At 58.4% G+C, this 57671-nt stretch carries 54 protein-coding genes, 1 pseudogene and 1 other annotated feature (2 of these 56 cut by a window edge); of the genes and pseudogenes, 48 read left to right on the top strand and 7 right to left on the bottom strand.

Annotation, left to right across the window (positions count from 1 at the left end):
• From EXY20_RS26165 to EXY20_RS26150, 4 genes are all read left to right on the top strand, one after another.
• Positions 1-342 carry the 3' portion of a tetratricopeptide repeat protein gene (locus tag EXY20_RS26165; protein ID WP_135555078.1) on the top strand. The gene continues 324 nt to the left of window position 1, outside the view, so only the last 342 of its 666 coding nucleotides appear in the window; the start codon falls outside the window, past its left edge; it ends in the stop codon at positions 340-342.
• Positions 343-501: 159 nt separating this feature from the next.
• A complete protein-coding gene (gene thiD / locus EXY20_RS26160; RefSeq protein WP_135555077.1) occupies positions 502-1305 on the top strand; it encodes a bifunctional hydroxymethylpyrimidine kinase/phosphomethylpyrimidine kinase in 804 nt (267 codons plus the stop codon).
• A gap of 147 nt (positions 1306-1452) precedes the next feature.
• The gene (locus EXY20_RS26155) at positions 1453-1893 is read left to right on the top strand and encodes a DUF86 domain-containing protein (RefSeq protein ID WP_135555076.1); all 441 of its coding nucleotides are present in this window, start codon (positions 1453-1455) and stop codon (positions 1891-1893) included.
• Positions 1894-1985: 92 nt separating this feature from the next.
• A complete protein-coding gene (locus EXY20_RS26150) occupies positions 1986-2648 on the top strand; it encodes a helix-turn-helix transcriptional regulator (protein WP_135555075.1) in 663 nt (220 codons plus the stop codon).
• A gap of 257 nt (positions 2649-2905) precedes the next feature.
• Here EXY20_RS26150 and EXY20_RS26145 read toward each other — a convergent pair whose 3' ends face one another.
• On the bottom strand, positions 2906-3559 hold the full coding sequence (locus tag EXY20_RS26145) for a bifunctional 4-hydroxy-2-oxoglutarate aldolase/2-dehydro-3-deoxy-phosphogluconate aldolase (protein ID WP_135555115.1): 654 nt from the start codon (positions 3557-3559) through the stop codon (positions 2906-2908).
• A 238-nt stretch (positions 3560-3797) separates the two neighbouring features.
• Here EXY20_RS26145 and EXY20_RS26140 point away from each other — a divergent pair, with 238 nt between their 5' ends.
• Both EXY20_RS26140 and EXY20_RS26135 read left to right on the top strand, forming a co-directional pair.
• Positions 3798-4223 (top strand): DUF948 domain-containing protein, encoded by a 426-nt coding sequence (locus EXY20_RS26140; RefSeq protein WP_135555074.1) that lies wholly within the window; start codon positions 3798-3800, stop codon positions 4221-4223.
• A gap of 56 nt (positions 4224-4279) precedes the next feature.
• Positions 4280-4678 (top strand): YtxH domain-containing protein, encoded by a 399-nt coding sequence (locus tag EXY20_RS26135; protein ID WP_135555073.1) that lies wholly within the window; start codon positions 4280-4282, stop codon positions 4676-4678.
• Positions 4679-4734: 56 nt separating this feature from the next.
• Here the strand turns inward: EXY20_RS26135 and EXY20_RS26130 are convergent, their stop codons facing one another.
• Both EXY20_RS26130 and EXY20_RS26125 read right to left on the bottom strand, forming a co-directional pair.
• Positions 4735-5916 carry a phosphodiester glycosidase family protein gene (locus EXY20_RS26130; protein WP_135555072.1) on the bottom strand — a complete coding sequence of 394 codons (1182 nt, stop codon included), beginning with the start codon at positions 5914-5916 and terminating at the stop codon, positions 4735-4737.
• 151 nt (positions 5917-6067) lie between these two features.
• On the bottom strand, positions 6068-6928 hold the full coding sequence (locus tag EXY20_RS26125) for an AraC family transcriptional regulator (protein WP_135555071.1): 861 nt from the start codon (positions 6926-6928) through the stop codon (positions 6068-6070).
• A 264-nt stretch (positions 6929-7192) separates the two neighbouring features.
• On the opposite strand from EXY20_RS26125, the gene melA reads away from it, so the two are divergent.
• Positions 7193-8491 carry an alpha-glucosidase/alpha-galactosidase gene (gene melA / locus EXY20_RS26120; RefSeq protein WP_135555070.1) on the top strand — a complete coding sequence of 433 codons (1299 nt, stop codon included), beginning with the start codon at positions 7193-7195 and terminating at the stop codon, positions 8489-8491.
• A gap of 73 nt (positions 8492-8564) precedes the next feature.
• Here the strand turns inward: melA and EXY20_RS26115 are convergent, their stop codons facing one another.
• Together EXY20_RS26115 and EXY20_RS26110 are read right to left on the bottom strand one after the other, a co-directional pair.
• Positions 8565-8936: a hypothetical protein gene (locus EXY20_RS26115; RefSeq protein ID WP_135555069.1), complete on the bottom strand. Its 372-nt coding sequence runs from the start codon at positions 8934-8936 to the stop codon at positions 8565-8567.
• Complete coding sequence (locus EXY20_RS26110) at positions 8933-9919, bottom strand: radical SAM/SPASM domain-containing protein (RefSeq protein ID WP_167859533.1); 987 nt, start codon at positions 9917-9919, stop codon at positions 8933-8935. Before EXY20_RS26110 ends, EXY20_RS26115 begins: the two co-directional genes overlap by 4 nt.
• 346 nt (positions 9920-10265) lie before the next feature.
• On the opposite strand from EXY20_RS26110, the gene EXY20_RS26105 reads away from it, so the two are divergent.
• From EXY20_RS26105 to EXY20_RS26095, 3 genes are all read left to right on the top strand, one after another.
• The gene (locus EXY20_RS26105) at positions 10266-12011 is read left to right on the top strand and encodes an extracellular solute-binding protein (RefSeq protein WP_135555067.1); all 1746 of its coding nucleotides are present in this window, start codon (positions 10266-10268) and stop codon (positions 12009-12011) included.
• 104 nt (positions 12012-12115) lie between these two features.
• On the top strand, positions 12116-13015 hold the full coding sequence (locus tag EXY20_RS26100) for an ABC transporter permease (protein WP_135555114.1): 900 nt from the start codon (positions 12116-12118) through the stop codon (positions 13013-13015).
• Between the two features lie 53 nt (positions 13016-13068).
• Positions 13069-13965 carry a carbohydrate ABC transporter permease gene (locus tag EXY20_RS26095; protein ID WP_135555066.1) on the top strand — a complete coding sequence of 299 codons (897 nt, stop codon included), beginning with the start codon at positions 13069-13071 and terminating at the stop codon, positions 13963-13965.
• 407 nt (positions 13966-14372) lie between these two features.
• Here EXY20_RS26095 and EXY20_RS40715 read toward each other — a convergent pair.
• Positions 14373-15009: pseudogene (locus tag EXY20_RS40715) on the bottom strand (transcriptional regulator).
• Positions 15010-15361: 352 nt separating this feature from the next.
• On the opposite strand from EXY20_RS40715, the gene EXY20_RS26085 reads away from it, so the two are divergent.
• From EXY20_RS26085 to ilvE, 26 genes are all read left to right on the top strand, one after another.
• Positions 15362-17122, top strand: a complete 1761-nt coding sequence (locus EXY20_RS26085; protein WP_135555065.1) for a sensor histidine kinase — start codon at positions 15362-15364, stop codon at positions 17120-17122.
• Between the two features lie 40 nt (positions 17123-17162).
• Positions 17163-18797: a response regulator transcription factor gene (locus tag EXY20_RS26080; protein ID WP_167859532.1), complete on the top strand. Its 1635-nt coding sequence runs from the start codon at positions 17163-17165 to the stop codon at positions 18795-18797.
• Between the two features lie 97 nt (positions 18798-18894).
• On the top strand, positions 18895-19584 hold the full coding sequence (gene radC, locus EXY20_RS26075) for a RadC family protein (RefSeq protein WP_135555063.1): 690 nt from the start codon (positions 18895-18897) through the stop codon (positions 19582-19584).
• A 538-nt stretch (positions 19585-20122) separates the two neighbouring features.
• On the top strand, positions 20123-21160 hold the full coding sequence (locus EXY20_RS26070) for a rod shape-determining protein (protein ID WP_135555062.1): 1038 nt from the start codon (positions 20123-20125) through the stop codon (positions 21158-21160).
• A 30-nt stretch (positions 21161-21190) separates the two neighbouring features.
• Complete coding sequence (mreC, locus tag EXY20_RS26065) at positions 21191-22042, top strand: rod shape-determining protein MreC (RefSeq protein WP_235886202.1); 852 nt, start codon at positions 21191-21193, stop codon at positions 22040-22042.
• A gap of 3 nt (positions 22043-22045) precedes the next feature.
• Entirely contained in the window at positions 22046-22573 is a 528-nt protein-coding gene (mreD, locus tag EXY20_RS26060; protein WP_135555061.1) for a rod shape-determining protein MreD, read from the top strand.
• A 76-nt stretch (positions 22574-22649) separates the two neighbouring features.
• A complete protein-coding gene (gene minC / locus EXY20_RS26055; protein WP_135555060.1) occupies positions 22650-23300 on the top strand; it encodes a septum site-determining protein MinC in 651 nt (216 codons plus the stop codon).
• A gap of 78 nt (positions 23301-23378) precedes the next feature.
• On the top strand, positions 23379-24173 hold the full coding sequence (minD, locus tag EXY20_RS26050; protein ID WP_135555059.1) for a septum site-determining protein MinD: 795 nt from the start codon (positions 23379-23381) through the stop codon (positions 24171-24173).
• 2 nt (positions 24174-24175) lie between these two features.
• Positions 24176-25345 (top strand): FtsW/RodA/SpoVE family cell cycle protein, encoded by a 1170-nt coding sequence (locus EXY20_RS26045; RefSeq protein ID WP_135555058.1) that lies wholly within the window; start codon positions 24176-24178, stop codon positions 25343-25345.
• Positions 25346-25372: 27 nt separating this feature from the next.
• Positions 25373-26263 (top strand): AraC family transcriptional regulator, encoded by an 891-nt coding sequence (locus EXY20_RS26040; protein WP_135555057.1) that lies wholly within the window; start codon positions 25373-25375, stop codon positions 26261-26263.
• A 106-nt stretch (positions 26264-26369) separates the two neighbouring features.
• Complete coding sequence (locus tag EXY20_RS26035) at positions 26370-27446, top strand: Gfo/Idh/MocA family protein (protein WP_135555056.1); 1077 nt, start codon at positions 26370-26372, stop codon at positions 27444-27446.
• A gap of 148 nt (positions 27447-27594) precedes the next feature.
• Entirely contained in the window at positions 27595-28545 is a 951-nt protein-coding gene (locus tag EXY20_RS26030; protein ID WP_135555055.1) for a M23 family metallopeptidase, read from the top strand.
• Positions 28532-29425: a M50 family metallopeptidase gene (locus tag EXY20_RS26025; RefSeq protein WP_328592593.1), complete on the top strand. Its 894-nt coding sequence runs from the start codon at positions 28532-28534 to the stop codon at positions 29423-29425. Before EXY20_RS26030 ends, EXY20_RS26025 begins: the two co-directional genes overlap by 14 nt.
• 24 nt (positions 29426-29449) lie before the next feature.
• Positions 29450-30694, top strand: coding sequence for an Rne/Rng family ribonuclease (locus EXY20_RS26020; RefSeq protein WP_135555054.1), 1245 nt, complete (start codon positions 29450-29452; stop codon positions 30692-30694).
• A 69-nt stretch (positions 30695-30763) separates the two neighbouring features.
• Positions 30764-30865, top strand: a sequence feature (ribosomal protein L21 leader region).
• 13 nt (positions 30866-30878) lie between these two features.
• Positions 30879-31190 carry a 50S ribosomal protein L21 gene (gene rplU / locus EXY20_RS26015; RefSeq protein WP_135555053.1) on the top strand — a complete coding sequence of 104 codons (312 nt, stop codon included), beginning with the start codon at positions 30879-30881 and terminating at the stop codon, positions 31188-31190.
• 15 nt (positions 31191-31205) lie between these two features.
• Positions 31206-31541, top strand: coding sequence for a ribosomal-processing cysteine protease Prp (locus EXY20_RS26010; protein ID WP_135555052.1), 336 nt, complete (start codon positions 31206-31208; stop codon positions 31539-31541).
• A gap of 37 nt (positions 31542-31578) precedes the next feature.
• Positions 31579-31890: a 50S ribosomal protein L27 gene (gene rpmA / locus EXY20_RS26005; protein ID WP_135555051.1), complete on the top strand. Its 312-nt coding sequence runs from the start codon at positions 31579-31581 to the stop codon at positions 31888-31890.
• A 216-nt stretch (positions 31891-32106) separates the two neighbouring features.
• Positions 32107-32688, top strand: coding sequence for a Spo0B domain-containing protein (locus EXY20_RS26000; RefSeq protein ID WP_135555050.1), 582 nt, complete (start codon positions 32107-32109; stop codon positions 32686-32688).
• A gap of 20 nt (positions 32689-32708) precedes the next feature.
• A complete protein-coding gene (gene obgE, locus EXY20_RS25995; protein WP_135555049.1) occupies positions 32709-34019 on the top strand; it encodes a GTPase ObgE in 1311 nt (436 codons plus the stop codon).
• 1015 nt (positions 34020-35034) lie between these two features.
• Complete coding sequence (locus tag EXY20_RS25990; RefSeq protein WP_135555048.1) at positions 35035-36093, top strand: anthranilate phosphoribosyltransferase; 1059 nt, start codon at positions 35035-35037, stop codon at positions 36091-36093.
• Positions 36094-36288: 195 nt separating this feature from the next.
• Positions 36289-36747 (top strand): ACT domain-containing protein, encoded by a 459-nt coding sequence (locus EXY20_RS25985; protein WP_135555047.1) that lies wholly within the window; start codon positions 36289-36291, stop codon positions 36745-36747.
• Positions 36748-36785: 38 nt separating this feature from the next.
• Positions 36786-38072, top strand: a complete 1287-nt coding sequence (locus EXY20_RS25980) for a homoserine dehydrogenase (RefSeq protein ID WP_135555046.1) — start codon at positions 36786-36788, stop codon at positions 38070-38072.
• A 103-nt stretch (positions 38073-38175) separates the two neighbouring features.
• Positions 38176-39243 (top strand): threonine synthase, encoded by a 1068-nt coding sequence (gene thrC, locus EXY20_RS25975; RefSeq protein WP_135555045.1) that lies wholly within the window; start codon positions 38176-38178, stop codon positions 39241-39243.
• Complete coding sequence (gene thrB / locus EXY20_RS25970; RefSeq protein WP_135555044.1) at positions 39240-40208, top strand: homoserine kinase; 969 nt, start codon at positions 39240-39242, stop codon at positions 40206-40208. Before thrC ends, thrB begins: the two co-directional genes overlap by 4 nt.
• Positions 40205-41077: a prephenate dehydratase gene (pheA, locus tag EXY20_RS25965; protein ID WP_135555043.1), complete on the top strand. Its 873-nt coding sequence runs from the start codon at positions 40205-40207 to the stop codon at positions 41075-41077. The genes thrB and pheA overlap by 4 nt, the downstream gene beginning before the upstream one ends.
• A gap of 174 nt (positions 41078-41251) precedes the next feature.
• A complete protein-coding gene (gene ilvE, locus EXY20_RS25960; RefSeq protein WP_135555042.1) occupies positions 41252-42130 on the top strand; it encodes a branched-chain-amino-acid transaminase in 879 nt (292 codons plus the stop codon).
• Between the two features lie 219 nt (positions 42131-42349).
• Here ilvE and EXY20_RS25955 read toward each other — a convergent pair whose 3' ends face one another.
• Positions 42350-43435: a bifunctional 3-deoxy-7-phosphoheptulonate synthase/chorismate mutase gene (locus EXY20_RS25955; protein ID WP_135555041.1), complete on the bottom strand. Its 1086-nt coding sequence runs from the start codon at positions 43433-43435 to the stop codon at positions 42350-42352.
• 549 nt (positions 43436-43984) lie between these two features.
• Between EXY20_RS25955 and EXY20_RS25950 the strand changes: the two genes are divergently transcribed.
• The 12 genes from EXY20_RS25950 to EXY20_RS25895 all read left to right on the top strand — a co-directional run.
• A complete protein-coding gene (locus EXY20_RS25950) occupies positions 43985-45922 on the top strand; it encodes a LysM peptidoglycan-binding domain-containing protein (RefSeq protein WP_167859531.1) in 1938 nt (645 codons plus the stop codon).
• Between the two features lie 79 nt (positions 45923-46001).
• On the top strand, positions 46002-46721 hold the full coding sequence (locus EXY20_RS25945; protein WP_235886201.1) for a BofC C-terminal domain-containing protein: 720 nt from the start codon (positions 46002-46004) through the stop codon (positions 46719-46721).
• Positions 46722-46848: 127 nt separating this feature from the next.
• Positions 46849-48621: a sensor histidine kinase gene (locus EXY20_RS40485; RefSeq protein ID WP_135555039.1), complete on the top strand. Its 1773-nt coding sequence runs from the start codon at positions 46849-46851 to the stop codon at positions 48619-48621.
• Positions 48614-50176: a response regulator transcription factor gene (locus EXY20_RS25935; RefSeq protein ID WP_135555038.1), complete on the top strand. Its 1563-nt coding sequence runs from the start codon at positions 48614-48616 to the stop codon at positions 50174-50176. The genes EXY20_RS40485 and EXY20_RS25935 overlap by 8 nt, the downstream gene beginning before the upstream one ends.
• A 94-nt stretch (positions 50177-50270) precedes the next feature.
• Entirely contained in the window at positions 50271-51605 is a 1335-nt protein-coding gene (locus tag EXY20_RS25930; protein WP_135555037.1) for an ABC transporter substrate-binding protein, read from the top strand.
• A 221-nt stretch (positions 51606-51826) separates the two neighbouring features.
• A complete protein-coding gene (locus EXY20_RS25925; RefSeq protein ID WP_135555036.1) occupies positions 51827-52726 on the top strand; it encodes a carbohydrate ABC transporter permease in 900 nt (299 codons plus the stop codon).
• A gap of 3 nt (positions 52727-52729) precedes the next feature.
• Positions 52730-53575, top strand: a complete 846-nt coding sequence (locus tag EXY20_RS25920) for a carbohydrate ABC transporter permease (protein WP_135555035.1) — start codon at positions 52730-52732, stop codon at positions 53573-53575.
• Between the two features lie 22 nt (positions 53576-53597).
• Positions 53598-54623 carry a glycoside hydrolase family 88/105 protein gene (locus EXY20_RS25915; RefSeq protein ID WP_135555034.1) on the top strand — a complete coding sequence of 342 codons (1026 nt, stop codon included), beginning with the start codon at positions 53598-53600 and terminating at the stop codon, positions 54621-54623.
• Between the two features lie 850 nt (positions 54624-55473).
• Positions 55474-55977 (top strand): crossover junction endodeoxyribonuclease RuvC, encoded by a 504-nt coding sequence (gene ruvC / locus EXY20_RS25910; RefSeq protein ID WP_135555033.1) that lies wholly within the window; start codon positions 55474-55476, stop codon positions 55975-55977.
• The gene (gene ruvA, locus EXY20_RS25905) at positions 55974-56600 is read left to right on the top strand and encodes a Holliday junction branch migration protein RuvA (protein WP_135555032.1); all 627 of its coding nucleotides are present in this window, start codon (positions 55974-55976) and stop codon (positions 56598-56600) included. Before ruvC ends, ruvA begins: the two co-directional genes overlap by 4 nt.
• Positions 56601-56648: 48 nt before the next feature.
• Positions 56649-57650, top strand: coding sequence for a Holliday junction branch migration DNA helicase RuvB (gene ruvB / locus EXY20_RS25900; RefSeq protein WP_135555031.1), 1002 nt, complete (start codon positions 56649-56651; stop codon positions 57648-57650).
• A 19-nt stretch (positions 57651-57669) separates the two neighbouring features.
• Positions 57670-57671, top strand: partial view of a thiol-disulfide oxidoreductase DCC family protein gene (locus EXY20_RS25895; RefSeq protein ID WP_135555030.1) — a 2-nt sliver only. Its footprint extends 472 nt past the window's final position; just 2 of its 474 coding nucleotides fall inside the window; the start codon is cut by the window's right edge — 2 of its three bases fall inside, at positions 57670-57671; its stop codon lies beyond the right edge, outside the window.

Here is a 57671-nt window from a genome sequence, read left to right as displayed (position 1 = left end):
TGCCGGCTGAAGGCGGGGGATCTCGTGGAAGGCGAACGATTGATGCGCGAAGGGCTTGCGATCAATCCGCGGGTCAAATACGGCGAGCCGTATTTGCGCTTGGGGGAAGCGTTCGCGGCTTCCGACCCGGACAAGGCGATCGGCTACATGAAGCAGTTCGGCGACATTCAGTCGTCCTCCTGCGAAGCGTATTACCGCCTTGGCAAGCTGTATAAGCAGCTCGGCCGCGAGCGGGACGCGGCTGCGGCCTTCGACGAAGCAGGGCACATATACCGCGGCTTGCCGGCGTACAAGCGGCGCTCCGAACGGCGCTGGGCGCTGCTGGCGAAGCTGCGCTATTAGGCGGCGCTGCGTCACCGGGACGGCGCAATCGTGAACATTTGAGGAAGAAGCGGCGGACAAGGGCAAAATGACGGCCATATGGCCGGTGTAGCTCTTGACCTGCGCCTTGGGCGAATTATACACTGGTAGCGTAAAATGTAGGCAAGGAGTGGGCAGTGAATGGCGACAGTCCGCAAGGCGCTGACGATCGCCGGCTCGGACAGCGGCGGCGGCGCGGGAATACAGGCCGATCTGAAGACGTTCCAGATGCTGGACGTTTACGGCATGTCGGCCATTACGGCAGTAACCGCGCAAAATACGCTCGGCGTATTCGGCATATATGATATTCCGCTGGAAGGAATCGACGCGCAGATCGATGCGGTCGTGCGCGATATCGGCGCGGACGCGGTCAAGACCGGCATGTTGTCGAAACCGGAAGTGATCGAGCTTGTCGCCGCCAAGGTGAAGGAACACGGACTGAGGCGACTGGTCGTCGATCCGGTCATGATCGCCAAGGGAGGACAGGCGCTGCTTGCCGCCTCGGCGACAGAGTCGCTGCGCAAGCTGCTGCTCCCGCTGGCGGCGGTCGTGACGCCGAACGTGCCGGAGGCCGAAGTGTTGACCGGACGAAGCATCGCCAGCCTGACGGAGATGGAAGCGGCCGCGCGGTCGCTTGTCGAGGAATACGGCGCGCGCTGCGCGGTCGTGAAGGGCGGCCACATGGCCGGCGATCCCGTCGACGTGGTGTATGACGGCAGCGGCATTCGCCTGCTGACCGCCACACGCCGCGAGACGCGGCATACGCACGGCACCGGCTGCACGTTTTCCGCCGCCATTGCGGCAGAGCTTGCCAAGGGCCGCGAACTGGCGGAAGCGGTGCAGACGGCCAAACGGTTCATTACATGCGCCATCGAAGACGAGCTCGGCATCGGCCATGGCCATGGGCCGACGAATCACTGGGCGTTTTCGCGGCGTCAAGGGTGAGTCGCGTATTATTCGCAGAAGAGAGGGAGCATCATGTCGCTGGAATACGTCATGCAGGCGGTAACGCTCATTTTCGTGATGGCGCTTACGTTTGCCGCGATGCTGATCTGGGCCAAATTCAAAAAAAGAAGAAGGTAGCGAAGCCCGATGTACTATTTGAATCGCGAGCAGTTTGAAGAGCGGCTGCGGTTTGTGCCGGTGCTTGTCGCCGCTGCGTCCGAGCTGTCGGCGGCGAACCCGGAGCCGGCAAACGACTGCCCGCTCCCGGTAACGTTCGCTGCCGAGCGGGTGCTCCACTTGGCGATCGAAACGGTCACCGATATCGGCAGCCTGCTGATCGACGCGTTCATGATGCGCGATGCCAGCAGCTATGACGATATCGTCGAGATTATCCGCGGCGAAGGCGCCATCGAAGCCGATACCGCGGCCATCCTGAGCGAGTTGGTGGCGCTGCGGCGACCGCTTGTGCAGCAGTATTTCGCATACGAACGCGGCGCCATACACCCGCTCGTGCGAACGCTGCCGGGATGGCTGCCGAAGTTCGGCGAATCGGTGCGCGTCTTTGTCGAACGCGAGCTGGTCTTGTAACCCAATTTTCGAAACGGAAATGTTTCGTAATTTACTTGTCACCCCAAATGCGTTACAATGGCGGTATTATGGCGCATGATAGGGTGATGGACATGAACGAACAAGAATCGTCGACCCGCAAAATGCTGCTGACGATGATGAAGACGAGAGGGCCGCTGAGCGTCGGGGAAATGGCCCGCGAGCTTGGGATCACGGAGATGGCGATCCGGCGGCACCTCAATACGCTTGAGCGCGACGGCCTGATCGAAGCGAAGCTCGTGCGGCAGGCGATGGGGCGTCCGAGCCACATTTACTCGCTCACCGGGCTGGCGGAAGATCTTTTCCCGAAAAACTATCATCATTTGACGCTCGATCTGCTCAGCGAGCTGGAGGCGGAAGAAGGCGGCGAGGTTGTCGGCAGGCTGTTCGAGCGGCGCAAGGAGAAGCTGTTCGCCAAATATCGCGAGCGGATGACCGGCAAGTCGCTGCACGACAGGGTAGCCGAACTGGCCGATATTCAGAACGCGAACGGCTATATGGTGCAATGGGAACAAAACGACCAAGGCGAGTATACGCTGCTTGAATACAATTGTCCGATCGCGCAAGTGGCGAACCGGTACAACGAAGCTTGCCACTGCGAGCTGGCGTTGTTCGGCAAGCTGCTGGAAGCCGATGTGGAGCGGACCGAATGTTTGACCAAGGGCGGCAGCAAGTGCACGTACCGCATCCGCGGCGGGCAAGTGGCTCAGCCGCAATCGACGGCGGCCTCGTCCTGACGCGCCGCAAGCGAAAAGGCTTTCCAACGGTCTACCCGGACCGTTGGAAAGCCTTTTTCACGCTCCGGCCGCTGTTATGTGCTGCCGGGTAACGAAATAGCCCATGAAAAATGGCTTATTTGCCTGATTTCGACCGCTTCGGCTAAAAGGCACGCTTTTGGCGAAATAGGCAGCAAAACATGGCCTATTGCCGCTCAAGCCGGGCCAGCTTCTTCGAAGTGCTGCGATAGCAGCTTTTTTTGCCGCCCCGCTACATCTTAGCGCGCGCCGGCAGCCACAACCGCCGCACCCGCAATCAGCTTCTTCGCCTTATCCGTGATGAAAGCGTAATTGCCCGCCGCAATTTCGCGCAAATTAATCAACGACCCGCCGATCCCAACCGCACAACAACCCGCTTGCAGGAAATCGGCAATGTTCGTTTCGCTTACGCCGCCGACCGCGACCATCGGAATATGGCTGAGCGGCCCTTGCAGCTCTTTGATATAAGGCAAACCGAGCCCCGTGCTCGGAAAAATTTTGACCGCGGAGGCCCCGGCTTTCCATGCTTTGACGATTTCCGTCGGCGTCATGGCGCCGGGATACACCGGTACGCCGCGGCCGGCCGCCAGGCGAATGGCGGCTTCGTCGGTATTCGGCGTGACGATGAACGATGCGCCGGCCGCGATCGCCTGCTTCGCATCTTCCTCGTCCAGCACCGTGCCGGCGCCGATAAACAAGCGGTCGCCATACTCCCGCTGCAGCGTTCCGATCATCGCCAGCGCCCCCGGCGTGTTCAGCGTAACTTCCATGACGGTAATGCCGCCGGCAAGCAGCGCCTCCGCTACGCCCCGAATATTCGCTTCCGCGACTCCCCGTACGATCGCGATAATCCGCGTTCGTTCGATTTCCGCCAGTCCTTGTTCCCGATCCATCATCGCTCGCATCCTCATTTTCCGTCGTCTTTCCCATTATACAACCGCCGCCGAACGCTTGCCAGCAAGTGCGATGGTAAACAGGGGAGCGGCAGGGAACAATAATTTTTGACGGGAGCTGTCACCATTCGCCGGGCACCCGCCTATACTGTCACTATGAAATAGGCATTCGCCTTCGTTCGGGCGGCGGGCGGCACCTGCTGCTTCCGAACGATGGTGCCGGCGCGGGAGGGATGACATGATCGTTTCTGTTAGCGTAGCGGTGGCGGCGGCCGCATTCGTCGTGTTGGTTGCGGTCGCCGTAAGGTTTCTGCTGCATACGGAACGTGTGCTGCGTCAGGCGCTCGTGTCGGCGGAAGCGGGCATCGCCGAACTGCAGCGCGCCGGCAAGGAAGCGGCGTTGCTGGCCCGCTCTTCGCGCCGGCTGGTGCGCGAGGTGCGCGGGAGGGTGGACGACATCGGGCCCATGTGCCGCGCCATCCGGCGAAGCGGCCAGGCGATCGGGCGGGCAGCGGAGACGTTCGGCTCCGTCGTCGGCGGGGCGGCCGATGCGGACGGCGGCAGCCGCGGTCCGGCAGCGGACGCGGCGTCGATTGCGATGTTGGGCATGCAGTTATGGCGGAAAATCCGGGCGTTGCGGTTGTCTTGGCTTGGGCGTGACTGAACACACTAGACACCTGACCCCTGACCCATTATCAAACCGAAGGAGTTGTGGAACAGATGGCAAAAAGAAACGGAAAAGATTTGCTGGTAGGCGCCGTCATCGGCAGTGCGGTAGGAGCGATCACGGCGCTGCTGTTCGCGCCGAAATCGGGCAAGGAATTGCGCGGCGACATCGCGGAGCAAGTAAGGGCAGCTGCCGACAAAACGCAGCAGCTGGCAGGTCAAGTGAGCGACAAGACGCAGCAGGTCGCCAAGCAGGTCGGGGCGCAAACGAGCGATTGGGTAGGCAAAATCAAATCGTGGCGCGGCGGCAAAGAGGAGGAACTGCAGGAGGAAACGGAAGCGGAACCGGCGCATCTGAACGGTGCGGCGCTGCTCGGCGACGACGCGTCGCTGCTTGCGGAAGATATCGAAGCGGCTTCGGACGAAGACGGCGAAACGGTGTCCAGTCATTAAAAACAGCAGCGGCTGCCGCTTCCCACTATCGGAGGCGGCAGCCGCTCGTTTCGGCTCTACCACTTGGACGGATCGATCTGATGGATGTCGACGCCTTCCCATACGTTGCGGATTGGCGCCGTCTGCGGGTTGTCGAATACGAGCCATGCCGTCGGGAGGAAGCGTTCGCCGTATTCGCTCGACGGTTTGTTGACGATTTCGTTGCCTTTCACCAGCACCGTGGAGGAGCCGCCGTCAAGATTGGCGGCGATAATCGCGCCGCGTTCGAGAAACAGCTTCTGCACGTCGTACAGCGTGGCGCCGATGCTGTGCGTTTGCCGGCCGTCGATGATCGCGAACATGATCGTGCCGTCCGCCTTCTGCGCCATGCAGGTGCGCGGGGCGATGCCCCAACCGTCGGCCTCGCTCTTGATTTGGCCTTCGCCGTTGACGATGAACCGCGGCGCAAACGTTACCGCTTCGCTCATGCCCATCTTCAGCAGCTCGTTCGGCGAATATTTGCCGGCGATCATATGGCCTTCCTTGTCGATGCCGACGACATGATTTTTCGTATCCATGCCGGCGTCGTTATAAAACAGTTTGCCTCCGGACATCACGATGCCTGTCGGCTGGAAGCCGTTGCCCTTCCATTCCGGGTCGACGAAGCCGCCGGCATTGACGCCGGCGATGGCGCCGGTCCGCTTCACCATGCTGGTCACTTTCTCCCCTTTGCCGTAAACGGCGGGGACGGCGATGCGAAGCTTTTTCGGATCGGAGATGGACAGGATATACCCTTTGAAGCCTTTGCCTTCCACGGGCTCGATCGTCGTAAGCGGCCTCGGGGTTGGCGTCGGCGTCGCATGCGATCCGCCTGCTGCCGATCCGGCGTTCATGGCCGGAGGTGTTGCGGTAGGGATGACGGCGGTTTCGGTGATCGGTTTGGCGGCATATTCGTCGAACCGCGACCAGTAGGCGGCGACCCTGTTATCCAGCTCGCGTTTGCCGATCAAATATTTGGCCCATTCCCGGTGCTGGGTGGCGATGACCGTGTCCGCCATGATGTTGCGGATGCGGGTGCCTGAGGGCGTAAAGAAAAACCAAATGGCAAATACGCTGAATACGGCCATGCCGCTCAGCGTCAAATTGCGGATCAGCCGCCAGAACGAACGCGGCTTGCGCGCGGCCTTGGATTGTTTGTTCGCGCGCGAAAGCGTCGGCGATTGGGCGGACAGGGGGCGGGAAGCGGTCGGTTCAGGCATTCATCCGGTCTCCTTGATGAAATCGCATTACCTTTATTAACGTATAAAACCGGAAAAGGTTGCATAGGGGCGATCCAATATATTCCAACATGTTTCGAGTATTGTCGACAATGCCGCTGCGAGGTGGCGAAGCGGAAGCCGAGACGCCGGGCTACGGACAATCGAACCGCTCCCGGTGATGGGTGTCATGACGGTATTCCGACGGGGACAAGCCATACCACTTGCGAAATTGCTTGGAGAAATAAAGCGAATCCGCAAAGCCGACGGAGGAAGCGACCTGCTCGATCGTCAGCGGTTCCATCAGCAGCGTTCGCGCCCGCTCCATGCGCAGCTTCAGCAGGAAGTTCATCGGCGACATGCCGGTGTGCTGCTTGAACATTTTGGACAAGTAGGTGCGGTGGTAACCGAGCGCCCCCGCCATCTGCTCGATCGAAATCGGTTCCGGGTACTGCAGCGTCAGCCAACGGATCGCCTGCTCGACCTGGCGGTCGATTTCCGAATCGGGCTCCTGTTTGCGCGCGGTTTTCGTACCGGAAGCCTTCATCCATTCGGCGAACAGAAGCCGCATATTGCCGTTTGCCCGCATGTCGCAGCTCGGATCGGCGTCATGCAGCGCCCGTTCGATCCGGTGGAACAGCAGCGGCACGAGGCGGCCGGCGGTCGACGCAACCGGCTGGTGCGGGCCGATGCCGAGCCGGGCGAGCAATTCGTCCGCCTGCGTGCCCTTGAACGCCACCCAGCGGTACTGCCACGGCGCAGCGGCATCCGAAGCGTAGCTCACCAGCTCGCTTGGCGCGATGAAGAAGCTGTCGCCGGTTGTCAGCGCATATTCGCGGCCGCGGCAGCGGAACGTGCCCGTGCCGGACACGACGTAATGGACGAGATGATAGTCGCGCACCTGGGGACCGACCTTGTGTTCCGGTTCGGTTTGCGAATGGCCGGCGAACAGGACGACGATTTCCCCTTTGCCGGGATACGGATTGATCGTATTGTGGTGAAAAGGCTGCAGCATGGCATCCTCCCGCGGATGAAAAGTGCGGCGGCATTCCTCCGTCCGGTCAAGCCGGCCGCTGTCTACTCTCCATCATGCGGATAACGGCTCCTTTTTGCAAGCGGAAACTACAAATGTCCATAAACATATCGCATCCTTCCATGGCGAAACGGTTCATCTCGTCTTATATTCAGAAGTATGTGAGCCGGGTTGGAAGCGGATACGCCGCCGATCCGGCGCGTACCGCCACAAGCGGACGATCTGAACCAACAGGAGGATTTCCCCATGTCCAAAATTACGTTCCTCGGCGCAGGCAGCACCGTCTTCGCCAAAAATGTGCTCGGCGACGTGATGAACACGCCGGCGCTGCAAGGCTTCGAGCTGGCGCTGTTCGATATCGACGCGCAGCGGCTGCAAGATTCGGAGAACATGCTGAACAATTTGAAGAAAACGGCGAACAGCACTTGCGTCGTCAAAGCGTACAGCGACCGCAAGGAAGCGCTGCGCGGCGCCAAATACGTCGTCAACGCGATCCAGGTCGGCGGCTACGATCCTTGTACGATCACGGACTTCGAAATTCCGAAGAAATACGGCCTGCGCCAGACGATCGCCGATACGCTTGGCATCGGCGGCATTTTCCGCAACCTGCGCACGATTCCGGTCATGCTCGACTTCGCCAAAGACATGCGCGAGGTTTGCCCGGACGCCTGGTTCTTCAACTACACGAACCCGATGGCCGTGCTGACGAACGTGATGAACACGCATGGCGGCATCCAGACGGTCGGCTTGTGCCACAGCGTGCAAGTGTGCGTACCGCACATGTTCAAGCACCTCGGCCTCGACACCGAGGGAGTCAAAGCGAAGATCGCCGGCATCAACCATATGGCGTGGCTGCTTGAAGTGTCCAAGGACGGCGTCGACCTGTATCCGGAAATTAAGCGCCGCGCCGCCGAGAAGCAAAAAGAAAAGCACAATGACATGGTGCGCTACGAGCTGATGCTGAGGTTCGGCTACTATGTGACGGAATCGTCCGAGCATAATGCCGAATACCATCCGTATTTCATCAAGCGCAATTATCCGGAGCTGATCGAACGCTTCAACATTCCGCTCGACGAATACCCGCGCCGCTGCGTCAATCAGATCGAACGCTGGAAGACGATGCGCGAGGAGCTGGTGAACGACCGCAACCTGACCCACGTTCGTTCGCACGAGTACGCGTCGTACATGATGGAAGCGATGGAGACGAACAACCCGTTCAAGATCGGCGGCAACGTCATGAACACCGGGCTGATTACGAACCTGCCGAAGGAAGCGTGCGTCGAAGTGCCTTGCCTGGTCGACCGCAACGGCATTACGCCAACGTATGTCGGCGACCTGCCGCCGCAGCTGGCCGCGCTTAACCGCACGAACATCAACACGCAATTGCTGACGATCGAAGCGGCCATGACGCGGAAGAAGGAACATATTTACCATGCCGCCTTGCTCGATCCGCATACCGCAGCCGAGCTGTCGATCGACGACATTGTCGCGCTGTGCGACGATCTGATCGAAGCGCACGGCGACTGGCTGCCGAAGTTTAACTGATCGCTCCTTCAAGACACAACCGCCGGACCGCACTCGTTCAAGTGCAGGCCGGCGGTTGTTCGGTTGCCGCGCGCTATTCGTGGATCCTTGTATTGATGACGTTGCCGAGCTTCAGCTTGCTGACCTGGCTCGTCACCTTGGTATTCAGCGTCGATATCCGGTCGAGGTCATTGACCAGATCGGCCACGCCGACTTTGACGACATGCAGCACGCTGCTTACGGCCGAAGCGACATAGTCGTCGGCCACGGGATTGCCGCCTTCGACCGGATTCATTTGCCCGATCCGCGCGAGCGCAGCCGGGCTTACTTTATGGTCGAGCCCGCTCGCCTTCAGCTCCTTGCCCAGCGACTCCTGCATGCCCGACAGCGCCGCCTGCATCAGCTTCGGATTTTCCTCCAGCAGCTTCGCGAGCGTTTCCATTTCCTTCTTCTGATCGACACTCATGAGACCAACTCCTTTTGCATATTTTCCCGGATCAGCTCCAGGCCGTATTGCCGCATGGCGTCCTCCACCATCCAGAAGTTGTCCGCCTGACGAAGCGCGTTGCACATGAAACAGACCGAATATTGCCGCTCCGGCAGCGCGTATTCGCCGTGATACCGCCGAACGATGCGTTCCAGCTCGTCCAGGCCGCGATGCGTGATCGTTTTCAAATACATGTCGCCCAGCATGCCCACCAACACTTCCGGCATCGTCTGCCGGTACAAGTTGCCGACAACGAACACGCCGTCGTCCAGGCAAACCGAACAGCAAGGGTCGACGTCGCCGTTCGGCTGGATGACGACCTGCACGCGCGGGCATAACAGCGGGCCTTCCGTCCGGTCGGCGGAGAAGCTCGACCGCGGCAGATGTTTGGCCCGTCCGACGGGAAGCACGTAATGACTTTCGTCCCAAATAATGTGCGGATGCAGATCCGGTTCGAAATAATCTTTGGCCGTGCCTTCCTTGCTTTTGAAATGGCTGGTGACGGCTACCGTCAGGCCTAGCTCGAGCGCGATCTTGACGGCGGCGGTCGACTGGGCCAGCGGGACCCAGGCGATGTGGCTCGGGTCGATGGAGATGGCGATTTCCGTCAGACCGAGCGCCTGCAGCCGCTTCAGCCGCTTGCGCGCGAGTTCGGGACTCTTGCCCCAGAAGCCGTTGCTCGTAATCGACGTTTGGAAGCCGTATGCGTACAAATGCCGATGAATCTGCTCCATTTCGTCGTAGCGCAGAAACACTTCGCCGCCCGTGAAGCCGGCGGTCCGGCAATACGGCACATAAGCGGCAAAATCGTCGATCCACTGCCTGGCGGCTTCGGGATCGATCGCCCCGCGCTTGTCCGGTCCGTCGTCGTTGCAGCAAAAATCGCAAAATGCGTTGCATTGGCGCGTAAGGCTGAACACCAGATCGTGAATCCGGACGTGTCCGTTTACGGACGTTTGCACGATATTCCTCCTCTCTGCTTGGGGTGGAGCCGCGATACAAGCCGAGTATACATTTTAACGGAATCGGGCGACAATAGTGCGAATTGTCCAAAAATTCAACCGATTTTATCCGCCCCGAAGCTTAATGCTGCCGGAACCGCAAGTCCCGATTGCGCCGATGATTCTTATGCCAGTCAGGAAATCGCTGGTTCCTATGGACGAGTAGTGGAATGCGTTTGTCCCGGTACAGCCGGTCAAAGAAGCCAAAACAGAGCAATCGATGACATGAGATTGACATTTACAGGAAACATGCTCAGTCCGCATAATAAAAACGTAACGTTACGGAAAATGAGGGAGGTAAGCGGGAATGGTCAAACGAAAAATCGGGGGTGCCGCGCTGACGACGCTGCTGGCGACAGCGATGGCGGCAACGGGCTGCAGCAGCAGCAAAGAATCGGACCAATCGGCTTCGCCGTCGGCGATCGCAAGCGCCACGCCTTCGGCAAGCGGCGCCGTATCGGCCGTGCCGAAGGCGGACGGGCCGCTCGGCAAATATTCGCCGCCGATCACGGTTTCTACCGTGCGCAAGTTCAACAGCGGCTCGAAGTTTCTTCCCGGGGAAAGCTGGGACAACAACATCTATACCAACGAGCTGAAAAACCAGCTCGGCATCGAAATGAAAAACTTGTGGATCGTCGACGACCAGCAGTATCCGAAGAAACTGAACGTTTCGATGGTGTCCGGCGATTTGCCCGATGTGTTCGAGGTCAATTTGCAGCAGCTGCAGCTGCTGATCGATGCCGGCCAAATCGCCGACTTGACCGACCTGGTCGAGAAATACGGCTCCGATCTGCTGAAGAAAATGCTGAATGAATCCGGCGGCATTTCCCGGACGGCGTCTTCCGTCAAAGGCAGGTTGATGGCGCTTCCGAACGGAGGCGGCGGGCGGGACGACGCGCAATACATTTTCATCCGCACCGACTGGCTGCAGAAGCTGAACCTGCAACCGCCGAAAACGATGGACGACGTCATCAATATCGCCAAGGCATTTTCGAACAATGACCCCGACGGCAACGGCAAGAAGGATACGTTCGGCCTCAATCTCGACTACAATTTGTTCAACGGCTGGGCGGGGCTTGACGGGTTCTTCAACGGGTACCATGCCTATCCGTTCAATCCGGGCGGGCCGAACTCGACGGGGCTCAACCTGGTGTTCCTCGATAAAGGCGGCAAGCTGGAATATGCCGATATTCAGCCGGAAGTGAAGACGGCGCTCGGCAAACTGCAGGAGCTGTTCAAGGCGGGTGCGATCAATCCCGAATTCAGCGTCGGCGGCGGCGAGAAGAGCGCCGAACTGACGACGGCGGGCAAGGTCGGCATGACGTTCGGGCAGTTCTGGAACCCGGGTTGGCCGCTCAACGACATGAAGTCGAAAGATCCGAGCGTCGAATGGGGCGTCTTCCCGCTTGTATCGGCCGACGGCGCGCCGGTCAAGACGCTCAGCAACTCGATCGTGCCGAACCGTTTTACGGTCGTCAGCAAAAAGGCGAAAAATCCGGAAGCGGCGATCAAAATATTGAACTTTTTTCTGGAGAAAAATTACGGCGAAACGCGCGACGAGAAGTACCACAGCGTCAAATCGGGCGACGAAAACATCGCGACGTTCGGGCTGTCGCCGATTCAGGGCGGTTACGCCGAAACGAACCAGGACGACTACTACGCCGTACAGGAAGCGCTGAAGTCGAAGGATACATCGAAGCTGAACCCGACGGCGCTGGAGTACTACAAGAGCATCCAGTCCTATCGCAGCGGCGAGCTGAAATATTGGGCCACGGAAAAAATGTTCGGCACGCCGGACGGCAGCACATACGGCTTGCTGGCGCAGTACAAGAAAAACAACGCGTTCATGACGAACGCATTCCTCGGCTCGCCGACGGATACAATGCAGAAGAACGGTCCCGCGCTGCGCGACCTGGAAGTCAAGACGCTGACCAAAATCATCATGGGCGAGCAGCCGCTCGAATCGTTCGACCAATTCGTGGCGGACTGGAAGAAGCAAGGCGGCGACCAGATTGTCAAAGAAGTCAACGAGTGGTACCAGCAGCATAAATGACGCCGGTTCGCCAAGGGATGGGGGTCGATCCTCCATCCTTTGGCATGCAAGCCGGCGACGGCTTCCGCATCTGCATTCGCATCCGCATCGAAGGGAGAACGGGCATGCCGCACAAACGAATGTTCAAAGACGGGCAACTTCATGTGATGGTATGGGCCGGGCTGCTGTTCGTCCTCGTCTTCGCCTACGGCCCGATGGTCGGCGCCGTCATCGCCTTTCAGAAGTTTCTGCCGACGAAAGGGCTGTTCGGCTCGGAATGGATCGGATTCGACAATTTCCGCTACATTTACAGCTTGCCCGATACGACGCAAGTCATTTACAACACGGTGTTCATCGCCGTCATGAAAATGGTTGCCGGCCTTGCCGCGCCGATCGTCACGGCGCTGCTGCTCAACGAGCTGCGCAGCCGGCTGTTCAAACGATTCGTGCAAACCGTCGTTTATATGCCGCACTTTTTGTCCTGGGTCATTCTGTCCGGGGTGTTGATCGACATCTTGTCGCCAAACTACGGCATCGTCAATGACTTGATAGCCGCCCTCGGAATGAAGCGGACGTTTTTTCTCGGCAACGAGCAATGGTTCCCGTACGTCCTCGTGACGACCGACGTCTGGAAGGAGTTCGGCTTCGGCACGATCGTTTATTTGGCGGCGCTTACGGGCATCAATCCGATGCTGTACGAGGCCGCGGTCATTGACGGGGCAAGCCGCTGGAAGCAGACGCTGCACGTCACGCTTCCCGGCGTTGTGCCGATCGTCGTGCTGATGGCGACGCTGAGCCTCGGCAACGTGCTGAACGCCGGCTTCGACCAGGTGTTCAACTTGTACAGCCCATCGGTTTATTCGACCGGCGACATTCTCGATACGTATGTGTATCGGCTAGGGCTCGTCAATTTCGAATTTGGCGTCGCTACGGCGGTTGGCCTGTTCAAGGCGGTCGTGTCGCTGGTGCTCATTTCCTTCTCGTACGGGCTGGCATACCGGTTTGCCGGCTACCGCATTTTTTAGCGGGATGGTTCAATGGCGTGCGCCGGCACGTTACCGGGCAGCAGCAAGGGAGGATGACAACGTTGATCGAACGCAAATCTGTCTGGCGCACCGTGTTTGTCGCCGGCAATTACAGTTTTCTCGCATTTTTGGCGGCGCTTTGCATTTTGCCGGTAATCAATGTGCTGGCGGTTTCGTTCAGCGATGCCTACTACGTGGGCGCGGGTCTGGTGAAGCTGTGGCCGATCGGCTTTACGGTCAAATCGTACGAGTACGTGGCGAAGACGCCTGCGTTCCTTCGCTCGATCGGCGTGTCGCTGGAGCGGGTGGCGCTCGGGACCGCGCTGAACATGCTGCTGACGACAGTGGTGGCGTACCCGCTGTCGAAGGAGGCGGGGAAGTTCCGCTTCCGCACGTTGTATGTGTGGCTGTTCGTGTTTACGATGCTGTTCTCCGGCGGGCTTGTGCCAACTTATATCATCATTCGCGAGCTGCATCTGATCGATACGATCTGGTCGCTTGTGCTTCCCGGCGCGGTGCCGATCTTCAACGTTGTGCTGCTGCTGAATTTCTTCCGCTCGCTGCCGCGCGAGCTGACGGAAGCGGCATACATCGACGGCGCATCGCACTGGCAAACGCTGTGGCGGGTTGCCGTGCCGCTGTCGATGCCGGCGATGGCGACGCTGACGTTGTTTACGGTAGTGGCCCATTGGAACGAATGGTTCTCGGGCCTGATCTATATGAACGTGCCGGACAACTACCCGCTCGCCAGCTATTTGCAGACGGTCATCGTGCAGAAGGACGTCAGCCTGGCGACCGATCCGGTCATGCTTGCCAAGCTGTCGCAGCTGAACAACCGCTCGATCAAGGCGGCGCAAATTTTTCTCGGCGCTTTGCCGATTTTCCTGCTGTATCCGTTCCTGCAGCGGTACTTCATGTCCGGCCTTGTGCTCGGCAGCGTGAAGGAGTGACGCGGAGCGCCGGCCGCAATGAGGCCGGCGTTCGCGTGCGGCTGCGTGGCGGGAGAGCGTCGACGGGACGAGCAGCCGGTACAGATTGATGCGGCGCGCGTTTCGCGGTTCGGAGACAGCGGCGCGATGTCCGGCAACTGTAACGGTTTTGACGGCGCTTATTTCGCTCAAAAAGCCCGGTTTCAACTTGTAACGGTTCTAGGTGAGCTTATGAGGCGATTTTTTGCGGAAATATCGCGATTTCGACCCAATAAGCTCAACTGGAACCGTTACATTTTCAAAAGTGGCATTTTTCAAGCAATAGGCGCTATACAAACCGTTAGAATCGCCTGCCCATTCGCCCGCGCACTTTTGCCCCATCGCCTGCCCTTCCACATTCGTGCCGACTAACGCATTACACTGGCCGCTCACTTCATTTTCGCCAGCACGTACGTACGGTAACGTTGATTGCCGCTGGCTACTTCCAGCATTCTTTTCTCCACCAGGCTGCGAAGAGCAGCCCGGGTGCGATTTTCGGTGATATTCAGGTGCCGGGCGAGCTCGGCTGGCGTAAATGGACGAAGCAATCGACCGGCAAAACGCAGCGTTTCCGCTTCCGCCCAATGGAGTTCCGCCGGCACGGAGCCGGAAAGGACCAACTGTTTGCAAACGCCGGGATCGTCAATGATGGATAAATAGGCAATCGGCAGGAAGAGCCAATCGTCGAGCGCCAGCAGCGCCTGCTTCATGCAAAGATCCTTGAACCGGCTGACCTCGATGTCTCTTGCATGGCTGCGAAAGTCATGTACTTCCAGGCATCCTTTCTTCAAAGGAGCAGGCAAGTAAGCAAAGTCGAGATAACGATAGCCGTTGTTGAAATCCCGCACCGCGTATTCCGGGTAAAGATGATCCAGGTTGCCAATCGCGGGAAACCAAATCAAACCGCAACAAATCGACCGAACCCCGGCTCAATCCTTTCTGCAGCAATTCCCGTCTCCGGGGGCTTTTTTCCTCCATAATGTGCTGCTCCAGCCACCTTTGACAAACCTCGTCAAATTGGCCCATACGTTCACTTCCCGTCCTCCCGGCAAAACAAAAAACCGCCTCGAGGCGCCGCCGTTCAACTGAACGCGACGCAACAAAGCGGATGTGCTTCACACCGATTGATTTTGCTAAAATGCAGCACATGCCGCCGAAATGTTCAAGTGCCTTTTGGATAAAACCTGCCGATGCAGATACGCCTATCAGAATGCGCAAGAAGAACGCAATCTTGCCCGATTTTGCGATCGATTGCCTTCGTTTGGCTTTTTGCGGCGGATGGCCGGGGTTTTGCCCGTTCGCTCTTTCCAGGGGGTGGATGCTGTGGTACGATTTTTGGTGATAACGCATCCGTCACCTCAAATCGGGGAGGAAGCGCATGGAACGGATCACGCGCACGTCGATTTTTCCGAAGCTGGTCGTCGCCTTTCTGCTCGTCATCATCCCCCTGTACGGAATCGGGCTTGTCATGAACCGGCTGGGCGAATCGAGCGTGCAGGACGAATGGGTCAATTCTCTGAACGCGCGTACAATGGTGTATGTCAAAACACTGGAAGCGGAAAAAAAGCATGTCAGCGATTTTCTTTCCGAATTCGTCAATGATCCGGATCTGTCCCAGCTCAGCATTCTGAGCGGCATCTTGTCCGTATACGAATGGTCCGAAGCGGTGAAGCGGGTGCAGGACAAGCTGCTGATCCTGACAAACTCGAACGCGACGCTGAAGGGCGCCAGCGCGCATATCGTCACGATCGGCCGGACGATTATGAACAATCGGGCCATTCCGATCCAGAACAAGCTCACCGACGACTACGAAGCGGTCAAGCCGCAACCCGGGATCGACTACGCGCATGCGATCGCCTGGCAGAACCGGCTGTTCCTCGGCCAATCGTTCCCCGACGGCTCGTCCGATCCGGCCTATGTGCTGGCGGTTGAATTCGATCTCGCCGAGCTGCGCCATTCGCTGCAGGATTTGGTCAGCTCCGACCAGTCCGGCGCCGAACTGATCGGCGTGAACCAGGAATGGGCGGTGGCGGACACGGAGGTGGGGCGGTATTCGTCCGAGCTCCGGGCTTTCGTCGTTTCGCGGTTCGGCCAAGCGGCGTTGGAAGGAGTCGAAAAGGCCGAGCTGAACGGAGCGCGCGTGCAAATCGCATACCGGTACGTGCCTTCGTTCGACGCCTACCTGATTCTGTACGTGCCGCAAAAAATGATCGTCGGCGACATTTCCTTCTACCGCACGCTGTTCTGGCTGCTGTCGTTATTGTCTCTGACCGTCGTGCTGCTGTACTCCTACTGGATTTACCGGCTCATTCACCGGCCGTTGCAGCGCATGATCCGCTCCTTCCGCCGGGTGGAGGACGGCAGGCTGGAGCCGGCGGCAATGCCGGCCGGCAACGATGAGTTCCGCTACTTGTTTCTCCATTTCAACAAGATGGTCGCCAAACTGAACACCCTGATTCACGACAATTACGAGCAGCAGCTTCGCGCCAAACATGCCCAGATCAAACAACTGCAATCGCAGATCAACCCGCATTTTTTGTATAATACCTGCTATATTCTTTACCGGTTGGCGCAATTCGGCGACCTGGAGAACATCAGCCGGTTCAGCCGTTATCTTGGCGACTATTATGAATTCATCACCCGCCATCACGACGATACGATCTCCCTGGAGCAAGAAGTGCTTCATACCCGGACGTATTTGGAGATTCAGCATATGCGTTTTACCGGTCGGTTCGAGATCGAAGTCGCCGATTTGCCGGAAGAAAACCGAAACATCCGGGTGCCGAAGCTGGTGCTTCAGCCGATTGTGGAGAATGCGTTCAAATACGCGCTCGAGCGAAAAATGAGCGGCGGCAAGCTTCGTATCGCTTTCGCCGCAACGCAGACGAGTATCCGCATTACGGTGGAGGATAACGGCGACCGTATGGACGACGACACCTTGCAAGCGCTTGTCGGCAAGCTGGACACGGTCGAGCAGGAGAGCACCGGCATGATTAACGTGCATCGGCGCCTGCTCCTGATGTACGGCAACGGAAGCGGGATTACATTGGAACGCGGCGAATGGGGCGGGCTGGCCGTGACCCTTTCGCTTCCGCTGCAAACGGAATTGGAGCCGCTGCCGGAGCGAACGACGGCTTGACTGGCAGGACGGGGCGGTAATGAAGAGGAGGAATCGCGCCATGTATCGGGTGCTGATCGTCGACGACGAACCGATCATTGTGGAAGGCCTTTACGATATGCTGCAGCAGCAGGAGGAAGTGCCGTGCGAGGTGCTTAAAGCGGGGAGCGCGCCGGAAGCGCTGGAGATTGCCCGCCTCGTGCGCATCGACGTGCTGCTCACCGATATTGAAATGCCGGTTATGAACGGACTGGCTCTGCAGCAGGAGATGAGCCGTCTGTGGCCGAAATGCAAAACGATTTTCCTGACCGGCTACAGCGATTTTCATTATGTGCAATCCTCGCTGCGCAGCGGCGCCTTCGATTATGTGCTGAAGCGGGAAGAAGACCGCAAGGTGGTCCAGGTTGTGGCCAAAGCGATTGACGCGATCGCTGCCGACAGCTCGGCCGACCGGCTGCTGCACGAGGCAAGGAACCGGATGCACGTTGCGATGCCGGCGCTGCGCCGGGATTATTTGCTCGATCTGCTGATGAACGGGCTGATCGCTTCGCCCGAATCGCGTTCTGCGCGGTTCGCCGAACTCGGCATTGCGCTGAGGGGGGGCGGCAGCGTGCATCTCGTCATCGGGCGCGTCGACTGCTGGCCGGCCGGCATTCGCGCAGGCGACAAGCCGCTTTACCTGTACGGCGTCGGCAATATTGCCGAGGAGCAATTCGCCGGCAAGCTGCGCGTGCAATTCGTGACCTTGCCCGGCGACCGCTTCCTGCTCCTGATGCAGACGGAGGACGGGGTGGAAATCGGCGAAGCGTATCTGCTCGGCACGCTGGAGTCGATCCAGGCGGCGTGCCGAACGTACTTGAAGGTAACGTGCTCCTTCGCGGCCGGGTGCGAGCCGTGCGACTGGAACGATGCCGCCGCGAAATACGAACGGCTTTCGTTCCGGATGGCCAACGGGCTCGGGCTCGGCAGCGAAAGCCTGCTGGCCGACAGCCGCCACGATGCGGCGGCGCCTGCCGCTTATGGCGGCCAACTGACGGAACGCAACATGTCGCTGCTGTCGCAGGCGCTGGAGCGCAAAGACCGCGATGCGTTCGAGGCGAAGTTCGCCGAGTTGGCCGAAGCGGTATGCGAACGCGGCGGCGATTTGCGTTCGGGCGACGCCCTTGCGCTGTTTTACGCATTGTCCGCGATGTTCATGCTGTTCCTGAATCGCCACGGGTTGTTCACGGACATGATGGCCAAGGTGAAGCTGAACAAGCTGCTGTCGATCGAGGAGCATGCGACGCTCGAGGAGGCGCTGCTGTTTTTCCGCGGCCTGGCACAGGCGCTGTTCGCTTCGGCCAGCGAGGCGAGCGGCATCGAAACGAGCGATGTCGTACGCCGCGTCAACGAGTACATCCAGGATCATATCGGCGGCGATTTGTCGCTTACCCGATTGACGGAAATCGTGCATTTGACGCCGTCCTATTTGTCTCGGCTATATAAGCAGCAAACGCGGCAAAGCTTGACCGACTTTATTATGCAGGCGCGGCTGGATAAAGCGAAGGAGCTGCTGGCCGGCAGCCACAAAAAAATTTACCAGATCGGCTTCGAGCTCGGCTTTCAGTCCGCGCCGTACTTCAACCGGCTGTTCAAAAAGGCGGTTTCGATGACGCCGCAGGAGTATCGCGACCTGTATGGCACGGCGGAAGGTTGACGCTAGCGGCAACTTGTGCCATCTTTCGACAAATGCTTGCGCATGCATATGGAAGAGAATAGAATAGATTTTATATCCTTACGAAAGAGGGGAATTCATGGAGTCGCACAACTTGTTGTTGCGCGACGTGCCCAACGAAGAACGGCCGAGAGAACGCATGCAGCATGTTGGAGCTCACGCGCTTAGCAATGCAGAACTCGTGGCGATCCTGCTGCGCACCGGAACGGTTTCCGAATCCGCGACCCGGCTTGCGCAGCGCCTGCTCAAGGAATCGGGCACGCTGCGCAATTTGGCCGATTTCAGCCTGGCGCAACTGACGGCCATTCGCGGCATCGGGCCGGCGAAGGCGCTGCAGGTGTTGGCCGGCATCGAGCTTGGCCGCAGGATGTCGCGCACGGCGCTGCACGAGAAGCCAATCATCTCATCGCCCGGCGACGCCGCCATGCTGCTGATGGAAGAAATGCGTCATCTGCAGAAGGAGCATTTCGTTTGCCTGTTTCTGAACACGAAGAACGAGGTCATCGCCAAGGAGACATTGTCGATCGGCAGCCTGAACGCCACGCTGGTCCACCCCCGCGAAGTATTCCGCTCCGCCATCAAGCAGAGCAGCGCCGCCATTATCTGCGCCCACAATCATCCGAGCGGCGATCCGACGCCAAGCCGCGAAGACATTCATATGACGGAACGACTCGTGGAAGCGGGCCGCATCGTCGGCATCGATTTGCTTGACCATCTGGTGCTGGGCGACGGCGTTTTTGTCAGTTTGAAGGAGAAAGGTTATATGTAATATAATAGAACGAAGCGAAGAACACTTCATTGCGGACTATGAACGAAAATAAGCCATTTTTCATGGTCTATTTGGTCAAATAGGAGCCGCAACTTCAAAATAGCCAGTGATTACACTGGCTATTTTCCGGAAAACCTCCAGAGTGGGGCGATTCAGGCGAAATAGGCCCTATTTTCACTGGCTATTTCCTATGAGACGGGCCAAAAGCTGCCAATAAGCCATTTTTCATGGGCTAATTTTCGATCGAAAGTGACCTCCATCCACAATGAGCGGTCCGGTTTGGCGCGGCATTTGCCGAACATGGGTAAACAGGGTATAGTTACTGCATGATAGTGGCGTTCCCTCGAAGAGGGGCCGCTCAAGGTGATGGCTGCGAGCTGACGCGTGAGCGCCGGTTTCCTTGCGCCGCGCAACAACCTGCATGTTGCCGTCCATTGACGGATGGAGACTCATTTATGCGTTCTGCCACGAATATGTAAATAAACGCCCGGAAGCGGCGGCAATAATAAACCAATGACCCAGGAAGGGAGCAACTTACATGCTTGGTGGATTTTCGACAAAAGATCTGGGTATCGATTTGGGTACGGCCAACACGCTCGTCTACGCGAAAGGGAAAGGAATCATCGTCCGCGAGCCTTCCGTGGTTGCGATTCGCACGGATACGAAAACGATCGAAGCGGTAGGCGAAGCCGCCAAACGAATGATCGGCCGCACCCCCGGCAATATTCGCGCCATTCGCCCGATGAAGGACGGCGTGATTGCCGATTTCGAAACGACGGCGACGATGATCAAATATTTCATCCGCCAGGCGCAAAAGCAGCGCCTGCTGTTCCAGCGCCATCCGAACGTGATGGTATGCGTGCCGTCGGGCATTACCGCCGTCGAGAAGCGGGCGGTCGAAGACGCGACCAAACAGGCGGGCGCACGCGAGGCGTATACGATCGAGGAGCCGTTTGCGGCGGCGATCGGCGCCGACTTGCCGGTATGGGAGCCGACCGGCAGCATGGTCGTCGACATCGGCGGAGGCACGACGGAAGTGGCGGTCATTTCGCTTGGCGGCATCGTCACCTGCCGGTCGATCCGCATCGCCGGCGACGAGATGGACGAAGCCATGACGCAATACATCAAGCGCACCTACAACTTGATGATCGGTGAACGGACGGCGGAGCAGATGAAGATGGAGATCGGTTCGGCGATGCCGATGGAGAAGGTCGAACGCATCGAAATTCGCGGCCGCGACCTCGTCACCGGCCTGCCGAAAACACTCTCCGTCACATCGGACGAAGTGGCCGAGGCGTTGGCCGATACGGTGAACAGCATCGTCGAAGCGGTCAAAGTGACTTTGGAGAAATGCCCGCCCGAGCTGGCGGCGGACATCATGGACCGCGGCATCGTGCTGACGGGCGGCGGTGGGCTGCTGCGCAATTTGGACAAGCTGCTGGCGCGGGAAACCGGCATGCCGGTGCTAGTCGCCGACAATCCGCTTGATTGCGTGGCGATCGGAACCGGCAAGGCGCTGGAGAACATTCATTTGTTCAAAATGAAATCCGGTCCAACCTCCAAATCGCGGCGTTAGGCGGGAGAGGCAGAATAGAGGGTGTAACGGTTGTTCAAGCTGATGGGGAACAAGAAGCTGCTCGTGCTGATGCTGGCGGTAATCGTGTTTATGGTCGTCATGGGATTGACGGTCGGCAACCGGGGGCAGCTGACATGGCCGGAGCGATTTGTCAAAGACACCGTCTCGTGGATGCAGGGCCTGTTCTATAAGCCGGCGCGCGTGACGGCGGATTTTTTCGACGATTTGCGCAATGTGCGGGTCGTCTACGAGGAGAACAAGAAGCTCAAGATGCGCCTTTCCCAGTACGCCAAAGACACGATGCGGCTGAACGATCTGGAAGCGCAAAACAAACGATTCAAGGAACTGCTCGGGTTCACCGAGCGGCAGAAACAGCTGGACAATTATACGTACCATGTCGCCGAAGTCATTTCCGACAGTCCGGATCCGTATGCCAATATCGTCAACATCAACCTCGGTTCCAAAGACGGGATGAAACCCGACATGGCGGTCATATCGGTCGACGGCCTGCTCGGCCGGGTCGACGAGGTATCGGAATTTTATTCGAGCGTGCAGCTGCTCATCGACGATTCCGCCAATGCCAAAGGAATTGCCGCAACGGTGCGCGGCCATGAGAACGATGTCTTCGGCATCGTCAATTACGACCGGGAGAAACAAACGCTCGTCATGACCAAAATCGAGCAAACGAACCCGATCGAGGTCGGCGACACGATCATTACGTCGGGGCTCGGCGAAGTGTTCCCGAAAGGGATCGTCATCGGCAAGGTGACCTCGAAAGAGATGGGCGAATTCGGCATTACGTACAAAGCGAATATACAGCCGGCCTCCGGCTTCCGCCACCTGCGCGAGGTGCTGGTCGTCGAAGTGCCCGCGCCGAGGTGAGACATGAAACAGCATGTGCTGATCGTGTCGATATTTGTCGTCTTCCTGCTGGAGGGCACCCTCGTCAAATGGCTCATTCCGCAGGTATGGCAAGGCAGCGTGGCCGTGGCGTCGCATTTCGTGCTCGTGCTGGTCATGTTCGTCAGCATGTATACGAACCGACATCTGGCGCTGTTGTACGGCTTCGGTTTCGGGTTGCTGCACGACGTTGTTTATTATGGGCCGATGCTGGGCACGTATGCGTTTTCGACGTCGCTTGTCGGTTATTTGATCGGCCTGGTGACCATTCGCAAGGCAAGCGGCATCATTCGCTGCCTGTTTCTGGTCGCGGCCGGCCTCATTGCGTTTGAAGCCATCATTTTCGGGCTATACCGCATCTTTCGCATTACAAGAGTCGGTTTTGAATGGGCGCTCGTTCATCAGATGATGCCGAGCATCCTGTTCAACTTGCTGTTTGCGGTGGCCATATACGTGCCGGTGCGCAAATGGCTCGAATCGATGATGCCGCCGCCGCGGCAGGAGGACGAATAATACGTCCGTCAGGTGCCGCAAGCAGGAAATGCGGGACCGCGGGACGAACTGTATAGGGCAGGAGGGAAAGCAGCCAATGAGCGCAGCCAATCAGCGGGTTCAAATCAAAGGCGTCAAGGAAGGACTCGTGTTCGTGCTTGACGATAGCTGCCCGTTTCCCGACTTGCTGGAGGAGCTTGCACTGAAGCTGGACGGTTCGCATCAGCAAATTTTGACCGGACCGATCGTTCACGTCCAGATCAAGCTAGGCGCGCGGCTTGCCAGTGCCCAAGAGAAGAGTCGATTGAAGGACGTTTTTGCCCGCAAAGGCAATCTGCTCGTACAGTCGATCGAATCGACTCCCAGGGCGGCGAACAACGAACCTGCGGAAGCGCCGCTGCGCACCATGCGCTGCATCGTCCGCTCCGGCCAAACGATCGAACATGACGGCAATCTGATGATCGTCGGCGACGTCAATCCCGGCGGCTCCATTATCGCCTCCGGCGACATTTATGTGCTCGGCTCCTTGCGCGGTTTGGCCCATGCCGGCAAGGACGGTGACGAAGCGGCCATTATCGCCGCCTCGCACATGCGGCCCACCCAGTTGCGCATTGCCGGCATTATCAGCCGTCCGCCGGACGAGTGGGGCGTGGAGGAGGCGCACATGGAATTCGCTTATGTGAAGGACGGCCGGATGGAAATCGACAAAATCAATTATTTGCACCGGATTAGACCGGATACGGCATAAAGGGCGGGTTTAATAAAGTCGGCAGCTTTCAGCACCGAGAACAGCCTCTCAATGAGACAAGGAAACGGGAGTGGGACAATGGGTGAAGCAATCGTCATTACGTCCGGCAAAGGCGGCGTCGGCAAAACGACGACGTCGGCAAATATCGGCACCGCACTTGCGCTGCTCGGCAAGAAGGTCGTTATGGTCGATACCGATATCGGGCTGCGCAACCTCGACGTCGTGATGGGGCTCGAAAATCGGATCATCTACGATTTGGTCGATGTCGCCGACGGTCGTTGCCGGCTGCCGCAAGCGCTGATCAAGGACAAGCGGTTCGACGAGCTGTATTTGCTTCCGGCGGCGCAAACGAAGGACAAGGACGCCATCTCCCCGGAAAGCGTGCGCAGCATCGTGCTCGAGCTGAAGAAAGATTTTGACTTTGTCGTCATCGACTGCCCGGCCGGCATCGAGCAAGGGTTCAAAAACGCCGTCGCCGGCGCCGACCAGGCGATCGTCGTGACGACGCCGGAGCATGCGGCCGTACGCGACGCGGATCGGGTCATCGGCCTGCTGGAAAACTTGCGCATCGAACGGCCGAAGCTGATTATCAACCGCATTCGCGCGAACATGGTACGCAAAGGCGAGATGCTCGACATCGACGAAATTTGCTCCGTGCTGGCGATCGACCTGCTCGGCATCGTGCCCGACGACGAATACGTCATCAAGGCGGCCAACACGGGCGAACCGACCGTCATGAACCCGTCTTCGCGCGCGGCGATCGCTTACCGCAACATGGCGCGCCGGATGCTGGGCGACACCGTGCCGCTCATGCCGATGGAACACAATCCGGGCGTGTTTACCAAATTGAAGAAATTTTTCGGGATCGGCTGACCATGTTCGCTTTGGTATTCGGCAAAGTCAAAAAAATCGACTGGACGATCGTCGCCATCCTCCTCGTCATGGCCGTTGTCGGTACGCTTCTTGTGTACACAACAACGATCAACAGCCAGCTTAAAGGGTTTCCCGGTATGTACAAAAACAATGTGATCAACTACGTACTGGGATTCATCGTGTTTGTTTTCATGTCCATGTTCAATTACCGGTTGATTGTGCACGTGGCCAAATATTTGTATTTGTTCGGCATCGGGCTGTTGATCGCCGTCTATTTTTTGGGCTCCGAAATCAATCATGCCAAAGGCTGGTTCAAGCTGCCGTTCGGGTTTAATTTCCAGCCGGCCGAACTGATGAAATTTATCGTCATTATCGCGTTGGCGGCGTTTCTGAGCCGTAAAAAGGGCGAACAACTCCAGTTCCTGCGCGACGTCGTGCCGATCGGGCTAATCGTATTCGTTCCGTTTGCGCTGGTCATGATGCAGCCGGACCTCGGCAACGCCATCATTTTTCTGGTCGTCCTGCTCGGCATGTACTGGATCGGCAACATCAAATATTGGCATGTGCTGATCGGGCTGGTCGTGCTGATCGGCGGTTTCGTGTTGTTTATGAATCTGTATACGACGTATCATGACAATATCAAGCAGTATTTGGGCGATAGAAACGTCGGCTACTGGATGGAGCGGATCGATGCGATCGTCGACCCGCAAGGCGCATCGGAGAAAGCCACTTACCAAGGCAACAACTCCAAAGTGGCGATCGGATCGGGCATGCTGAAGGGCGAAGGCTTCACGAAAGGCGTGTACACGCAGCAAGGCCGCGTGCCGTATGCGTATTCCGACGCCGTATTCTCCGCGCTCGGCGAGGAGTTCGGCTTCATTGGCGGCGCTACGCTGCTGCTGCTGTATTTCATTCTTATTTACCGGATGATTCTCATATCGATTCAATCCAGCGATTTGAGCGGATCGTACATCATCGTCGGCATCGTTTCGATGTACGTGTTCCAAATTTTCGAAAATGTCGGGATGATGATCGGCTTGATGCCGATTACCGGCATTACGCTGCCGTTTATCAGTTATGGCGGGACTTCGCTGCTGATCAACATGTTGAGTCTGGGTCTGGTCACCAGCATTCACGTACACAGGGAAACGGTTACCGCGTACAACGAATGAGCCGTGCTCTGCCTGAGGGGGTTCGTGATGGCAGTCGAACAATATCGCAGCAAAGACCAACTGGATGCCTCGTTTCCGTTCAAAATCCTTCGCTACGCCAGCCGGCAGATGCAGCAGCTGCCGCATATGCACGAGTATACGCAGGTGGCGTACGTGCTGCGCGGCCTTTGCTGCCACCGGCTGCGCGGCAAAACGCTGGTTGCGGGCAGAGGCGACGCTTTTGTCATCCATCCCGGCAATGTGCACAGCTTCGGCGCGTTTGAAGAGAAGGAATACGAGCTTGTGCTGATCGATTGTATCCCGTCGCTGGCCATCGATCTGCAGTTGCCGATTCCGGGGGAATGGAGCGCCTGGTTCGGCGAAGGCGAAGACGTTGCGGAGCTGCAGCCGGCCTGGCTGCATATCGGCGCCGACAAAAGGATGCTGGTGGAGCAGCTGCTGCAGGACATGCAGGAAGAGTACGACCGCCGCGAAAGCGGGTTCGAATGGTCGATCCGCCTGTCGCTGCTCAAGCTGCTTCATCTGTTCGTGCAGGAAAGCCGTAACCGGCCGAACGACGAACGCGAAGTTCCCGCCGCCCCCGCGTATCGGCGGCCGATCGAAGCGGCCATTCGCCATGTCAACGAGCACTACAGCCAGGATATCCCGCTGGAGCGCGGCGCCCAGGAAGCGAATATGGCCCCTGCCTATTTCAGCCACCTGTTTCGAAAAGAGACCGGCCAAACGTTTGTCGACTATTTGCACGAGGTGCGCATCGAGCGTGCGATGGAGCTGATGCGGCGCGGCGACGAGCCGGTGACGCACATTTGCTACCAGGTCGGCTTTCGCCATTTGAGCCATTTTATCCGCACGTTCAAGAAACGGACCGGGCTGACCCCAACCGCTTATAAACAAACATTCGGCGCAAAAGCAAAATAATGCAATCCGTTTATAAAGAAAGTGCTAGAATGACGGCGATGCTGGCGGTATAGTTACGATGTTGGGAAAACGAGCAGGAACGAAAAAGCGGGAAGAGGCGAATCAAATGGAGCAACGTACGCTCAAAGTCGGTATTATCGGTCAAGGCAGAAGCGGCAGGGACATTCACGGCAATTTGCTCAAGCAGATTCCGGATTACTATGAGATTACGGCTGTTGCCGATTCGATTCCGGAGCGGCGCACCCGGGCCGAGCAGGAATACGGCTGCCGCGCGTATGAAACGTGGCAGGAGATGGTAGAAAACGAGCAACTCGATCTTGTCGTCAACGCGACGGTCAGCCACCTGCACTATCCGATTTCGCTCGAGCTGCTGCAGCGCGGGTTCCATGTGCTGTGCGAGAAGCCGCTGGCCAAAACGCCGGAGGAAGTCGATTCGCTGATCGCGGCTTCGCGCCAATCGGGCAAGCTGATCGCCATTTTCCAGCAATCCCGTTACCAGCCGGCCTTTATGAAAATTCGCGAGATCATCGAATCCGGCGTGCTGGGCCGCATCGTGCAAATCGATTTTGCGCTTAACGGCTTCTCGCGCCGCTGGGACTGGCAGACGCTGCAAAGCAACAACGGCGGCAGTTTGATGAACACCGGCCCGCATCCGGTCGACCAGGCGCTTCAACTGTTCGGCGGCAACGAGATGCCGCAAATCACCTGTATTATGGACCGGGCGAACACGTTCGGCGACGCCGAAGATTACGTCAAATTGCTGATGCGCGGACCGGGGAAACCGACGATCGATCTGGAAATATCGTCCTGCAGCGCGTACTCCCGCGAGCAATTCATCGTGCATGGCACGAATGGCGGGCTGCACGGCAATACGAAGCAGCTCGAATGGCGCTACTTCAAGCCGGAGGAAGCGCCGGCGCAGAAGCTGGAGCGCGAGCCGCTGTTCAAGGCGGACGGAACGCCGGCTTATTGTTCGGAGCAATTGGTCTGGCACACCGATCAATGGGAAATGTCGCTGCCCGGCAAAGGCGAGTTGTTCCCGTACATGACCGAGCAGCTGTATATGATGTTGTATCGTTCCATCGTAAACGGCGACCCGCTCGAAGTGACGCCGGAGCAGGTGCGGCTGCAAATGCAAGTAATGGAAGAATGCCGCCGTCAAAATCCGCAAATTTACGCGTAATGGTTATAAAGCCCGGTGTGCCGGCGGTTGTCCGCTGCGCGCCGGGTTTTTGTTTGCTTCGAAGTCATCCCCTCGCTCGTCCGCATAAAGGCCCCCTCCGGCTCATACAAATTTAGTAAGACATGCCGCTTGGCCAGGAGGGGTTCGCATGGAAACGAAAATCAAGGTGCGCCGGCGCAGACAGGAACGCATTCGTCTGCTCCAAAGCGCGCCGCAGCTGCCGGCGGCCGGTCCGCTGCCCGCTCGGCCCGAAGCCGGCATAGAAGCGGACGAGCCTGCAGGCCGGAAACAACCGCCAGCTGCTATATCTGTTCCCCCGGTACGGCGCAGCCATATTGCACTGCCCCCGGTGCCCGATTTGAAGGACGAGCGTTGGCAGGATCCCGAATTTGTGTGGAAGCAGCGGGAGATGTGGATGCGGCAATGGCATGCGCAGCCGGGCCCGGGTCAACCGCCTGATGACGACGATGACGATGGCGGGCGCAATCGACCGTGGCGCTTCGTGCCAACACGCAGGGTGCTGGTTGCCAAATTCGTCGTATCGGTTATTCTTTTTGCCCTCGTGTGGGCGATGTTTCAAACGAAATTGCCATGGGCGGCATCGGGACAACTGTTGGTGCGGACGGCGTTGACGGAGGATTGGCAGTTCCCCGCCTTGTCGGCCTGGTATCGCGACAATTTCAGCGGCTATCCGTCATTCATTCCCGCTTTCCCTTCGCACGGCGGGGAAGCGACGAAAGTGAATGCGCGCAAAACGGGCAGCTTCCTGGCGCCGCTTGTCGGCGAAATCGCCGCGTCCTATTCGTCCGTGCATCCGTGGATAGCGGTCCGTACGAGCGGCAGATCGACCGTCACGGCTGCGGATACCGGGCGTGTAACATTTGCCGGCGTGCGGGCCGACAGCGGTTATACGGTGGTGCTCCAGCATTCGGGCGGGTATGAAACGACATACGGTCAATTGCAGGCGGGCGAATGGAGCAAAGGGGATTGGGTGCAAGCCGGCGATCCGCTCGGCAGCTTGACCGGCAGCCAGCTGTATTTTGCCATGGCCAAAGACGGCAGCCCGGTCAACCCGGCGGATGTGATTGCGTTTGATTAAGGCGTTCGGCATCGCGTTTCGCTTCCATCCCCTGTTTGTGCTGCTGATGGTTTTATCCGTTGTGACCAGTTATTTTGCCGAGTTGCTGACGCTGTTTGCGCTCGTATTCATCCATGAGCTTGGCCATGTCGTCTGCGCCCGTTATTTTGGCTGGAAGGTGCGGGAGGTTCAATTGCTGCCGTTCGGAGGAGTAGCGGTTGTAGACGACGCGGCCAGTGTACCGACGAAGGAGGAGCTGCTTGTCGCATTGGCCGGACCGCTGCAGAACGGCTGGATGATTGGGTTTGCCTGGATCATGCAAAGCGCCGGAATAGGAGACCCCCTGTGGTGGGACTACTTCATGACGGCAAATGCGATGATCGGCATGTTCAATTTGCTGCCGATTCAGCCGCTGGACGGCGGCAAGGTGCTGCTCTGCCTGCTTGGGCTTTGGTTCAGCTATTATCCGGCAATGGTGTGGAGCGCCAGAATCAGCTTGCTGCTCAGCGCGCTGATGGTTGGCGCTTCGCTCGTTCCGCTCGGGTCCGGAGGCATCGGGCTGAATACGCTGATTATCGGTTTGTTCCTGTTGTATTCGAACTGGTACGCTTACCGGCATTTGCCGTTTCAGTTTTTGCGCTTCCTGATCGGTCGCGAGAAACAAGCCGACCGCAGGCGGCAGAGCGGCATGCATGCTTTGCCGATCGTCGTGGGCGCCGAGCGTCCTGTCGCCGAAGTTGTAAGGCTGCTGAAGCGCGAGCGTTATCATCTGATTTATGTGGTCGGGCGCCGCGGCGCCGTCGGCAAAGTGCTGCCGGAGGAGGAACTGATCCGCCGTTATCTCGGGCCGGACAAACAGCGCTATACGTTATTTGACGCCTTCATGTACAATAAGAAGTAAACCGATTGACGGCGGAGGGCGGCAATGAAACGGATTGTGGTGCAGGCGGAGCATGGATGCGTCAAGGTGGCGCTGCTCGAGTACGGCCAACTGGTAGAGTTGTATATGGAGCATCCGCAGCAGGAGCAGCGGGCGGGCAACGTGTACAAAGGGCGGGTCGTCAATGTGCTCCCCGGCATGCAGGCGGCCTTTGTCGACATCGGGCTCGGGCGCAACGCCTTTCTGTATGTGGACGATTTGCTTCCGGCTCATGCGGACAAGCAGCCGGCCGCCAAAAAGACGATCACCGATCTGGTCAAGCCGGGCGATCAATTGCTCGTGCAAGTGAAGAAAGAGGCGGCAGGCACCAAAGGGGCGCGGGTAACGACGCATGTTACGCTTCCCGGTCGCTGGGTCGTCTATTTGCCGCAGGCTGACTACGTCGCCGTTTCGCGCAAAATCGAAGCCGATGCCGAGAGGGCGCGGCTGAAGGAAATCGGCGACCGGGTGCGAGGCGAGTCGGACGGCATTATATTTCGCACCGTCTCCGCGGGCGAAACCGAAAACGCGCTGCGTCACGATTTCGAAAGCTTGCGCGAGCTGTGGACCGGCGTGCTGCGAACCGCCGAAACGTGCAAGGCGCCGAGCCTCGTTTACCGCGATCTCGACATGCTGCCGCGGCTGCTGCGCGATCTGGTCGCGCCCGACGTGGACGAGCTTGTCGTCAACGACGCCAAGGTCGCCGCGGAGCTGCGCCGGATGATCGGGCAGACGTACCCGCCGCTGGCGGAGCGGGTCGTCGAATCGGCAGGCGAACCGCCGTTCTTGACGAACCGGATCGCGGAGGAGGCCGAGCGGGCGTACAAGCGCAAAGTTTGGCTGCCGAGCGGCGGCTACATCGTCATCGACCAGACGGAAGCGCTGACTGTCGTCGACGTCAATACCGGCAAGTTTATCGGAGAAGACGACCTGGAGGAAACGGTGTTCCGCGCGAACGCCGAAGCGGCGCGCGAGTTGGCCCGGCTGCTGCGGCTGCGGGATATCGGCGGCATCGTCATCGTCGATTTCATCGACATGGAGCAGGAAAGCCATCGCCAAGCCATCGCCGACTTGATGCACGAAAGCGTCAAACGCGACCGCACCAAAACGAATGTGGTCGGTTGGACCAAGCTGGGGCTGCTGGAGCTGACCCGGCGCAAAGTGCGGCGAACGCTTGCGGATCTCATCTACGAGCCCTGCCCGCATTGCAGCGGATACGGCAAAGCGTTTGTCAAACCGTTTCCCGTTTAGTTGGATTGAGCGCGCAAATGTCGTTGCTTTCCGGCATCCGGTGTGCTATTATAGTTTGGTATGTTGCAAAACATGCTGCAACCGCACGAGTCGGGTCAAGCAACGCAAGCGCGTTTCCGGACGCTGGACGGACGGGATGCCACCTGGATATAGGCGAGTCTTAGGACATGAGGAGGTGCAACAAATGTACGCAATTATCGAAACAGGCGGCAAACAGTACAAAGTGCAAGAAGGCGACGTTCTGTACATCGAGAAGCTGGAATCCGGCGAAGGCGAATCCGTTTCGTTCGACCGTGTGCTGCTCGTATCGAAGGACAGCGGCGTAACCGTAGGTTCTCCGCTCGTAGCCGGCGCAACCGTTTCCGCGAAAGTGGAGAAACACGGCAAAGGGAAGAAAATCATCGTTTACAAATACAAAGCCAAAAAGAACTACCGCCGCAAGCAAGGCCATCGTCAGCCATACACGAAAGTAGTCATCGACAAAATCCAAGCGTAAGGCGAGGATGAAACGATGATTCGCGTGATTGTGACAAGACGGGCGTCGGATAAAACAATCGTTTCGTTCCGGGTCGACGGCCATGCCAATTACGCGGAGCGCGGACGCGATATCGTGTGCGCAGGCGTATCGGCGATTACCGTTGGCACGGTGAACGCGCTGGAAGCGCTGCTCGGCGTCGTGCCGGACAGCCGGATGGCAAACGGATTCCTGCAGGCGGCGATTCCGGTCGAGCTTGCGCCTGAACGGCAATCGCAGGTTCAGCTGCTGCTCGAATCCATGGTCGTGATGCTGCAATCGATCGAAGACAGTTACGGAAGCTATATAAGAATCGAACACGAACGAGCCTAGCCCGTTTGCTGTTCTCGAAAGAAGGAGGTTGACCACGATGTTGAAATTGGATCTCCAATTATTCGCTTCGAAGAAGGGCGTAGGCTCGACGAAGAACGGCCGCGACAGCATCGCCAAGCGTCTTGGCGTGAAGCGCGCCGACGGGCAGGCGATCAATGCCGGCGGCATTATCGTTCGCCAGCGCGGAACGAAAATTCATCCGGGCGCTAACGTAGGCATCGGATCCGACGATACGCTGTTCGCGAAAGTGTCCGGCGTCGTCAAATTCGAACGCTACGGTCGCGATCGCAAGAAAGTTAGCGTATATCCGGCGGAAGCCGCACCGGTTGCTGCAGCAGTAGAAGCGTAAGAACATCAAACTCCGGCCGACGCGCCGGAGTTTTTTACCACATCAGAAAGTTTAGGTTCGCTAAAGCGATAAAGCGTGGTCGACTTTCCGATTGGAGATAATGGAAAACAAATTGCTATTGGCGATAAAACCTGCCTTTCATCGCGGTTGCTCATCTTCGAAAGGCTTTGATGGAGGTTTTTTCGCCGTAATGGCGGAAGCGAACGGGGCGAGCGAATGGTTCGCAAGGGGAGCAGTCGGAACGAGCCGGCCGATTTGAGACTGATTCGTACGGTGAATCACTATCGGCACGATTGGATGAACGATCTGCAGGTGATGTCGGGTTATTTGCAGCTTGGCAAATATGACGAACTGCGGCGATTTATCGAGAAAGTGAAAGAGAAGTCGTGCGTGGAAAGCAACACCGCCAAGCTCGGCGATCCGTCACTTGTCGCCTATTTTCAATCGTTCCGGGCCGAACACCATTCGTTGACGCTGGAAATCGAGCTCGAACGGGAGCTGAACCTGGCCGCATTGCCGCTTGATGCGGAGCGCGTAAGCGAGCTGATTCGGGATATAACGGAGTTGATCCACACCCATGCGGCCATTGCCGAAGCGGAGCCGAATATGCTCAGCATCGGATTCGATGCGGAGGAAACCGGCTTGCTGGTTGATTTCGTATACTCCGGTTCGTATCGGGAGAAACTGCGGGGTGAGCTGACCCGTTACGGCGAGCGTGCGGCGTGTGATTTGGCCGAGCTACATATGGAATGGGGCGAACGGACAGCCGCCGTAACGGTGCGCGTTCCGTTTGACTAAAATCGAGGTGCAAGCAAGCGATGTTTGTGGATAAAGCGAAAATATTTGTCAAAGGCGGCGACGGCGGCGATGGCATCGTCGCCTTTCGGCGTGAAAAATACGTGCCCGAGGGCGGACCTGCGGGCGGCGACGGCGGGAATGGCGGCGACGTCATTTTTCGTGTGGACGAAGGGCTGCGGACGCTCATGGACTTCCGCTACCAGCGCCATTTCAAAGCGGACCGCGGCGTGAAGGGCCGCAACAAAAGCATGCATGGCGCGGGTGCCGACGATATGATCGTGCGCGTGCCGCCGGGCACGGTTGTCATTGACGACGACACGCAGGAGATCATCGCCGATTTGACGCGCCAAGGCCAGGAAGTAGTGGTGGCCCGCGGCGGTCGGGGCGGCCGGGGAAATACGCGGTTCGTTACGGCGAGCAACACGGCGCCGGAAATCGCCGAGAACGGGGAAGAAGGCGAAGAGCGCTGGGTCGTGCTGGAACTGAAGGTGATGGCCGACATCGGGCTTGTCGGTTTCCCGAGCGTCGGCAAATCGACGCTGCTTTCCGTCGTTTCCGCCGCGCAGCCGAAGATCGGCGCCTATCATTTTACGACGCTGACGCCTAATCTCGGCGTGGTGGATGTCGGGGACGGCCGCAGCTTCGTGATGGCCGATTTGCCCGGACTGATTGAAGGCGCGCACGAGGGCGTCGGGCTTGGGCACGAGTTTTTGCGCCATGTGGAGCGTACGCGCGTCATTATTCACGTTGTGGACATGGCCGGATCGGAAGGCCGCGATCCGTATGAGGATTACGTCAAAATCAACGACGAGCTGCGCTTGTACGACGAGCGGCTTGCCGAACGGCCGCAGCTGATTGCCGCCAACAAGATGGACTTGCCGGATGCGGAGGAGCAATTGACGTTGTTCCGCGAGCAACTGGCGGAAGCCGGGGAAGTTGCGGTGCGCGATATTGTGCCGATATCGGCCGCATCGCGCCAGGGCATTCAATCGCTGTTGTACAAGGCGGCCGATTTGCTCGACGAGGCGATAAAGTCGCTGCCGGTGGAAGAGGAGCCGGCCTTGGAAGAGCGCAAAATCTTCCGTCTGGAGCCGCGGGAGGACGAGCAGGATTTTACGATCCGGCGCGACAACGAGGCATTCGTCATCGACAGCCCGAGCATCGAGCGGCTGATCAAGCGGACGAATTTTGGCTCGCATGACGGGATCCAGCGTTTCGCACGCATCCTGCGCGCCAAAGGTGTGGACGCGGCGCTGCGCAAGCTCGGCGCGGAAGAAGGGCAAACGATCCGCATTGGCGATTTCGAATTCGAGTTCGTCGAGCGGGTGTAACGAGAAGATAGTTTGGATTTTCCGGCTTAGTTCGTCTGAGCCGGTCCACGAAGCCAGTTTAAGCCGGGTTTTCCGGCTTAAATCGGCTGAGTCGGTCTACTGCTCCGGTTTAAACCGGATTTTCAATCTTATTTCGGAGATCGCCGCGGGCCGCTATGTAACCGGAACCAGAACCGGAACCCCACCTTTAACTGCATTATTACACTTAAAATTGCTCCGGATGGCCGATTGGGGCAGCTTAACTGCAAAAATACATTTAATTTTTTGCCATTTTCCGAAATTCAGATTGTTCGGGCGAAATTAAAAGTATTTGTACACTTAATTGTGTTAATGGAGCGTTTATGTCAGCATTTAAGCGTATTTTTGCTTTATCCACTATTGATTCACTTCGAAGTGTCTGACCCGAACCACCCGCAACCGCCCGCTCACCGCCACAACTGTTCGCCCGCTTCCGGCAACCGTCCGATCATATCCACACACTGCCCGCCACCGCCCACATCTGTCCGCTCACCACCTACCGCCCACCGTCCGTATTCACCCGCCCACTGCCCACAACTATCCGAACACCCAGCATGGCCGAGATTCACAGCCGTGGCCGTATGCGCCACTCGCTGATTCAATCAAAGGACGGAAACATTCCGCACCAAACGGAGAACGCTCAAATTGGGATTCGCTTTGTCGCTAATTCAGCGCCACGAAGCCGGCGCCTGCTTTCATCCTTCCCAAACGATAACATTTCGGAATCCTGGGGCGACCAATATTCGGAACCTGCGACCGCGCAACATGCCGAATAAGAATTGTGGCCGGAACGGAAGCGAAAAAGGGAACAATTCGTTGCAACCCATTGAAGTAACCAGGCGTCTGTTGTATAGTATTATGTAATAATAGTTAACATTAAAACATTGGTTTTATGTTGTTTTTGTGACGATTGTCAGAAAAAAGGAATTTCATGGCGGTGATTGTTCATTTTAATGATAGCTATCATTCCACGGTGAAGACGCGAGGTGAATGACGAATGCTGCAGTGGATCAAAACGGTGGGCACAGGTAAAAAAGGATCGCGCGATCTTACGTACGACGAAGCTGTCGCAGCGGCTCATTGCATCGCCCGCGGCGAAGCAAGCGAAGCGCAAATGGCCGCCTTCCTGATGGCCAGTCGGATGAAGGGCGAAGCGGACGACGAAATCATGGCGTTTATCGATGTGTTTCGCAAATACTCGCGGCCGCTTGCGTCGTTTTCCGATTCGCTCAATTGTGCGGGACCGTACGATGGGCGCCATTATTTTCCGGTGACGATTCCCGTCAGCCTGCTGCTTGCTTCCGTCGGGTTTCCGCAGGTGCTGCACGGAAGCGATTCGCTGCCGCCCAAGCTCGGCACATCGCTTAAGGAGCTGCTGGAAGACATGGGCGTCGATATGATGCTGGGCCCGCGGGAATGGGAGACGGTTTTTCAACAAACAAAGATTGGCTTCATCTGGTCGGAGCAGCTGTGTCCGCCGCTTGGCAGCATGCGCCGCGTGCGCGAGCAGATGGGGCTGAGGACGTTGATGAACACGGTGGAGAAGGCGCTTAATCCGCTCCATTCCGCGAATATGGTGATCGGCGTCAACCATCGAACGGCGATGCACAAGCTGATGCAAGTGCTGCCCAAAGCAGGCTTTCAGCACGCTTATATCGTGCAGGGAATCGAAGGCTCGGAAGATGTGCCGCTGAACAAGACGAGCGCCCTGCGCAAGGTGACGACGTGGGGGGACGAGTCGACGATGCTCGATCCGGAGACGTTCGGCTTCCGCAGCCGCGAGCTGCAGAAGATAGGCAAGGACGAGCAGCTGCAACTGCTGCACCGCATTATGGAAGGGGACGACAATCCGGGCATCGCCGCGGAACGGGAGCATGTCGTGTTTAACGCGGGTCTTCGGCTGTACTGGTTCGACAAAGTATCGTCCTACGAGGAAGGCTTCCAACTGGCGCGCCAGTTGCTCGGGCGCAAGGAGGCGGCAAAAACGCTGCGCAAATGGCGGGACGCCACCCGAACCGCCGCGCAGGCGAACTTGCCTCGGGCAAACGAAGCATGACCGTGCAACGCGTACAAGACGGCTGTCGACAGACGGCGTCAGCAGTGCAGAGAACCTCGCGGATCCGATCCGCGGGGTTCTTTTCCGCTTGCGGAACGCTCGTTTCCACAGATGGATTTGCCTATTGCCGTACCGCTTTGTTTTCGGTATAATGTCCACTATGTAGAAACATAAGTCTTTCCAAGATGGACGAAAGTGAGCGTGGGAGCCATCGGCACGAACGAGCGCTACTATTTGGTCCGCGAGGATATACTGCCCGAAGCGCTGCAGAAGACGATGCAGGCGAAGGAACTGCTCGCGCAAGGCGCCGTGAAGACAATTCACGACGCGGTGGACAAGGTGGGCCTCAGCCGCAGCGCCTTTTACAAGTACAAGGACGGCATTCACCCGCTCAGCAAACTGGATCGGGAACGAATTGTCACGATATCGTTCGACCTTGAACACAGATCCGGCATTTTGTCGCGCGTGCTTGCGCTTATTGCCGGCATGGAGGGCAACGTGCTGACGATTCACCAGACGATCCCGCTGCAAGGGCAGGCGAACGTGGTCGTTTCGGTCGATACATCGCTGATGAGCGACACGGTCGGCATGTTGATCGACCGGCTGAGCGGTCAGGAAGGCGTTCGGCGGGCGGCCGTCATCGGACGAGGATAATGCTTCGCCAAACATAATGGATATTAAGGAGAAAGAAGATGAAACCTATCAAAATCGGCTTGCTCGGCTTAGGAACGGTAGGAACGGGCGTGGTGCGCATCGTGCAGGGACACCAGGAGGATTTGTTCAGCCAGACCGGCTCCGGCATCGAAATCGCACGCATTCTGGTACAAAATAAAAGCAAGGAGCGCAGCATCAGCGTCGATTCGGCCAAACTGACGGAAGACTACCGCGACATCGTCGACAACCCGGATATCGATATCGTGGTCGAAGTGATGGGCGGCATCGAGCCGGCCAAAACGTACATGCTCGAAGCGCTCGCCCGCGGCAAACACGTCGTTACCGCCAACAAGGATTTAATGGCGCTGCACGGCGCGGAAATTCTCGCCAAGGCGAACGAATCCGGCTGCGATGTGCTGTACGAAGCGAGCGTTGCCGGCGGCATTCCGATCATCCGCACGCTGGTGGAAGGCTTCTCCTCCGACCGGATTACGAAAATTATGGGCATCGTCAACGGCACGACAAACTACATCCTGACCAAAATGAGCCAGGAAGGCGCCGATTACGCGGAAGTGCTGAAAGAGGCGCAGCAGCTCGGCTACGCCGAAGCCGATCCGACCTCGGACGTCGAAGGGCTCGACGCGGCGCGCAAAATGACGATCCTCGGCACGCTCGGCTTCAAAGTAAACGTGGCGCTGGACGACGTTTCGGTCAAAGGAATTTCGCAAGTATCGAAAGAAGACATCCTGTACGGCAAACAACTCGGCTATGAAGTGAAGCTGCTCGGCATCGCGGAGCGGCAGGACGATTCGATCAGCATCAGCGTGCAACCGACCATGGTGAAGAAGTCGCACCCGCTCGCGTCGGTGAACGGCGTGTTCAATGCCGTATACGTGTACGGCGAAGCGGTGGGCGAAACGATGTTTTACGGCCCGGGCGCAGGCGAGCTGCCGACGGCCACATCGGTTGTTGCCGACCTCGTTGCCGTCGTCAAGAACATCAAGCTCGGTGTCGGCGGTCGCCGCGCGTTCGTTCCTTATAAGGAGAAGAAACTGCGCACCGACGAACAAATGTCGGCCAAATATTTCATTCTGCTGCACGTGGAAGACAAGGCGGGCGTGCTGGCGCGCATCACGCAAGTGTTCGCCGAGCACGAGGTCAGCCTCGAATCGGTGCTGCAGCATCCGAACGCCGCGAACCCGAAGGCGGAAATCATTATCATCACGCACGACGCCAATCAGGCAAGCATGAAGCAAGTGCTGAAAGCATTCGAATCGCTTGACGTCATCAACGCGATCAAGAGCGTATACCGCGTCGAAGGCTAAGGCTAACCGATCACACAAATCCGGTCCCGGCCGAAGCGGGCGAGCTTCGAACGTTCGAAGCTTATCGCCGCTTCCGCCGGGATCTGCCAAGGAGCCGTTCATAATGAGATACATGGGACTTTTGCAAACGTACAAATCGTATTTGCCGGTGAACGACAACACGCCGCTCATTACGCTGCAGGAAGGCAACACGCCGCTGATCCGCGCCGAGAAGCTGTCCGAGGAGCTGGGGCTTGACCTGTACTTCAAGTACGAGGGGCTGAACCCGACCGGCTCGTTCAAAGACCGCGGCATGGTGATGGCCGTGGCCAAAGCGATGGAGGAAGGAAGCCGCACGATCATGTGCGCTTCGACCGGCAACACGTCGGCGGCGGCGGCGGCCTATGCGGCCCGCGGCAACCTGAACTGCATCGTGCTTATCCCGAACAACAACATCGCGCTTGGCAAGCTGGCCCAGGCGATCATTTATGGAGCGAAAGTAATCGCGATCGAAGGCAATTTCGACCGCGCGCTCGAAATCGTTCGCGAGATTACGGCGAAGCACCCGATTACACTTGTGAACTCCGTCAATCCGTACCGGATCGAAGGGCAGAAGACGGCGGCGTTCGAAGTGTGCGACCAGCTTGGCGAAGCGCCGGACTTCCTGGCGATTCCGGTCGGCAACGCGGGCAACATTACGGCGTACTGGAAAGGCTTCAAGGAATACCGCGCTGCGGGCAAGTCGGCCAAGCTGCCGCGCATGATCGGCTTCGAGGCGGAAGGCGCGATGGCGATCGTCAAAGGCGAACCGATTCCGAATCCGGAAACGGTGGCAACGGCGATCCGCATCGGCAACCCGGCGAGCTGGGACGGCGCGGTTAACGCGGCGAAAGAGTCGAACGGCCAGATCAATTTCGTCACGGACGAAGAAATTCTTCATGCGTACCGGACGATCGCGGCAAAAGAAGGCGTATTCGCCGAGCCGGCTTCGGCAGCGTCGATTGCAGGCGTGATGAAGCTGCGCAAGGAAGGGTATTTTGCCGGCGGGGAGAAAATCGTCTGCGTGCTGACCGGCCATGGCCTGAAGGATCCGAACATCGCGATCAAAAGCGTGGGAGCGGATCCGCTCGTCGTGCAGGATTCGGAAGCGGCGGTTATGGACGCGATCGCGCAGCTGGAGCGGCGGGCATGAACGGTCGCAGCGCAATCGTAAAAGTGCCGGCGAGCACGGCCAATCTCGGTCCCGGCTTCGACGCGCTCGGCATGGCGCTTGACCTGTACGAATGGATCGAAATCCGGCTATCGGACCGGACGCAAATCCACGTATACGGCGACGAGCTCCAAGGCGCGCCGACGGACAAATCGAACCTGATTTACGTGATGGCGCAGCATTTGTTCGAAGCGGCGGGCGTGAGCCATCCGGAGCTTGACATCTCGATGTACAGCAACATTCCGCTGACCCGCGGCCTCGGCAGCAGCGCTACAGCAATCATCGGCGCGCTGGTGGCGGCCAACGCCTTGATCGGCGAACCGTTCTCGCAAGACGCGCTGTTCCAGATGGCGACGGCGATCGAGAAGCACCCCGACAACGTCGGGGCTTCGCTGTTCGGCGGCATCGTAGTTGCATTCTGGGACGGCAAGCGGGCCGAATACCTCCGCGTGGAGCCTGCCCCCTCGCTCGACGTGCTGGTGGCGATTCCGGAGTTCCATCTGTCGACGGAGAAAGCGCGGCACGTGCTGCCGACGCAAGTGGCGATGAAGGACGCGGTGTTTAACGTCGGCCATTCTTCGCTGCTCGTCGCCGCGCTGTGCACGGGGCGTTACGACATGATCCGCCACGCGATGAAAGATGCGCTGCATCAGCCGTACCGCAGCGCGCTTGTGCCGGGCATGAGCGCGATCCTGGAGCGGGCGACCGACCACGGCGCGCTTGGCGTGGCGCTGAGCGGGGCGGGGCCGACGCTGCTCGCCCTCGTCGACGGCGCAAGCGGCGGCAAGCAGGAGCTGGAGAAGTTCATGCTCGATTCGCTGCGGGCCGAAGGGATCGGCGCGCGCACGATGTGGCTGAAGCCGGCGCTTGCCGGCGCCGAGCTCTTGACACAAGGCGACAGCAACTATACATTTATGGAAGTTGTTAAAGGAGAAGTCAGGGCATGACGCGAATCGCATTTTTGGGCCCGGTCGGCACCGTTTCGCAGGAGGCGACGCGGCATTTTTTTGCAGGCGAAACGCATGAGTTCGTGCCCTGCTACCCGATCTCGGAAGTGTTCCTTTCGACGGTCGAAGGGCGTACGGATCTCAGCGTCATCCCGATCGAAAACACGATCGACGGTTCAGTCAGCCTGCATCTGGACTGGCTTGTGCACGAGGTCGATTTGCCGATCCGGGCGGAGTGGATTTATCCGTCGGTGCAGAACCTGATCGGTTACGCCGGCACCGATCCCGCCAATCCGTATGCCGGCATCCGCCGCATCGTTTCCATTGCCGTCGCCGTGTCGCAGTGTCGCAATTTTCTCGGCGAACACTTGCCGGGCGTGCAGTTCGAATACGTGTCCAGCACCGCCGAAGGGGTGCGGCTCGTCAAGGAGCATCCGGGCGAAGGCTGGGCGGCGATCGGCACGAAGCTGGCGGCCGAGCTGTATGGGCTGGATGTGCTGGCGCACAATATTACGGATCACGACAACAACTACACCCGCTTTATTTTGGCCGGTCATTACGTGCCGCAGCTGCGGGAATCCGCCACGCCGAAAACGACGATTCTGGTGACACTCCCCGAAGATTACCCGGGCGCGCTGCACCAGGTGTTGTCCGCCTTCGCCTGGCGGCGCATCAACCTGTCGAAGATCGAGTCGCGGCCGACGAAGCTGCGGCTGGGCAGCTACTATTTTTATATCGATATCGAAGCGTCCATGGATTCGGTACTGCTGCCTGCGGCGATCGAAGAAATCCGCGCGATCGGCTGTCAGGTTCGCATATTGGGCTCATACCCGAGCTTTCACGATGTGTCCACATTAGGGCGTGTCTGAACACCCGCTCGGGGGCATCTTGCACCGCCTTTTCGCCCCCTGCGGCGTCAGTTTTGCTTGTCTTACCCCCGGTAAGCCTGCGCAAAACTTCCTTGCATGGAACGAAAATTCGGCCCAATCTGCTCCCCTCGGAGTGTGCAGACACGCCCAAACGAAAGAGGTGTAAGAAGCGTCATGGCACAGTGGATTTACTTGAACGGCGAGTACGTCAGCAAGGAAAATGCGCTCATTTCGGTGTACGACCACGGTTTTTTGTATGGGGACGGCATTTTCGAAGGCATTCGGATTTACAACGGCAACATTTTTAAAGGCAAGGAGCACCTCGACCGGCTGTACGATTCGGCCAAATCGATCATGCTGAACATTCCGCTCTCGTATGCGGAAATGCGGCAGGTGCTGATCGAAACGATCCGCAAGAACGAAATGAAGGACGGCTACATCCGGCTCGTCGTTTCGCGCGGTCCCGGCGATCTGGGGCTCGACCCGCGCCGTTCGCCGAAAGCGAACGTCATCATCATCGTCGAGAAGCTGGCCATCTACTCCGAAGAGGCTTACCGCAACGGGCTGCGCACCGTTTCCGTATCGACCCGCCGCAACGTGCCGGACGCGCTCAATCCGAAGATCAAGTCGCTCAACTACCTGAACAACATCCTGGTCAAAATCCAGGCGAACCTGGCCGACGTCGGAGAAGCGATCATGCTGAACTCGCAAGGCTACGTGGCGGAAGGTTCGTCGGACAATATCTTTATCATCAAACGCGGCGTCGTGTACACGCCTCCTTGCTACTGCGGTGCGCTCGAGGGCATTACGCGAGCGGCGATCATCGAGCTGTGCGGCCGTCTCGGCTACACGCTGAAGGAGGAGCCGTTTACGCTGCACGACGTGTACGTGGCGGACGAAGTATTCTTCACCGGCACGGCGGCGGAAGTCATTGCGGTGCGCGAAGTCGACGGCCGCACGATCGGCGAAGGCAAAGCCGGCCCGATCACGACGCATCTGCTGCAAGCATTCCGCGGCATCGTCGAAATCGACGGCATCAAGGTGTACGAATAAGCCTCTTCTCACAAATAGGCCATGAAAAATGGCTTATCTGCTTCTTTTTACGCGAAATGTGGAAAATAGCCAGTGAAAACACTGGTTATTGCAAGCAAATCGCTCCAAAATCGTACTCAACGAAGAAATAGCCAGTGAATTCACTGGCTATTTCTTCGTGGACAAGCCTTTTACCCGGAATAGGCAATAAAATATGGCCTATTCCGTAGTCTGCTACCCTTATTGCCGGAACAAGCCCGATCGCACGACCTCGCTGTAAAAATGGCGGAACTGCGGGATGTCGAGCTGTTGCGCCGCGTCGGACAACGCGACTTGCGGGTTCGGGTGCACCTCGACCATAACGCCGTCGGCGCCGGCGGCGAGCGCCGCTTTGGCGCACGGGATCAAAATATCTTTGCGGCCGGTGGAGTGGGTCACGTCGACCAGCACGGGCAAATGGCTTTCCTGCTTTAGAATCGGCACCGCAGAGATGTCGAGCGTGTTGCGCGTTGCCTTCTCATAGGTGCGGATGCCGCGTTCGATCAGCATCAGCCGCGTATTGCCGCGGGAGACGATATATTCGGCGGCATGCAGAAACTCGTCGATCGTCGCCGCGATGCCGCGTTTGAGCAGGACCGGTACCCGTGTTTCGCCTGCGGCTTTCAGCAGCTCGAAGTTTTGCATGTTGCGCGCGCCGATCTGGATGATATCGATGTATTCGCCGGCGATGTCGATGTCGGCCGGATGGACGATTTCGCTGATGACGGACAGGCCGAATTCGTCCGCCACCTGCTTCAGAATGCGCAAGCCTTCCAGTCCGAGCCCCTGGAACTCGTAAGGCGACGTCCGCGGCTTGAACGCGCCGCCGCGCAGAACCGGCACGCCGGCTTCTTTCATGGCCGCGGCTACTTCCCGCACTTGCTCGTAGCTTTCGACCGAGCAGGGACCGGCAACCATCACCGACTTGGCGCCGCCGATCACGGCGTTTTTCAGCTCGATTACCGTATCGTTCGCCTGCCGCTTGCGGCTGACGAGCAAATGTTTCTTGTGCTCCCGCTGCTGCAAATCGAGCGACGCTTTGAAAATTTGCTTGAACAGCTCGCGAATCGTCGCTTCGTCGAACGGGCCCGGATTGGCGGCGACGAGCGCGTTCAGCATCTCTGTTTCGCGGACCGGGTCGAATTTCGGCACGCCGGTGCGTTCTTTCACTTCCCCGATTTCTTTGACGATCAACGCCCGTTCGGACAACAAGGCCAGCAGCTTTTCATTCACGGAGTCCAGTTGGCCGCGGAGCTCCTTCAACGAGTGCAACGCTTCGGTTTCCATATCGATATCCGCTCCATTTCCGATAAAGTTTACATTTCCCTAAACACAAAAAAAGCTTTCCGTCCGGAAAGGGACGAAAAACCGCGGTACCACCCTAATTAGCAGCGCTTGCGGTCAACAAGACCGGTAAACGCCACTCGCTCATATCCGGTAACGGCGGATACACCGGAGCGCTCTACTGCAGCGGCGGCTCTAGAAACCGCGGCCTCGTTCAAGCGTCGACTCGGGAGCGAACTTCGGCGGCCCGTATTCCGGCACGCTTGCAGTCGCGGCGCGCCGTCCCTGGAGAATCCGGGGACCCGTCTACTTTTCTCCGTCATTGTCTTCTGACAATTATTAGTCCCCATTATAGGGGATTCGTTCGCGGCGCGCAATAACGCGCGTTGACGCAATAATCGTCTGCTGCATTAAAGCGGCAAACGACTGCGGCGGCGCCCCCGGGCAAGTGGCCATAATAATTTCCGCAAAATGAATGTCAAACGCCTACGCGCTGCATAAAATGTAGTGTCATTCTGGGCTTATGCACCACAATTGAAGGAGGTTGCCGCTTTGAAAATTCATATCGTCAAAAAAGGCGACACGCTATACGACCTGGCGAAAAAATACCATGTCGAGCTCGACGCGTTGATCGCCATGAACCCGCAGTTGGCCGACCCGAACCAACTGGACATCGGCATGAAAATCAAAATCCCGTCATCCGCTCCCGCCGTTCCCACCGCTCCGCCCAATACTTATCCGCATATGGTCAAACAAGGCGATACGCTGTGGAAGCTGTCCAAGGCGACGGGCGTTCCGCTGCAAGCGATGATCGACGCCAACCCGCAGCTGAAAAATCCGAATGTGCTCATGACCGGACAAATCATCTATATTCCGACGCAGGGCGGCACGCACCATGAGCAGGGCGGTATGCACCACGAGCAAGGCGGAAGCATGGGCGGCTGGCCTGGCATGGGGCATGGAAAAGCTAACAACGCCCCGATGCCCGTTGCGCCGGCAGCGCCGATGCCGGTCGCTCCGATGCCGATGCCGCAGGCGCCGATCGTACCAACCGCTCCGGAAGCGCCGATTGTGGCCGAAGAAGAAACTGTCGTAATGCCGCAGCCGCAGATCGTCATCGAAAAGGAAGTACCGCAAACGACAGATATCACCTTCAATTCCGAGCATTTGTTCATGCAATTCGACGTTCCTGCCGTACCGGTGCAAGCGCCGATGCCGGTCATGCCGGTGCAAGCGCCTTTCCAGCATCTCCCTGTGTGCGGCCCGATGCCGTCCGGCGTGTTCCCGTATCAAGCCGAAGAGCCGATACCGACGACGCTGCCCGCTCAGACGCTGCCTGCGCAAACATTGCCCGCCCAAACGCTGCCGGCCCAAGCCGACTGCGGCTGCGGAGGCAGCAAGGCGCTGCCGCTGCCGTATGCCATGCAGACGCCGCCACTCGCCGGCATGCCGCCGCTGATTTCGCCGTACGGCATCGGACCTGCCCATCATCACGGCCATGATTGCGGCTGCGGCTGCAAGGGCGGCAAGTTCCCTCCGGTTGCGACGCCTTACGGCATGACGGCGCAGAGCTACCCGGCCACACAAATGCCGGATCCGTTGCCGGGCGGCATGATGGGCACGATGCCGGGCGGCATGATGGGAACGATGCCGGGCAGCATGACGGGTACGATGCCGAGCAGCATGATGGGCATGATGCCGGGCGGCATGATGGGCACGATGCCGGGCAGCATGATGGGTGCAATGCCGGATGGCATGATGGGTACGATGCCAGGCAGCATGATGGGTACGATGCCAGGAAGTATGATGGGCACGATGCCGGATGGCATGATGGGTACGATGCCGGATGGCATGATGGGCACGATGCCGGGCAGCATGATGGGCACGATGCCGGATGGCATGATGGGTACGATGCCGGGCAGCATGATGGGTACGATGCCGGGCAGCATGATGGGCACGATGCCGGATGGCATGATGGGCACGATGCCGGATGGCATGATGGGCACCATGCCGACGGGGAGGCTGAGCGAAATGCCGTACGACCCGCGAACCGGCGTACCGAACGCCGATGCGGCGCAATATGTGTTCGTGCAGGAAGGCTTCCGGATGCCGGTATATCCGCAAGGCGGCATTCCGGCGAACGAATTGCACAACTACCCGGAAATCGAGCAGCGGGTGAATTGGATGTACCAGCAAGGCTACCGGCCCGAATTCGGCAGTACGGCGGGCTTCGAGCAGCAGCAACAGCAGCAGCCGACGTACTACTCGACGGTTCAATCGGCTCCGCCGTATGCGATTCCGATCGAAGCGAGCGAAGAAAAAGCATTTACCGCCGAGCTGAAGCAGCCGGCCCATGCCCAGCCGTCCGGCAAAACCCGCGGCCAGAAGACGTCCGGCTCCGAGTCGCTTCAGTCGTTTCTGAACAAGCAGAGCAAGCAGCGCCCGCGCCGGGAACCGGCCCGGTCCAGCTCGCCCTGGATCAACGGCTGATGCCTTCAAACTCGCTTCCCGCGTATAATCCGACTCTTCTCAGGAAAAGCTAGAAAAAAATTGAGAAGAAGGGATTCGTGTGAGCTACTCGAACCTGCTCAAACAATTGAAAAAAAAACTGCGGCTTAAAAAAAGATGGCTGACCCTCGGCACGATTCTGTTTCTGGCGGGGGCCGCCGCCTTGACGGCGAACGGCATCGCGCGAAGCGCCGATGCCGGCCATGCCGCCGGCATCCGGAACGCGGTCGGCGGCGAAGTGCGCGCGGCCATGGCGCAGCTGCAAATGTTGCCGCAGCAGCAAGATCAGCTCTACAGCAGCGAAGGCAAAAAACAAGCGCTGGAGCGTATTGCGGCGAGCGGCGACAGCTGGAGCGTGATGCTGCGGCTGCGGTTCGTGTGCGGCGAAGAAACGCAGTCGCTCGGCAGCATGAAAGCCGGGGACGTCATCCGGTATCACGAGGAGTACCCGACGTACGACGTGGCGATCGATGCCGGCAACAAGGTCGTATTCTCCTCCGTAATCGAGGATTTGTCGCCGCACTGCAAGGAACATGCCTATTTCGGCATTGACAGGAACGGCAACTTGTCGCTGTTTGACGGTGTGCCTGCGGGCGAACAAATCATCCGCACCTTTTTTCAATTGAACGTGCAGCAACTCAAGAGCAGCCTGCCGCGCGACATGTGGAACCAGTTGTACGAAGGCATCCGCATCACCGATTTGGCCGAATACAACAGCGTGCTGTCGACGTTCAGCGACTTTGCGCTCAGCGACATGAACGCCGGCGCTCCTCCCGTGTAGCGCATCCTCCCGGTACCGCCGCGGACGTATACGTCCCGGCGGTTTTTCCGTTTGCGGCCGGCAAATTGTGCTATGATAAATGGAATAAAGGCGGCCGCGGCCGCCGGACGGGAAGGACAAGCGGGCGATGAAGCGCTGGCTGCAGACGAAACCGTGGAACAACCGGCTTGCCGTGCTGAAAATCAAACACAAAATGTTCCTGCTCATCTCGCTGGTGATGGGCGTCTGCTTTCTGATCGCTTACGGCATGCTGCAATATGCTTATTCCATTTACGACGGGCAGCTGTACAGCAAATCGTCGCAATTGCTGACGTTGTCGGCCAGCGGGATCGAAAACGAGCTGAGCAAAGTCGAACGGCTGTCGTTTACGATCGCCACCGATTCGCAGCTGCAATCGTTGCTGCAATCGCTTAACGAGGACACGCCGGAATTCGAGCGCTACCGGATTCGGGCGCTTCTGGCGGACAAGCTGGTGCAATACACCGGGTACGAAAAATATTTGTCCTCCGTTGAAATCATCGACCCGCTCGATGTGCCGACTCGCGCCGGACAAACGGGTCAGACACCGGCGGAGCGGGTGCGCGAGCTGCAGGACGAGGCGCGCCAGGGGGCGGGTGCGATGCGCTGGATTTATCCGGCGGGCGGAGACCAGTATTTGGTGGCGACGCGGCTGATCCGTTCGTACGAAAACATTTCGCTCGCCGAAATCGGCACGCTCGTCATTCGGGTCAAGCTCAAGGAAATCGTCGACGACGTCGCCGCCGGCACGGAGCTGAACAAGGGCGAGCTGCAAATCTACTCCGGCGCGCGGCTGCTGTATCCGCCGGCCGACGGGACCAGTCCCGCGATCGTGGAGCGGCTGCCGAAGCCCGGCTATTTGATCAAACGGATGAACGGCACCACCTACTTTTTCACTCAAATTCAATCCGGCGAAATGAACTGGACCTATTACAGCCTGATTCCGTTCGGCCATATATTCGAACAAATTACGCTGATGAAGCGGCTGCTGCTGTTCGGCTTTTTTGGCAGCCTGCTTATCGTAATGGCGATCGCCTTCCGGTTTGCGCGCGGCATTACCAAACCGATCGAGGAGTTGATCGCCCGAATGAAGCTGGTCAAAAACGGCGATTTCCGCGAAGCGCAGCTCGGGGCTGCCGATTCGTGGCCGATGCCGATGGACGAAGTGGGTCAACTGCAGCGCACGTTCCGGATGATGGTCGCCCAAATCGACGAACTGATTACGGAAAATTACGCCAAGCAGCTGACGATCAAGGAAACGCAATTTCGCGCGCTGCAGGCGCAGATCAACCCGCACTTTTTGTACAATACGCTGGAATCGATCAACTGGCTGGCCAAAGTGAAGGGCGAGAAGCAAATTTCGCGGATGGTCGAGTCGCTCGGCTTCCTGCTGCGCAGCTCGATCAGTTTGAAGCGGGAGCTGATTACGGTCGAGGAAGAGCTGGAAATTGTGGCGCATTATTTGACGATTCAGAAGTACCGGTTCGAGGAGCGGCTGGCGTTCGAGGTGGACGTACCAGAGTGTGCGCGAAGCTGCCTGCTGCCGAAGTTTACGCTCCAGCCGCTGCTGGAGAATGCGCTTCATTATGCGGTGGAGCCGTCGATCGACCCGGTGGCGATCCGGATTTATGCGGAGGAGCGGGAAGGCAAGCTGGCGCTGACCGTATCGGACCGCGGTCCGGGCATGGACCCGGAGCAGCTTGCGCTAGTGCGAAGCGGCGAAGCGCGCACCCGCGGCAGCGGCATCGGCTTGCGCAACATCGCCGAGCGCATCCAGCTGGCGTTCGGCGAAGCGTATGGGCTGCAGATCGACAGCGAACGCCACGTCGGCACGACGGTTTCGCTTATCATTCCGAAGGAAGCGGGGGACAAGCATGTATAAGGTGCTGCTGGTGGACGACGAACGAACGATTCTCGAAGGCATTGCCCAGGTGGTCGACTGGCGTTCGGCGGGGACGGAGCTGGCCGGCACGGCCCGCAACGGGCTCGAAGCGTGGGACCGGATCGTCGCGGATCCCCCCGACATCGTCATCAGCGACATTCGCATGCCCGGCATGGACGGCATCCAACTGGCGGCCAAAGTGGCGGAACATTACCCGCAAACGCGGTTCATTCTGCTATCCGGCTACGGCGAGTTCGCTTACGCCCAGTCGGCGATGCAGTACGGCGTCAAGCACTATTTGCTCAAGCCGTGCAACGAAGCGGCGATCGCGGAGGCGCTCAAGGAGGCGGCCGCCGAATTGGACCAGTCGCTAGAAAACGAACGATTCGTCGCGGGCATGAAGGAGAGGCTGCAGAAGATGCTGCCGCATGTCAAGGAGCAGTTCCTGAAGGAATTCGTCACGAACAAAACGTACGGCAGCCGCGATTGGGACTATTACCGCCAGTTGTTCGGCCTCGAGCACGGCGACTGGACGGTTCGGCTGCTGCTGTTCGAGCTGGAAGGCGCGTTCGAGTTCGAGCATTTGTTCGCCGTCAAAAATATCGCCGAAGACATCCTCGGCCATACGCTGCTCAGTTCGACGGTTGGCGACCGCGTGCTGGTCGTCGTGCCCGATACGCTGCCGCTGCAGCAGCTGCACGAACGAATCGCCGGCATACGCGAAACGTTTGTCCGCTATTACAAGATCGACGTCACCGCCGCGCTCAGCGAAGCGGGGCCGTTTACGAACGCGCGGCTGCTCTACAACGAAACGCTGGCTATTTTGCCCTACCGGTATTATTTGGGCGAAGGTTCGTTGATTACCAAACGCGACGTGGAACTGAGCGAAACGGTCGTCACGGAAATCGCTCCGGACGACGGCCATCTGCTGCAATACATCCGAACCGGACGCTGGTCGGAAGCCGACGCCGAAATCGAGCAATTGTTCCATCAACTGAGCGACGCGCGGCTCGGCATTCCGGTGGCCAAATCGTTCGTGGCGCAATGGTTTATGGCGATGATTCGGCTCGGCCCGGCGGAAGCGATGAACCGCCAGATGGATCGGTTCGTGGCGCTGATGCAGGCGGCGACGCTGTCCGCGGTGCAGGCGCTGTTCCGCGAAACGGCGCAGGAGTTGACGAAGCTGCAGTACGAGTCGAACGTCACGAAGCATTCGGCCATCACCGGCAAGGTGCTCGCGATCATTGACAGCCATCTTGCGGATCCGGAGTTGTCGCTCGGCGGCGTAGCGAATCAGATGCTGTACATGAACTCGGACTATTTGGGCAAGCTGTTCAAGAAGGAAACGGGTGAAAAATTTTCAAACTACGTGATGAAAGTGCGGATCGCCAAAGCGAAGGAAGCGCTGGAGCAGGGCGGCGACATCAAAATTTTTGAACTGGCGGAAGCGCTCGGCTTCGGCGACAACCCGCAATATTTCAGCCAGGTGTTCAAGAAGCATGTCGGCTGCACGCCTTCGGAATACGGCAGAGGAGGGCAACAGTCTGTTTTTTGAACAATGAACACGGTTTTTTGCCTGTTTTTCCTGACCCGGGAAGCTGATAATAAAGACATGAAAGCCTTATCAACCGTCAGGGGAGGAAATTCGCATGAAAAAAACCGTCACGACGCTCGTCGCCCTGTCCATGCTGGTTACGGCGATCGGCTGCGGCAGCAAAGACAATAATAACGCCGCATCTCCTTCGGCAAGCTCTGGCGCAACGGCATCCGCTTCCGCAACGCCGAACAACCAGCCTGTCAAATTGCGCATCGCCTGGTGGGGCGGCCAAGCCCGTCACGATTACACGCTGAAAGTGATTGACCTGTACAAACAGAAGCATCCGAACGTCACGATCGAAGCCGAATACGCCGCGTTCGACGATTACTGGAAGAAGCTGGCGCCACAGGCGGCGGCAAGCGATTTGCCGGACATCATCCAGATGGACGTCACGTATTTGAGCCAATACGCCGGCAAAGGTCAACTCGAAGATTTGCAGCCGTATGTGAAGGCGAACAAAATCAACTTGGCCGACGTCAGCCAAAATGTCGTGGGCAGCGGCATGTACGGCGGCAAGCTGGCGATGGTATCGCTCGGCACGAACGCGCTCGGCGCCACCGTCGATCCGGCCGCGCTGCAGAAGGCGGGCGCTTCGATGCCGGCCAAAACGTGGACTTGGGACGACATGGGCGCGCTTGGCGCGCAATTGAAAACGAGCGGCAAGCTGCTGTTCGACACGATGCGGTACGACGTGTTCTTCCCGTACTACCTGCGCACTACCGGCAATACGCTGTACAGCGCCGACGGCACGCAGCTCGGCTACGCGGACGACAAGCCGTTCATCGACTACTACAAACAGTTCCAGAAGTGGTATGACGCCGGCTACATGCTGACGCTCGACAAGCTGGGCCAGAAAAAAGGATTGCCGGAAGACGACGAAATGGTGCTCGGCAACGCCTTCGCTTCCGTCGCCTGGTCGAACCAGTTCGTCGGTTTCTCCGCGGCGGCCAAGCGCGATCTCGAGCTGCAGCCGATTCCGGGTCCGAACGGCAATAAAGGCTTGTTCATGAAGCCGAGCATGGGCTTCTCGATTACGAACAACTCGAAGGTCAAGGAAGAAGCGGCGAAATTCATCGACTTCTGGATCAACGATATTGACGCCAACAAGCTGATCAAAGGCGAGCGCGGCGTGCCGATTTCGGCGAAAGTGAAGGACGCGCTGAAGCCGCTGCTGACGCCGGCCGAAACGAAAGTGTTCGAATATGTCGCGTGGGCCGAGCAGAACAGCAGCCCGATGGATCCGCCGAGCCCGGTCGGCTCCGTCGAAGTGGAGAAGCTGCTCAAAGACCTCAGCGAACAAATCCTGTACAAGAAGACGTCGGTCGAAGACGCCGCGGCCAAATTCCGCAAGGAAGCGAACGCGATTCTGGCCAAAAACAAAAAATAAGCTTCGCGCTTGGGTATGCTCCGGAAAACGCCCCGTCAGGGTGCTTTCCGGAGTTTTTTGTCGTTATTCCGCGAACGCGCGGCAACAAACGCATCGGATTTTTGAACAAAACGGACGGTTTTTCCCCTCACGGTCGTTTGATGAAACTTTTTATAATGAAGACAATAATCAGGAGCGGGGTCGCGTGCTGCCTGCCGCCCGCATAGGAGTTGACAAACGCCATGAATAAATGGAGAGACAACCCGCATTTGGTCGGTTACGTATTCGCTGCGCCGTTCATCGTCGGGTTCCTCGTGTTTACGCTGTACCCGATGCTGTCGTCGCTGTATTATTCGTTCACCGACTACAATTTGCTTGAGGCGCCGCACTGGGTCGGTTTCGACAACTACAACAAAATTTTGACCGACGACGACAAGATCGGCAAGTCGCTGCGCGTGACGTTTACATACGTCATCGGCAGCGTGCCGCTGCGACTGGCTTTTGCCCTGCTTGTGGCGATGCTGCTGAACGTCGGCACCCGCGCCGTCGGCCTTTACCGCTCCGCTTACTACTTGCCTTCGCTGATCGGCGGCAGCGTCGCCGTTTCGATCATGTGGACGCAAATTTTCGGCGACAAAGGGCTGCTGAACTCGGTGCTGAACGCGATCGGCATTCATACAGACACTTCGTGGATCGGCAACCCGTCGACGGCGTTATGGACGCTTGTGCTGCTGTCGGCCTGGCAGTTCGGATCGTCGATGCTGATTTTCCTCGCCGGCCTGAAGAACATTCCGATATCGCTTTACGAAGCCGCCAATGTGGACGGCGCAGGCCCGGCGACCCGCTTTTTCAAAATTACGCTGCCGATGCTGAGCCCGATCATTCTGTTCAACACGATCATGCAGACGATTTCCGCATTCATGACGTTTACGCCGGCTTACATCATTTCCCGCGGCGAAGGCGGCCCGCTCGACCAGACGCTGCTCTACTCGCTGTACTTGTACCGCCGCGCGTTCTCTTTTTTCGAGATGGGGTACGCCTCCGCGATGGCGTGGGTCATGCTGATTATCATCGGCGTCATCACGCTGGCGATTTTCAAATCGGCATCCTTGTGGGTGCACTACGAGTCGAAGGGGGAATGACGGATGCAAATCGCGATGCGCGGCTGGAAAGTTTATGTCTACCATCTGCTGGTCGGCGGACTGGCGTTTCTGATGCTGTATCCGATCATTTGGCTGGCCGTCAGTTCGCTCAAGCCGAACGACGAAATTTTCAGCACCGCCTACAGCCTCATTCCGAGCAAGCTTGAGTTCGGCAACTATGCGAGCGGCTGGAAGGGTTTTGCCGGCAATACGTTTACGACGTTTTTCAAAAATTCGTTCATCATCGTCATCGGCGCCACAATCGGCGCGGTTGCCTCTTCGGCACTCGTGGCTTACGCACTGGCGCGCGTGCCGTTTGCAGGCCGAGGCTTCTGGTTTGGCTGCGTCATGCTGACGATGATGCTGCCGCAGGACGTGACGGTCATTTCGCAGTACGTCATCTTCTCCAAGCTGCACTGGTTGTCGTCGTACAAGCCGCTCATCGTGCCGAGTTTCTTCGGCGTCCCGTTCTTTATTTTCCTGATGATGCAGTTCATCCGTACGCTTCCGGCGGATCTTGACGAAGCGGCCAAGATGGACGGCTGCACGAAGTACGGCATTTTCTTCCGCATCGTGCTGCCGCTGATCGTGCCGGCGCTCGTGACGTCGACGATCTTTTCGTTCTACTGGACGTGGGACGATTTCCTGCATCCGCTGCTTTATATGAACAAACCGTCGCTGTATCCGGTGTCGCTGGCGCTGAAGCTGTTCCTTGACGGCGATTCGCTGAACAACTGGGGCGGCATGTTCGCCATGACGACGCTGTCGCTGGTGCCGATCGTACTCGTATTTTTCCTGTTTCAAAAATATATCGTCGAAGGGATCAGCACCAGCGGTCTGAAGGGTTGATCCAGTGGGAGGAGAAGCGGAAATGCCACAATTGCTGTTTGACGAACATGCTGTGCGGGACGCGATCGACCGGGTCGTGCGCCGCACGTTCCAAATGGATTTCAACTGGGACTGGCCGGGCGGCGTCGCCTTCTACGGCGTAACGGAAGCGTACGAGGCGACCGGTAAAATCGAATACACCCAGCAGCTGCAAGCGTGGGTCGACGAGCAGATCGAAGACGGGCTGCCGCGGCTGACGATCAACGCCGTATCGATCGGGCATAGCTTGCTGACGTTGTATAAGGTGAACGGCGAGAAGCGGTATTTGCAGTTGGCCGAAGAAATGGCCGATTTTCTCGCCAACGACGCGGAGCGGTTCGCGGACGGCATTTTCCAGCATACGGTCAATTCCGCGGCGTACAACTTCCCGCAGCAGGCGTGGGTCGACACGATGTTTATGGCCGGCTACTTCCTTGTCCGCATCGGCGCGCTGACCGGGCGCGACGACTACATGGAGGATGGGCTCAAGCAGTACCACGGGCACGAAAATTTTCTCCAGGACCCGGTGACGAACCTGTACTACCACGGCTGGGACCATCTCGCGCAAAATCACATGTCCGGCATTTATTGGGCCCGCGGCAACTCATGGGCGGCGATTACGATGGCGAGGGCGCTCGAACTGGTGCCGGTGACGCATCCTTCGTTCATGATTATCGACGGTTCGCTGCGCGACCAACTCAGCGCGCTTGTGCGTCTGCAAGACGAAAGCGGCCTGTGGCATACGATTGTGAACGATCCGTCGTCGTATCTGGAGACTTCGGGCTCAACGGGCATCGCCGCGGCGCTGCTCGGCATCGGCAAGATGTACAACAAATACGTCAACAAGTCGGTGACGGGTATTCTGTCGCGCATCGGCGCCGACGGTTCGGTGCAAGGCGTGTCCGCCGGCACCGCGGTGATGAAGGACGCGGAAGGATACCGCGGCGTTCCGCATAAGCGCGTGCAAGGCTGGGGGCAGGGGCTCGCGCTGGTGTTCCTGTCATCGCTGCTGAATCGGCGCGAGTGGTAAGGTGCTATATAAGGATGGAGGCGGCCCGGAGGGGTTTGCCTCTTTTTTACCTAAACGCTGCTGGCTGCGCTAGGAAAGCACCGTTTCACGCTCAGGCCGCTGCCCGGAAGGGTTGCTCCTCCGATCGCTTCTTGTTTTCGGATGCCGGGAATCCACGAGGCCAAGGGAACCATCCGAAAACAAAGGCGACCGCTAGCGCTTCTCCGAAGCAACCCTTCCGCTCCGCTTTTTGCGTGAAATTGCTATCCTGCGAGCCGCTCTTGCAGCCGCGGCACAATTGCCGGGCCGGGTAGCCAGAATAGCCAATGAAGAATGGCTTATTTTCCCTTTTTCGGGTGCCTCGTCGGAAATAGCCAGTAAAAACACTGGCTATCTCAACCCTTACGCCCCTAAATCGACCTTTCAGCCGAAATAGCCAGTGATTTCACTGGTTATTTTGAAGGAACTGCCCGTTTTTGGCGAAATAAGCAATAAAACATGGCCTATTTTTCAGGAAGCTTCGTCGGAGCGGCACGAAAAGCGGATTTGTTAGTTGGCGGAGGGGGGAATGCCGCTTTTTGGGCAACGGATCTGCTTTTGCGACGGTTAAAACAGGGGCGAGGGGGCGGGAGCGGAGAGCAGGGGGTGGTATGGAGAAGCGGCAGCGTTCGCCTTTGTTTTCCGGATTCCCCCTTGGATTAATCGTTCGAAGAATCCGGAAAACAAGAAGCGATCGGAATACCACCCCCCGCGCGCAGCGGGAGCCGGTTTCGCCGGAGGAGGAATTGTTTGTTTTCTCCCGCTCGGCGGCGCGATCTGCTATAATGAAGAAGGAATACATATGTTCGCTTATTGACGGGAGAGAAATGGATTGCGCATATTGGGCATCGATCCGGGCATAGCCATCGTCGGATTCGGCTTTATCGAGAAACAAGGCAGCAGATTGACGCCGATTCAATACGGCTCCATTCAAACCGAGGCGCATACCGATCCGGCGCAACGACTGAAAGCCGTTTACGATTCCATTCGCGAACTGATCGACAAATACAAGCCGGACGAAGTGGCGATCGAGAAGCTGTTTTTCAACCGCAACGTGACGACGGCGTTCGCTGTCGGACAGGCGCGCGGCGTGCTCATCCTGGCCGCGGTGCAGAACGGGCTGCCGGTGGCGGAATATACGCCGCTGCAAGTGAAGCAAGCCATCGTCGGCTACGGCAAGGCGGAGAAGAAGCAAGTGCAGGAGATGGTGCGCATGTTTCTGAAGCTGCAGGCGGCGCCGAAGCCGGACGACGTCGCCGACGCGCTGGCGGTCGCTATCTGCCACGCTCATTCGTCGACACTGGCTCACCATATAAGCGAGGTTACGAAACGATGATCGACTTTTTGCGCGGGCAATTGGCCCATCGGGAAACGGACTATGTCGTGCTGGACGTCGGCGGCGTCGGCTACCGGGTGTTTTGCCCGAATCCGTACGCCTTGACGGACGAAGGCAAGTCTTATACTCTCTTCATTCACCATCATGTTCGCGAGGATGCGATTCTGCTGTACGGCTTCGCAACGCGCGACGAGCAGACGATGTTTCGCAAGCTGCTCGAAGTAAGCGGCGTTGGGCCGAAGGTGGCGCTCGGCATCTTGTCAGCGGGCCGTCCCGACGCGATTGTCGCCGCGATTTACCAGGAAGATCTGACGTTCCTCACGCGGCTGCCCGGCATCGGCAAGAAGACGGCGCAGCGCATCGTGCTCGACCTGAAGGATAAGCTGGCCGATCTGCCGGCCGCGATTCCGGCCGCCGCTACGGCAGCGGCAACGGGCCGCGGGTCCGCGCGGCCGGCGCCGGGCGGCGGCGAGTGGGGCGAAGCGAAGCTGGCGCTGCTCGCGCTTGGCTACACGGAAGCGGAAACGGACCGCGTCTGGCCGGCCGTCAAGGAGAAGGCCGCCGCCGGAGCGTCGGTCGACGCGTATGTCAAGCTGGCGCTGCAGGAACTGTTCAAGGGCTGACCCGCTTTGGGCGTGTCCGACCACTATTACCGGTTAGGAGGGTCCCCCTTGGAGGATCGCATCATATCGGCGAATTTGATGATGGAGGATCAAACCGTCGAGCTGAGTTTGCGCCCGCGCTACTTGAACGAGTATATCGGGCAGACGCAGGCGAAGGACAATTTGAAAGTATACATCGAAGCGGCCAAGCTGCGCGGCGACGCGCTCGATCATGTGCTGCTGTACGGGCCGCCGGGCCTCGGCAAAACGACGCTCTCCAACATTATCGCCAACGAGCTCGGCGTCAACATCCGTACGACTTCGGGACCGGCGATCGAACGCCCCGGCGATTTGGCGGCGATTTTGACCAACCTGCAGCACGGCGACGTGCTGTTCATCGACGAAATTCACCGGCTGCACCGGACGGTGGAGGAAGTGCTGTACCCGGCGATGGAAGATTACGCGCTCGACATTATTATCGGCAAAGGGCCGAGCGCACGTTCCGTGCGGCTCGACTTGCCGTCGTTTACGCTCGTCGGGGCGACAACGCGGGCCGGGCTGCTGTCGGCGCCGCTGCGCGACCGGTTCGGCGTCGTCAGCCGGCTGGAATACTACACCGTCGCCGAGCTGACATACATCGTCACGCGCACGGCGGACATTCTCCAGGTCGCCATTCATGAGGAAGCCGCCGAAGAAATCGGCAAACGGTCGCGCGGCACGCCGCGGATCGCCAATCGGCTGCTGAAGCGGCTGCGCGATTTTGCCCAGGTGAGGGGCGACGGCATCATTACGCTCGATATCGCCCGGGCGGCGCTGAAGCTGATCCAGGTCGACGACCTCGGGCTCGATCAGATCGACCACAAGATGCTGCAGGCGATTATTACGAGCTTCAAGGGAGGTCCCGTCGGGCTGGATACGATCGCGGCGACGATAGGCGAAGAAAGCCAGACGATCGAGGACGTCTATGAGCCGTATTTGCTCCAGATCGGCTTCCTGCAGCGCACGCCGCGCGGCCGTATGGTGACGGCTCACGCGTACCGGCATCTCGGCTTGACGCCGCCGGAAGCATAATGAACGAGGGGGAAGCCGAAT

Origin of the sequence: Paenibacillus cymbidii, assembly GCF_004764705.1 — a bacterium.
In the GTDB taxonomy this organism is placed as follows: domain Bacteria; phylum Bacillota; class Bacilli; order Paenibacillales; family NBRC-103111; genus Paenibacillus_AN; species Paenibacillus_AN cymbidii.
Note: the sequence above shows the minus strand (reverse complement) of the source record. Positions and strands in the feature narration are given on the sequence as shown.

Excerpts from the sequence above, each read along its gene's own strand:
- thiD (WP_135555077.1), top strand. The coding sequence starts at position 502 with ATGGCGACAGTCCGCAAGGCGCTGACGATCGCCGGCTCGGACAGCGGC.
- EXY20_RS26155 (WP_135555076.1), top strand. The coding sequence starts at position 1,453 with ATGTACTATTTGAATCGCGAGCAGTTTGAAGAGCGGCTGCGGTTTGTG.
- EXY20_RS26150 (WP_135555075.1), top strand. The coding sequence starts at position 1,986 with ATGAACGAACAAGAATCGTCGACCCGCAAAATGCTGCTGACGATGATG.
- EXY20_RS26145 (WP_135555115.1), bottom strand. The coding sequence starts at position 3,559 with ATGGATCGGGAACAAGGACTGGCGGAAATCGAACGAACGCGGATTATC.
- EXY20_RS26140 (WP_135555074.1), top strand. The coding sequence starts at position 3,798 with ATGATCGTTTCTGTTAGCGTAGCGGTGGCGGCGGCCGCATTCGTCGTG.
- EXY20_RS26135 (WP_135555073.1), top strand. The coding sequence starts at position 4,280 with ATGGCAAAAAGAAACGGAAAAGATTTGCTGGTAGGCGCCGTCATCGGC.
- EXY20_RS26130 (WP_135555072.1), bottom strand. The coding sequence starts at position 5,916 with ATGCCTGAACCGACCGCTTCCCGCCCCCTGTCCGCCCAATCGCCGACG.
- EXY20_RS26125 (WP_135555071.1), bottom strand. The coding sequence starts at position 6,928 with ATGCTGCAGCCTTTTCACCACAATACGATCAATCCGTATCCCGGCAAA.
- melA (WP_135555070.1), top strand. The coding sequence starts at position 7,193 with ATGTCCAAAATTACGTTCCTCGGCGCAGGCAGCACCGTCTTCGCCAAA.
- EXY20_RS26115 (WP_135555069.1), bottom strand. The coding sequence starts at position 8,936 with ATGAGTGTCGATCAGAAGAAGGAAATGGAAACGCTCGCGAAGCTGCTG.
- EXY20_RS26105 (WP_135555067.1), top strand. The coding sequence starts at position 10,266 with ATGGTCAAACGAAAAATCGGGGGTGCCGCGCTGACGACGCTGCTGGCG.
- EXY20_RS26100 (WP_135555114.1), top strand. The coding sequence starts at position 12,116 with ATGCCGCACAAACGAATGTTCAAAGACGGGCAACTTCATGTGATGGTA.
- EXY20_RS26095 (WP_135555066.1), top strand. The coding sequence starts at position 13,069 with ATGACAACGTTGATCGAACGCAAATCTGTCTGGCGCACCGTGTTTGTC.
- EXY20_RS26085 (WP_135555065.1), top strand. The coding sequence starts at position 15,362 with ATGGAACGGATCACGCGCACGTCGATTTTTCCGAAGCTGGTCGTCGCC.
- EXY20_RS26080 (WP_167859532.1), top strand. The coding sequence starts at position 17,163 with ATGTATCGGGTGCTGATCGTCGACGACGAACCGATCATTGTGGAAGGC.
- radC (WP_135555063.1), top strand. The coding sequence starts at position 18,895 with ATGGAGTCGCACAACTTGTTGTTGCGCGACGTGCCCAACGAAGAACGG.
- EXY20_RS26070 (WP_135555062.1), top strand. The coding sequence starts at position 20,123 with ATGCTTGGTGGATTTTCGACAAAAGATCTGGGTATCGATTTGGGTACG.
- mreD (WP_135555061.1), top strand. The coding sequence starts at position 22,046 with ATGAAACAGCATGTGCTGATCGTGTCGATATTTGTCGTCTTCCTGCTG.
- minC (WP_135555060.1), top strand. The coding sequence starts at position 22,650 with ATGAGCGCAGCCAATCAGCGGGTTCAAATCAAAGGCGTCAAGGAAGGA.
- minD (WP_135555059.1), top strand. The coding sequence starts at position 23,379 with ATGGGTGAAGCAATCGTCATTACGTCCGGCAAAGGCGGCGTCGGCAAA.
- EXY20_RS26045 (WP_135555058.1), top strand. The coding sequence starts at position 24,176 with ATGTTCGCTTTGGTATTCGGCAAAGTCAAAAAAATCGACTGGACGATC.
- EXY20_RS26040 (WP_135555057.1), top strand. The coding sequence starts at position 25,373 with ATGGCAGTCGAACAATATCGCAGCAAAGACCAACTGGATGCCTCGTTT.
- EXY20_RS26035 (WP_135555056.1), top strand. The coding sequence starts at position 26,370 with ATGGAGCAACGTACGCTCAAAGTCGGTATTATCGGTCAAGGCAGAAGC.
- EXY20_RS26030 (WP_135555055.1), top strand. The coding sequence starts at position 27,595 with ATGGAAACGAAAATCAAGGTGCGCCGGCGCAGACAGGAACGCATTCGT.
- EXY20_RS26020 (WP_135555054.1), top strand. The coding sequence starts at position 29,450 with ATGAAACGGATTGTGGTGCAGGCGGAGCATGGATGCGTCAAGGTGGCG.
- rplU (WP_135555053.1), top strand. The coding sequence starts at position 30,879 with ATGTACGCAATTATCGAAACAGGCGGCAAACAGTACAAAGTGCAAGAA.
- EXY20_RS26010 (WP_135555052.1), top strand. The coding sequence starts at position 31,206 with ATGATTCGCGTGATTGTGACAAGACGGGCGTCGGATAAAACAATCGTT.
- rpmA (WP_135555051.1), top strand. The coding sequence starts at position 31,579 with ATGTTGAAATTGGATCTCCAATTATTCGCTTCGAAGAAGGGCGTAGGC.
- EXY20_RS26000 (WP_135555050.1), top strand. The coding sequence starts at position 32,107 with ATGGTTCGCAAGGGGAGCAGTCGGAACGAGCCGGCCGATTTGAGACTG.
- obgE (WP_135555049.1), top strand. The coding sequence starts at position 32,709 with ATGTTTGTGGATAAAGCGAAAATATTTGTCAAAGGCGGCGACGGCGGC.
- EXY20_RS25990 (WP_135555048.1), top strand. The coding sequence starts at position 35,035 with ATGCTGCAGTGGATCAAAACGGTGGGCACAGGTAAAAAAGGATCGCGC.
- EXY20_RS25980 (WP_135555046.1), top strand. The coding sequence starts at position 36,786 with ATGAAACCTATCAAAATCGGCTTGCTCGGCTTAGGAACGGTAGGAACG.
- thrC (WP_135555045.1), top strand. The coding sequence starts at position 38,176 with ATGAGATACATGGGACTTTTGCAAACGTACAAATCGTATTTGCCGGTG.
- thrB (WP_135555044.1), top strand. The coding sequence starts at position 39,240 with ATGAACGGTCGCAGCGCAATCGTAAAAGTGCCGGCGAGCACGGCCAAT.
- pheA (WP_135555043.1), top strand. The coding sequence starts at position 40,205 with ATGACGCGAATCGCATTTTTGGGCCCGGTCGGCACCGTTTCGCAGGAG.
- ilvE (WP_135555042.1), top strand. The coding sequence starts at position 41,252 with ATGGCACAGTGGATTTACTTGAACGGCGAGTACGTCAGCAAGGAAAAT.
- EXY20_RS25955 (WP_135555041.1), bottom strand. The coding sequence starts at position 43,435 with ATGGAAACCGAAGCGTTGCACTCGTTGAAGGAGCTCCGCGGCCAACTG.
- EXY20_RS40485 (WP_135555039.1), top strand. The coding sequence starts at position 46,849 with ATGAAGCGCTGGCTGCAGACGAAACCGTGGAACAACCGGCTTGCCGTG.
- EXY20_RS25935 (WP_135555038.1), top strand. The coding sequence starts at position 48,614 with ATGTATAAGGTGCTGCTGGTGGACGACGAACGAACGATTCTCGAAGGC.
- EXY20_RS25930 (WP_135555037.1), top strand. The coding sequence starts at position 50,271 with ATGAAAAAAACCGTCACGACGCTCGTCGCCCTGTCCATGCTGGTTACG.
- EXY20_RS25925 (WP_135555036.1), top strand. The coding sequence starts at position 51,827 with ATGAATAAATGGAGAGACAACCCGCATTTGGTCGGTTACGTATTCGCT.
- EXY20_RS25920 (WP_135555035.1), top strand. The coding sequence starts at position 52,730 with ATGCAAATCGCGATGCGCGGCTGGAAAGTTTATGTCTACCATCTGCTG.
- EXY20_RS25915 (WP_135555034.1), top strand. The coding sequence starts at position 53,598 with ATGCCACAATTGCTGTTTGACGAACATGCTGTGCGGGACGCGATCGAC.
- ruvA (WP_135555032.1), top strand. The coding sequence starts at position 55,974 with ATGATCGACTTTTTGCGCGGGCAATTGGCCCATCGGGAAACGGACTAT.